This is a genomic window from Frateuria sp., assembly GCF_035943815.1.
Classification (GTDB): Bacteria; Pseudomonadota; Gammaproteobacteria; order Xanthomonadales; family Rhodanobacteraceae; genus Frateuria_A.
Map to the genome: position 1 here is coordinate 450,163 of NZ_DASZBU010000015.1, position 54,223 is coordinate 504,385.

Annotated in this window: 50 protein-coding genes and 1 tRNA gene (1 of these 51 cut by a window edge); 19 read left to right on the forward strand and 32 right to left on the reverse strand. The window is 65.3% G+C overall.

Going from position 1 to position 54,223, the window contains the following annotated elements; all coding sequences use genetic code 11:
- The 7 genes from VGU65_RS12630 to VGU65_RS12655 all read right to left on the reverse strand — a co-directional run.
- Positions 1–439, reverse strand: partial view of a Rap1a family protein gene (locus VGU65_RS12630; RefSeq protein WP_327476231.1) — the 5' portion only. It extends 5 nt beyond the left edge of the window; only the first 439 of its 444 coding nucleotides appear in the window; it begins with the start codon at positions 437–439; its stop codon lies beyond the left edge, outside the window.
- A 14-nt stretch (positions 440–453) separates the two neighbouring features.
- A complete protein-coding gene (locus tag VGU65_RS15605) occupies positions 454–759 on the reverse strand; it encodes a DUF3761 domain-containing protein (RefSeq protein WP_345785974.1) in 306 nt (101 codons plus the stop codon).
- A 355-nt stretch (positions 760–1,114) separates the two neighbouring features.
- Complete coding sequence (locus tag VGU65_RS12635; RefSeq protein ID WP_327476233.1) at positions 1,115–1,732, reverse strand: DUF3800 domain-containing protein; 618 nt, start codon at positions 1,730–1,732, stop codon at positions 1,115–1,117.
- 155 nt (positions 1,733–1,887) lie between these two features.
- Positions 1,888–1,963, reverse strand: a tRNA-Thr gene (locus VGU65_RS12640).
- A gap of 49 nt (positions 1,964–2,012) precedes the next feature.
- The gene (locus VGU65_RS12645) at positions 2,013–2,687 is read right to left on the reverse strand and encodes an SPOR domain-containing protein (protein ID WP_327476235.1); all 675 of its coding nucleotides are present in this window, start codon (positions 2,685–2,687) and stop codon (positions 2,013–2,015) included.
- A gap of 27 nt (positions 2,688–2,714) precedes the next feature.
- Positions 2,715–3,470 carry a type III pantothenate kinase gene (locus tag VGU65_RS12650; RefSeq protein ID WP_327476237.1) on the reverse strand — a complete coding sequence of 252 codons (756 nt, stop codon included), beginning with the start codon at positions 3,468–3,470 and terminating at the stop codon, positions 2,715–2,717.
- On the reverse strand, positions 3,467–4,441 hold the full coding sequence (locus VGU65_RS12655; RefSeq protein ID WP_327476239.1) for a biotin--[acetyl-CoA-carboxylase] ligase: 975 nt from the start codon (positions 4,439–4,441) through the stop codon (positions 3,467–3,469). The genes VGU65_RS12650 and VGU65_RS12655 overlap by 4 nt, the downstream gene beginning before the upstream one ends.
- A 188-nt stretch (positions 4,442–4,629) precedes the next feature.
- Between VGU65_RS12655 and VGU65_RS12660 the strand changes: the two genes are divergently transcribed.
- Positions 4,630–4,938, forward strand: coding sequence for a hypothetical protein (locus VGU65_RS12660; RefSeq protein WP_327476241.1), 309 nt, complete (start codon positions 4,630–4,632; stop codon positions 4,936–4,938).
- Between the two features lie 45 nt (positions 4,939–4,983).
- Here VGU65_RS12660 and VGU65_RS12665 read toward each other — a convergent pair whose 3' ends face one another.
- The 4 genes from VGU65_RS12665 to dusA all read right to left on the reverse strand — a co-directional run bounded on the left by VGU65_RS12665 (position 4,984) and on the right by dusA (position 8,561).
- Positions 4,984–6,360, reverse strand: coding sequence for an ATP-binding protein (locus VGU65_RS12665; RefSeq protein WP_327476243.1), 1,377 nt, complete (start codon positions 6,358–6,360; stop codon positions 4,984–4,986).
- 79 nt (positions 6,361–6,439) lie between these two features.
- A complete protein-coding gene (locus VGU65_RS12670; protein ID WP_327476245.1) occupies positions 6,440–7,132 on the reverse strand; it encodes a response regulator transcription factor in 693 nt (230 codons plus the stop codon).
- Positions 7,132–7,434: a PepSY domain-containing protein gene (locus VGU65_RS12675; RefSeq protein WP_327476247.1), complete on the reverse strand. Its 303-nt coding sequence runs from the start codon at positions 7,432–7,434 to the stop codon at positions 7,132–7,134. The genes VGU65_RS12670 and VGU65_RS12675 overlap by 1 nt, the downstream gene beginning before the upstream one ends.
- A 152-nt stretch (positions 7,435–7,586) precedes the next feature.
- Positions 7,587–8,561, reverse strand: a complete 975-nt coding sequence (dusA, locus tag VGU65_RS12680) for a tRNA dihydrouridine(20/20a) synthase DusA (RefSeq protein ID WP_327476249.1) — start codon at positions 8,559–8,561, stop codon at positions 7,587–7,589.
- 134 nt (positions 8,562–8,695) lie between these two features.
- Here dusA and VGU65_RS12685 point away from each other — a divergent pair, with 134 nt between their 5' ends.
- The 7 genes from VGU65_RS12685 to VGU65_RS12715 all read left to right on the forward strand — a co-directional run bounded on the left by VGU65_RS12685 (position 8,696) and on the right by VGU65_RS12715 (position 19,911).
- A complete protein-coding gene (locus VGU65_RS12685; protein WP_327476251.1) occupies positions 8,696–9,742 on the forward strand; it encodes a tyrosine-type recombinase/integrase in 1,047 nt (348 codons plus the stop codon).
- A 70-nt stretch (positions 9,743–9,812) separates the two neighbouring features.
- Positions 9,813–10,430 carry an HAD family hydrolase gene (locus VGU65_RS12690; RefSeq protein WP_327476253.1) on the forward strand — a complete coding sequence of 206 codons (618 nt, stop codon included), beginning with the start codon at positions 9,813–9,815 and terminating at the stop codon, positions 10,428–10,430.
- 232 nt (positions 10,431–10,662) lie between these two features.
- Positions 10,663–12,234, forward strand: coding sequence for a GmrSD restriction endonuclease domain-containing protein (locus tag VGU65_RS12695; RefSeq protein ID WP_327476254.1), 1,572 nt, complete (start codon positions 10,663–10,665; stop codon positions 12,232–12,234).
- Between the two features lie 279 nt (positions 12,235–12,513).
- Positions 12,514–13,833: a DUF6361 family protein gene (locus VGU65_RS12700; RefSeq protein ID WP_327476255.1), complete on the forward strand. Its 1,320-nt coding sequence runs from the start codon at positions 12,514–12,516 to the stop codon at positions 13,831–13,833.
- Positions 13,834–13,843: 10 nt separating this feature from the next.
- The gene (locus tag VGU65_RS12705) at positions 13,844–15,697 is read left to right on the forward strand and encodes a phospholipase D-like domain-containing protein (RefSeq protein WP_327476257.1); all 1,854 of its coding nucleotides are present in this window, start codon (positions 13,844–13,846) and stop codon (positions 15,695–15,697) included.
- Entirely contained in the window at positions 15,694–18,843 is a 3,150-nt protein-coding gene (locus tag VGU65_RS12710; RefSeq protein WP_327476259.1) for a hypothetical protein, read from the forward strand. Before VGU65_RS12705 ends, VGU65_RS12710 begins: the two co-directional genes overlap by 4 nt.
- Before the next feature lie 201 nt (positions 18,844–19,044).
- Positions 19,045–19,911 carry a hypothetical protein gene (locus VGU65_RS12715; protein WP_327476261.1) on the forward strand — a complete coding sequence of 289 codons (867 nt, stop codon included), beginning with the start codon at positions 19,045–19,047 and terminating at the stop codon, positions 19,909–19,911.
- Between the two features lie 326 nt (positions 19,912–20,237).
- On the opposite strand, the gene VGU65_RS12720 is transcribed toward VGU65_RS12715, so the two are convergent.
- Together VGU65_RS12720 and VGU65_RS12725 are read right to left on the reverse strand one after the other, a co-directional pair.
- Complete coding sequence (locus VGU65_RS12720; RefSeq protein ID WP_327476263.1) at positions 20,238–21,119, reverse strand: ImmA/IrrE family metallo-endopeptidase; 882 nt, start codon at positions 21,117–21,119, stop codon at positions 20,238–20,240.
- Between the two features lie 12 nt (positions 21,120–21,131).
- Positions 21,132–21,500 carry a helix-turn-helix domain-containing protein gene (locus tag VGU65_RS12725; RefSeq protein ID WP_327476265.1) on the reverse strand — a complete coding sequence of 123 codons (369 nt, stop codon included), beginning with the start codon at positions 21,498–21,500 and terminating at the stop codon, positions 21,132–21,134.
- A gap of 410 nt (positions 21,501–21,910) precedes the next feature.
- Between VGU65_RS12725 and VGU65_RS12730 the strand changes: the two genes are divergently transcribed.
- From VGU65_RS12730 to VGU65_RS12740, 3 genes are read left to right on the forward strand one after another with little or no spacing between them, the layout of a single operon-like run.
- Positions 21,911–22,663, forward strand: a complete 753-nt coding sequence (locus VGU65_RS12730; protein ID WP_327476267.1) for a multiubiquitin domain-containing protein — start codon at positions 21,911–21,913, stop codon at positions 22,661–22,663.
- Positions 22,638–23,834 (forward strand): ThiF family adenylyltransferase, encoded by a 1,197-nt coding sequence (locus VGU65_RS12735; RefSeq protein ID WP_327476269.1) that lies wholly within the window; start codon positions 22,638–22,640, stop codon positions 23,832–23,834. The genes VGU65_RS12730 and VGU65_RS12735 overlap by 26 nt, the downstream gene beginning before the upstream one ends.
- Positions 23,822–24,304: a ubiquitination-like system serine protease family protein gene (locus tag VGU65_RS12740; protein ID WP_327476271.1), complete on the forward strand. Its 483-nt coding sequence runs from the start codon at positions 23,822–23,824 to the stop codon at positions 24,302–24,304. Before VGU65_RS12735 ends, VGU65_RS12740 begins: the two co-directional genes overlap by 13 nt.
- A 220-nt stretch (positions 24,305–24,524) precedes the next feature.
- On the opposite strand, the gene VGU65_RS12745 is transcribed toward VGU65_RS12740, so the two are convergent.
- From VGU65_RS12745 to VGU65_RS12775, 8 genes are all read right to left on the reverse strand, one after another.
- Positions 24,525–24,725, reverse strand: coding sequence for a hypothetical protein (locus tag VGU65_RS12745; RefSeq protein WP_327476273.1), 201 nt, complete (start codon positions 24,723–24,725; stop codon positions 24,525–24,527).
- Positions 24,726–24,885: 160 nt separating this feature from the next.
- On the reverse strand, positions 24,886–25,299 hold the full coding sequence (locus VGU65_RS12750; RefSeq protein WP_327476275.1) for a CopG family ribbon-helix-helix protein: 414 nt from the start codon (positions 25,297–25,299) through the stop codon (positions 24,886–24,888).
- A 287-nt stretch (positions 25,300–25,586) separates the two neighbouring features.
- Positions 25,587–25,850: a pyocin activator PrtN family protein gene (locus tag VGU65_RS15675; protein ID WP_414655819.1), complete on the reverse strand. Its 264-nt coding sequence runs from the start codon at positions 25,848–25,850 to the stop codon at positions 25,587–25,589.
- A gap of 1 nt (position 25,851) precedes the next feature.
- Complete coding sequence (locus VGU65_RS12755) at positions 25,852–26,673, reverse strand: helix-turn-helix domain-containing protein (protein ID WP_327476277.1); 822 nt, start codon at positions 26,671–26,673, stop codon at positions 25,852–25,854.
- Positions 26,674–27,442: 769 nt separating this feature from the next.
- Positions 27,443–28,699 carry a type II toxin-antitoxin system HipA family toxin gene (locus VGU65_RS12760; RefSeq protein WP_327476279.1) on the reverse strand — a complete coding sequence of 419 codons (1,257 nt, stop codon included), beginning with the start codon at positions 28,697–28,699 and terminating at the stop codon, positions 27,443–27,445.
- The gene (gene relB, locus VGU65_RS12765; RefSeq protein WP_327476281.1) at positions 28,696–29,121 is read right to left on the reverse strand and encodes a type II toxin-antitoxin system RelB family anti-toxin; all 426 of its coding nucleotides are present in this window, start codon (positions 29,119–29,121) and stop codon (positions 28,696–28,698) included. Before relB ends, VGU65_RS12760 begins: the two co-directional genes overlap by 4 nt.
- Before the next feature lie 487 nt (positions 29,122–29,608).
- Positions 29,609–29,824, reverse strand: coding sequence for a TonB-dependent receptor (locus VGU65_RS12770; RefSeq protein ID WP_231322256.1), 216 nt, complete (start codon positions 29,822–29,824; stop codon positions 29,609–29,611).
- A 933-nt stretch (positions 29,825–30,757) separates the two neighbouring features.
- Complete coding sequence (locus tag VGU65_RS12775; protein ID WP_327476285.1) at positions 30,758–31,984, reverse strand: DesA family fatty acid desaturase; 1,227 nt, start codon at positions 31,982–31,984, stop codon at positions 30,758–30,760.
- A 244-nt stretch (positions 31,985–32,228) separates the two neighbouring features.
- Here VGU65_RS12775 and nhaA point away from each other — a divergent pair, with 244 nt between their 5' ends.
- Together nhaA and VGU65_RS12785 are read left to right on the forward strand one after the other, a co-directional pair.
- Positions 32,229–33,563 (forward strand): Na+/H+ antiporter NhaA, encoded by a 1,335-nt coding sequence (nhaA, locus tag VGU65_RS12780; protein WP_327476287.1) that lies wholly within the window; start codon positions 32,229–32,231, stop codon positions 33,561–33,563.
- A gap of 130 nt (positions 33,564–33,693) precedes the next feature.
- Positions 33,694–34,830 (forward strand): ATP-binding protein, encoded by a 1,137-nt coding sequence (locus VGU65_RS12785; RefSeq protein WP_327476289.1) that lies wholly within the window; start codon positions 33,694–33,696, stop codon positions 34,828–34,830.
- A 217-nt stretch (positions 34,831–35,047) separates the two neighbouring features.
- Here the strand turns inward: VGU65_RS12785 and VGU65_RS12790 are convergent, their stop codons facing one another.
- The gene (locus VGU65_RS12790) at positions 35,048–35,407 is read right to left on the reverse strand and encodes a hypothetical protein (protein ID WP_327476291.1); all 360 of its coding nucleotides are present in this window, start codon (positions 35,405–35,407) and stop codon (positions 35,048–35,050) included.
- A gap of 1,073 nt (positions 35,408–36,480) precedes the next feature.
- Between VGU65_RS12790 and VGU65_RS12795 the strand changes: the two genes are divergently transcribed.
- The 6 genes from VGU65_RS12795 (at position 36,481) to VGU65_RS12820 (ending at position 42,459) form a co-directional block, all read left to right on the forward strand.
- The gene (locus VGU65_RS12795; protein WP_327476293.1) at positions 36,481–37,104 is read left to right on the forward strand and encodes an XrtA/PEP-CTERM system exopolysaccharide export protein; all 624 of its coding nucleotides are present in this window, start codon (positions 36,481–36,483) and stop codon (positions 37,102–37,104) included.
- Positions 37,105–37,144: 40 nt separating this feature from the next.
- Complete coding sequence (locus VGU65_RS12800) at positions 37,145–38,692, forward strand: XrtA system polysaccharide chain length determinant (RefSeq protein WP_327476295.1); 1,548 nt, start codon at positions 37,145–37,147, stop codon at positions 38,690–38,692.
- Complete coding sequence (locus VGU65_RS12805; RefSeq protein ID WP_327476297.1) at positions 38,689–39,477, forward strand: P-loop NTPase family protein; 789 nt, start codon at positions 38,689–38,691, stop codon at positions 39,475–39,477. The genes VGU65_RS12800 and VGU65_RS12805 overlap by 4 nt, the downstream gene beginning before the upstream one ends.
- Before the next feature lie 71 nt (positions 39,478–39,548).
- A complete protein-coding gene (locus VGU65_RS12810; protein ID WP_327476298.1) occupies positions 39,549–40,856 on the forward strand; it encodes a hypothetical protein in 1,308 nt (435 codons plus the stop codon).
- 41 nt (positions 40,857–40,897) lie between these two features.
- Entirely contained in the window at positions 40,898–41,617 is a 720-nt protein-coding gene (locus VGU65_RS12815) for an alpha/beta fold hydrolase (RefSeq protein ID WP_327476300.1), read from the forward strand.
- Complete coding sequence (locus tag VGU65_RS12820; protein ID WP_327476302.1) at positions 41,614–42,459, forward strand: alpha/beta fold hydrolase; 846 nt, start codon at positions 41,614–41,616, stop codon at positions 42,457–42,459. Before VGU65_RS12815 ends, VGU65_RS12820 begins: the two co-directional genes overlap by 4 nt.
- A 6-nt stretch (positions 42,460–42,465) precedes the next feature.
- On the opposite strand, the gene VGU65_RS12825 is transcribed toward VGU65_RS12820, so the two are convergent.
- The 10 genes from VGU65_RS12825 to VGU65_RS12870 form a co-directional block, all read right to left on the reverse strand.
- Positions 42,466–43,665, reverse strand: coding sequence for a hypothetical protein (locus VGU65_RS12825; RefSeq protein WP_327476304.1), 1,200 nt, complete (start codon positions 43,663–43,665; stop codon positions 42,466–42,468).
- The gene (locus VGU65_RS12830) at positions 43,665–44,831 is read right to left on the reverse strand and encodes a glycosyltransferase (protein WP_327476306.1); all 1,167 of its coding nucleotides are present in this window, start codon (positions 44,829–44,831) and stop codon (positions 43,665–43,667) included. Before VGU65_RS12830 ends, VGU65_RS12825 begins: the two co-directional genes overlap by 1 nt.
- Positions 44,828–45,469, reverse strand: a complete 642-nt coding sequence (locus VGU65_RS12835) for a polysaccharide deacetylase family protein (protein ID WP_327476308.1) — start codon at positions 45,467–45,469, stop codon at positions 44,828–44,830. Before VGU65_RS12835 ends, VGU65_RS12830 begins: the two co-directional genes overlap by 4 nt.
- Complete coding sequence (locus VGU65_RS12840; RefSeq protein ID WP_327476310.1) at positions 45,466–46,641, reverse strand: glycosyltransferase; 1,176 nt, start codon at positions 46,639–46,641, stop codon at positions 45,466–45,468. The genes VGU65_RS12835 and VGU65_RS12840 overlap by 4 nt, the downstream gene beginning before the upstream one ends.
- On the reverse strand, positions 46,638–47,765 hold the full coding sequence (locus VGU65_RS12845; protein WP_327476312.1) for a glycosyltransferase: 1,128 nt from the start codon (positions 47,763–47,765) through the stop codon (positions 46,638–46,640). The genes VGU65_RS12840 and VGU65_RS12845 overlap by 4 nt, the downstream gene beginning before the upstream one ends.
- Positions 47,762–49,111: a phenylacetate--CoA ligase family protein gene (locus tag VGU65_RS12850; protein WP_327476314.1), complete on the reverse strand. Its 1,350-nt coding sequence runs from the start codon at positions 49,109–49,111 to the stop codon at positions 47,762–47,764. The genes VGU65_RS12845 and VGU65_RS12850 overlap by 4 nt, the downstream gene beginning before the upstream one ends.
- A complete protein-coding gene (locus tag VGU65_RS12855) occupies positions 49,108–50,658 on the reverse strand; it encodes an oligosaccharide flippase family protein (RefSeq protein ID WP_327476316.1) in 1,551 nt (516 codons plus the stop codon). Before VGU65_RS12855 ends, VGU65_RS12850 begins: the two co-directional genes overlap by 4 nt.
- Complete coding sequence (locus tag VGU65_RS12860; RefSeq protein ID WP_327476318.1) at positions 50,655–52,001, reverse strand: O-antigen ligase family protein; 1,347 nt, start codon at positions 51,999–52,001, stop codon at positions 50,655–50,657. Before VGU65_RS12860 ends, VGU65_RS12855 begins: the two co-directional genes overlap by 4 nt.
- A gap of 52 nt (positions 52,002–52,053) precedes the next feature.
- Complete coding sequence (locus tag VGU65_RS12865) at positions 52,054–53,184, reverse strand: glycosyltransferase family 2 protein (RefSeq protein ID WP_327476320.1); 1,131 nt, start codon at positions 53,182–53,184, stop codon at positions 52,054–52,056.
- A gap of 340 nt (positions 53,185–53,524) precedes the next feature.
- Positions 53,525–54,223, reverse strand: a 699-nt coding sequence (locus VGU65_RS12870) for a non-ribosomal peptide synthetase (protein ID WP_327476323.1), incomplete at its 5' end; no start/stop codon positions are given.

Sequence of the window (54,223 nt, forward strand, 5' to 3'; positions counted from 1 at the left end):
TAACCGGCAACGAAGTACCACAACCGTAGGTGGACATGATCGCGGCCACCGTCAGCAAGTAGTTTGCGGCCTGGGTCGCCTTTAGATTTTCGGGATGCTCGGTCGCCATCGATACGATGCGTCTGATCACGGCTTCGGTATTTGGCGCGGCGGTGGCAGGGAAGCACAGCCTGGTGTGCTCTGGTCCCAGCAAAGCACCGCCGCTTATGGAAGACATGCCGTCAACCATTCCCGATACGTATGACGTGCACTGAAAGGACAGCAATAGGTCTTCGTTCGTGTAGCCGACATAGTTCGCGTCTAGCGCTTCTATGGCGAGGCGGCACGCGGAAACAAACGTGCGGGCGTCCGTGGGATTTACGCCGACGTGCGTCGTCGCGGCACTTGCTGAGCACGCCGCCGCGGTCGACAGCCCAAGCAGCATCATCGTTAGGCGCATCTGCGTTCCCCCAATCAAAGCCAGCGCGCCACGCCGCCGTGGTGGGAGCACGTTCCGCGGCGGCTCTGGCTGAAGCTGTAGGAACCATCACGGCACTGAGCGGAGGCCCCGGCGGGTGCCGCACCGTTGTCCGTGTGGGCCGGGCTGTGCACCTGTACGCCTGCGTGGTTCGTGTAGCTGCCGCTCTCGATCATGTGCGGCTGTTGGGCTTGGGTGGCGGGCGCTTGCTGTGAAGGTTGCGGTTGGGTGAACTGGCCGCGTGCTTGGACCGAGAGCGCAGCAACGCAAAGCAGAGCCGCGAGGCTCAGACGCTTGAACATTGGTTTCCCCCTTGTATGCCGGCCCCTGCCGGCTTCCGCACTGTCACGCGCGAGGGAGCGACACGCAAGCGCTAGTATTTATCGGAGGGTAAAGTGCTTTCGATTCAGTAGGTTGCGATTTCACGCGGCGCGCCCGTTAGAATCCCTTTCCGAGGGGACCTCGGCCGAAGGCGAAGAAAGGGATTCTAACGGGCGCGCCCCGTGAAGCCCGTTGACTCCCAAACGTGGTGAACGCATAATTTCCTTACCGAGCTTCCCTACGCCGAACCGTCTCCGTAGGGTGTGCTTGCCAACCGATCGGTTGGCTAGGCATGGGAAGCGGAAAGAGGCCCGAGAAATCGGGCCTTTTTCTTTGCTATCGAAAATTCCAGACATCCTCGATGCGCTTCGCGCGCCTAAGCATCCAAAGCCACGTGTCCTCACGCCGCAAATCGTTCCTGTGTGCCCTTAGGATTGCCCCTGCGCACATGTCCGCGAGTTGTACCAAGCTGTCGGACCGGGAATCTACAAAGCGAAACTTCCCTATCTGGCCTTCCCGCAACTGTCCTCGCAGGTAGGCGGCCATCTGCTTTCTGAATTCGGCGTCGCCACTGCCGTCCACTTTGACTGACGCGCCTTGGGTGGCTCCTCCATCGTGGGTGAGGAGCATCCGCAGAAAGTAGTTGTAGAAGCTATCTGTTGCGGTCCTTAGGTGTGGACTCTGGACCGCTGCCTTGTCGACGACGATAGCGCGAACTCGGAAGCTGAACGATGCGACCGCCTGGAAAAACTGAGCGCGCACATTGTTTCCGGCCTTGGCGAATTTGAACTCCGGCTTTACCCGCAGCTCATCGCGCAATGCCGCTATCCGCTTCGATGTTGCTTCCGCGACCGCCGTGTCATCGAAGATGACCATGGCGACCACGAAGTGCGATGTGGAACCTTGAGCGATCCGAAACCCTGGGTCGCCGCTTTCATCTATGAAAACGAGCACGCTGCTCCATCTGATCGACGCTCTTACTTGAGCCCGGTGAAATGTGGCGGGCGCCAAGGCGATGGGCAAACGCGAGGTGCACGCAGATTGTTGCCCGAAAGTTGCCTGCCACTTCGCGAAGTGAAACCCGAATCGTTGCAGGTCTTTGTTTTTACTGGTGCCGGCACCCGGATTCGAACTGGGGACCTACTGATTACAAATCAGTTGCTCTACCAACTGAGCTATGCCGGCGTGCAGAAGGCCAAGGAGTCTAGCAGGCGTGCCGGCGGGGTGCGTCGGGCTAGAAGCAGGTGGCGCTGTGCGAACTGACGCCGACGCCGCGCACACGGCCACGCCAGTCGAAGTTCGCACCATCGGCGACGACCAGGTCCAGCCAGTACTCCGGCACCAGCTCGGTGCGCTCCTGGATCTGCGCAGCGAAGCCGGCCGTGGTCACCTCGTCGCGACGCTTGCGCGCATTGGCCGGGTCCTTGAAGAGGCCCAGCGAAATGGCGTTGGACTGGTCGCCGGAACTCATCACGAAATAGTCGCCCACGTGCGCCGTGTCCAGCCGGCGCGCCAGCGCGAGCGCCTGCGCGCGATTGCCTGGCGCAGGCAGGTAGACCCACCAGCCACGCGTCTCGGTGGTGTGTTCCTGGCGCGAGCGCATGCGCGTGCCGGGGCTGGTGAGCGCGGCGCGTGCATTGCGTAGGTCCTGCGGTGTGGCGAAGGGGCCGATCGCCAGGCAGCGGGCCTGCAGGGCCTCCGCGTGGGTGGCCGCGGGCGCCGAGGCGGGCGGTGGCGGAGCGCTGGCCACCGCGGCGGGCGGCACGGGTTGCTCGGACAACAGGTGCAGCACCGGCACGCCCGGGTCGGCGATGCTGCGCCCGTGCGCGTCGTCCTGCCCGAGCAGCAGCCAGGCGCCCACGGCGATATTGAGCGCGATCAGCAGGACGAACAGCAGGCGCAGGACCATCGAAACTCCCCGTTGGACGGGGCCATTCTAATGGCCGGACTCGGCCCCCGATTGTGTCTGCACCCACACCGCCAGGCCGTGCAGCACGCCGTGCTCGACCAGGCTTGCGGGCAGGTCGAGCAGGGGCGCCAGGCCCGCCGCGTCGCCGCCATCCAGGCGCACCGCCGGCGTGCCGCCAAGGCGCGGCGCCATGCGTGCCACGAAGCGTTCGACCAGCGCGGCGGCGGCCTGCCAGCAGCCCGATACCACCGCGTCGGCGGTGTTGTCCGCCGAGTCCACCAGCACGCCGTCGTTGCGCGGGCGCACCTGCGCGGTGGCGCCGATCAGCGACTGCTGCATCAGCCGCGGGCCCGGCGCGATCAGCCCCCCCAGATGCTGGCCGTCGGCGGCAAGGGCGTCCAGCGTCAGCGCCGTGCCTACGCCGACCAGCACGCAGTCGCCTGAGCCGGCGGCGCGTGCGGCGACCATCGCAAGGAAGCGATCCACGCCCAGCCGTGCCGGCTCGGGGTACGCATTGCGCACACCGCACGCAAGCGCGGGCGTGCGCAGCCAGGCGACGTCCAGCCCGAACAGGGCACGCACCTGCGCGGCGACCGCCTGCTCACGCGCATCGTCGACCACCGATGCGCCGAACGCCGCGGCCGGCTTCGGCAGCGCCTGCCAGGTGGCGCCGAGCATCGCGAGGTCCTCGCTCCACGCGGCCGCGCCATCGGCGAACCAGCGGCCGGCATCTTCCAGCGCCCACTTCAGCCGCGTGTTGCCCAGGTCCAGCAGCAGCCTCATGCGCGGCGCACCGTGACGTCGGCACTATCGAACGACCGGATCTCGTCGAGAGCCAGGCGCACCTGCAGCGCGCCGCGCGCGTCGACGCCGGCGCCCACGCCTTCGCAGTGGCCCTGCGCTCCGCTGAGCCTGAGCTGGCGTCCGGCCAGCAGGTCGTGGCGGGCGTAGTCGTCGACGAAGGGCGCGAAGCCGTGCCGCTCGAATTCACGCAGGCCATCGGCCAGTGCAGCGATCAATCGCGCTGCCATCGCATTGCGCTCCGGCGGCTGGCCGCCGGCCAGCGTGGCCAGGTCGCAGGCCGGCTGCCCGGCCTGGTCGCGCAAGGCCTCGGTCAGACGCAGGTTGAGTCCCACGCCGATGACCGCGGCGCACGGCCCCTGGTACTCGCCGCTCAGTTCCACCAGCACGCCGGCCAGCTTGCCGCCGGCCGCCAGCAGGTCGTTGGGCCACTTGAGTCCCACACCGTCGATGTCGAAGGACTCGATCGCGCGCAGCACCATGACGCCGACCGCCAGCGACAGCCCGGATAGGGTTGCGAAACCGCGATTGAAGCGCTTCACGCAGGACAGGTAGAGGTTGAGCCCCGGCGGCGACAGCCAGCTGCGGCCGCGGCGGCCACGACCGGCGGTCTGCGTTTCGGCCAGTACGAAGCTCACGTCCGCCGCCTCGCCCAGGCGCCGCTGCAGTTCGCTGGAAGTGGAGTCGAGCTCCCAATGCACTTCCAGCGTGCCCAGCCGGGACGCACAGGCGCGCGGCAGGGCCGCGCGGATGCGCGATTCATCCAGCAGTTGCACCGGCCAGGGCAGGCGGTAGCCGGCCGCGCCGCGCGCCTCCACCGGCACACCCCGCGTGCGCAACGCCTCGACCTGCTTCCAGATCGCCGCGCGCGTGACGCCGGCCCGTTCGGCCAGTTGGGCTCCGGAAACCGGCTCGCCCGCGGCCAGGGCGGCCAGCAGTTGTCGTGCCTGCATCAGCCGGCAACTCCCTGGGCGGGGCTGTCGAGCCAGGCGGAGATGGAATAGATCGCGCGCATCGGCCGATTCTATCTGTTCCGTCCAGCCGCCCGCCCGGCCCAAGCGCGCCGGACCGGGCACTGGCAACACCCTCACGTTTCTGCGACGATCCGGCCCTTGGCTGGTGGATCAAGGGGTTGATCGCCATGGGACTCAATCGCTGCCTGTTCGGATGCCTGCTCGCGCTGTCCAGCGTGGGTACGGCCGCGGCCATGGGCGTCACCACGCAGGACCCGATCGCCCCGCACGCGACGCTCGATACGGCCAGCCACGAGGGTGGCGGCAGTGCGAGCAACGACCCATCCAGCGCCAATCACGACTGCCTCCCCCCCGACCCGGCGGCGGACAATACGGACAGCAGCGAAGGTGGCGGCGGCGGTTCCACGCCACATCAGCGCGCCAGCCATCACGGCAGCCTGGGCTGGCAATCGCTGCTGCCAGGTTCGATCCAGTAGACCGGCAACACCCGTTCCCTGCGGGAGCGGGCTTCCCAGGCGACCTCAACTCGCCGGCAAGTTCACGCTGAAGCGCGCGCCGCCGAACTCGGGCGAGCGATCGACCACCAGTTCGCCGCGGTAAGCCTTGACGATGTCCTGCACGATCGACAGGCCGATGCCATGGCCTTGTACCCGCTCGTCGCCGCGCACGCCGCGCTGCAGCACCTTCTCGATCTTGTCCTCGGCGATGCCGGGGCCGTCGTCCTCCACGCTCAGCCACAGGCCCGGGCGCTGGCGGCCGGCCTGCGGCTGCGCCTTGACCACCAGCAATACGCGGTGGCCGGCCCACTTGAAGGCGTTTTCCAAAAGGTTGCCCATCAGCTCCAGCAGGTCGCCCTGCTCGCCGTAGAAGGCCGCGCCCTCGTCCATCTCGAACTCGCACAGCACGTTCTTGGCGGCGTAGACCTTCTCCAGGCTGCGCACCAGGTCCTCGGCGTGGCCTGCGATCGGCACCGCGCTGGCGAAGGTCTGCCGGCCGGAGGTGGCGGCGCGGGCGAGCTGGTAGGCAACCAGTTCGTCCATGCGGCGCACCTGGTCGAGCACGTCGGCGCGCAGGTTCGGTTCGTTGCCGGCCGACTCCAGCCGCGAGCGGATCACCGCCAGCGGCGTCTTCAGGCTGTGCGCGAGGTCGGCCAGGGTGTTGCGGGTGCGCGTGCGCTGCTCGCGCTCCGAATCGATGAAGGCATTGATGCGCTCGGTGAGCGCGGTCAGCTCCAGCGGGTATTGGCTGTCCAGGTGGTCGCTCTTGCCGCGCTCGACCCGCGCCATGTCGGTCGCCACCCTGCGCAGCGGGGTCAGGCTCCAGCGCAGCAGCAACAGCTGCAGCACGATCAGCATCACGCCCAGGATCGAGAGCATGCCGACCAGGGTCCGTCGGTAGACCGCGTTCTCGCCTTCGAACTGGCCCTCGGTCTGCGCCACCATGAAGGTGAGCTTGAGCGGCTTCTTGTCCGGCACGTCCCAGGCCACGCCGAAGGCGTAGTAGTAGAGCCGACCCATGCGCGTGTCGACCGGGCCGATGAAGCGGCTCTGCCCGGGCGCCAGCTCCTTGAGGAAACCGAAATCGCGGCCGATCGCCGAGGACGATACCCAGCGATAGCCCTTCTCCCCAAGCACAACCGCATACAGCCCGGAACCGGGCTGGGAGAAGCTTGGGTCGGGCGGTGCATCGGGCGGCAGCACCTTGCCGTAGCGCGAGACCTCGGTCCCGGCCAGATAGGCGATCACGTAGTTCTGCAGGCGGTCGTGCAGGTTGTTGAGCGCGCTCTCGTGGTTGGCGCGAGAGAGCGTCAGGCCCACCAACCCCAGGAACCCAGCCAGCACCAGGCCGGTGGCGATGGCCGCGCGCGCGGCCAGCGAGAACGGACGGGGGGCGTACACGGATCAGCGCCCGCCCAGGCCCGGCGGCCGGCGCAAAACATGCGTGTTCAGGGGCCGCCGCTGGAGCATGGGTTGGAGCTCAGTCGTCGTCGCCGTCGCTGCGGGGAATGGCGAAGCGATAGCCACGCCCGCGCACGGTCTCGATCGGCTTGAGCGCGCTGTCCGGATCCAGCTTGCGCCGCAGGCGGCCGATGAATACCTCCAGCACGTTGGAATCGCGATCGAAGTCCTGCTGGTAGATGTGCTCGGTCAGGTCGGCCTTGGAGACCAGTTCGCCCGCATGCAGCATCAGGTATTCGAGCACCTTGTACTCGTAGCTGGTGAGGTCGACCGGCTTGCCTTCGACGGTGACCGTCTGCGCGGTCGTGTCCAGCTTGATCGGGCCGCAGGCCAGCACCGGCTTGGACCAGCCGCTGGCGCGGCGCACCAGCGCGTTGATGCGCGCCAGCAGCTCCTCCACGTGGAAGGGCTTGACCAGGTAGTCGTCGGCGCCGTGCTTCAGGCCCTCGACCTTGTCCTGCCAGGAGCCGCGCGCCGTGAGGATCAGGATGGGATAGCGCTGGCCGGCCTCGCGCAGCGCCTTGACCAGGTCCATGCCGGACATCTTTGGCAAGCCCAGATCGATGATCGCCAGGTCGAACGGCACCTCGCGACCCAGGTAGATGCCTTCCTCACCGTCCTGCGCGGCGTCGACCGCGAAGCCGTCGCGCTTCAGGCGCGCGGCGAGGGTCTCGCGCAAGGGCGCCTCGTCCTCGACCAATAGGATGCGCATCAGTGTTTCTCCTTGTTGCCTGCGCCGTTGCCGGCCGGGTTCTTGCCCGCGCCCGCAGCCGGTGCGTCGGACGAAATCGCTATCACCCGCACATGCCCTTCCGGGGTGAGCACCTTGATGCGGTACTCGGTCCGACGGCCGAGCCGACGCGGGTCGGCGGACAATATCTTACCGCCGGTCTCCTGTTGTACCTTGGCCACGGCCTCCTCCAGCGTCAGCGACGCCTTCTCCTGCGCCAGTGCATGCACGGGCGCGGCAAGCAGCAAGGCGGGCAGGCAGGCCAGCAGCAGTCGAGAGAACATCGTCGGCAAGGTGGCGACCCACGTCCAAATGGGTGCCAGCCTAGGCAAGCGGGCCTGAACAATCCCCGGACGGAGGCCGCCCGCACACCCGCCGCCCTGTCCGTTGGTCGGATGCCGTGCGAGCAGGCCGGTCGTCGCCGGCCTGCGAGTGATCACGCCGCCTCCCGGCGGCCACTGGCCGCGCGCTCGAGCAGGCCCCAGCCCGCACCGGGCAAGTGCGCGCCCTCGCTCAGCACACGCCGGAAGGTGCGCGCTCCGGGTTCGCCCTGGTACAGGCCCAGCAGGTGCCGGCTGATGTGCTTGAACGCAGTGCCGCGCCTGAGCTCGGCTTCGACGTAGGAACGCAGGTGGCCAAGCACCTCCTCGCGCGTGGGCAGCGGAGCGTCGTACAGGGCCGCTTCCAGATGCGCGAGCAGGAAGGGATCGTGGTAGGCGGCGCGCCCCAGCATCACCCCGTCCACGTGCGCCAGGTGCGAGCGCGCCGCCTCCACCGCGGTGATGCCGCCGTTGATGACCACGACGAGCTGCGGGAACTCGCGCTTGAGGCGGTAGACGCGCTCGTAGTCCAGCGGCGGGATCTCGCGGTTCTCCTTCGGGCTCAGGCCCTTGAGCCAGGCCTTGCGGGCATGGACCACCATTAGCTCGACGCCCGCCTCAAGCATGTTTTCGGTGAAATGCTGCAGATCGGCATAGTCGTCCTGGTCGTCCACGCCGATGCGGCACTTCACCGTCACCGGCACGTCCACCGCATCGCGCATGGCCTTGATGCAGTCGGCGACCAGGGCCGGCTCGCGCATCAGGCAGGCGCCGAAGCGGCCGGACTGCACGCGATCGGATGGGCAGCCTACGTTGAGATTGATCTCGTCGTAGCCCGCCTGGGCGCCAAGCCGTGCAGCCTTCGCCAGCTCCGTCGGCTCGCTGCCGCCCAGCTGCAGCGCCACCGGATGCTCCTGCTGGCTGTGTTCGAGCAGGCGCAACTTCCCGCCACGCACCAGCGCGGCGCTGGTGACCATCTCGGTATACAGGCGCGCATGCGCCGAGAGGATGCGGTGGAAATAACGGCAGTGCCGATCCGTCCAGTCCATCATCGGGGCGACGCAGAGGCGCCAGTCGCTCGAATCTAGCATTTCTTGGCCGTGGAGCTGACCGTTCTGGACATCTTGGGCGGTTGCGTTTTGGGGCATTTCCGGCAATTTTCGGATGTTTTGAGTGCTACAGTGCTACGATAATTGCTACACAACCAGCCATGTAGCACCGCCATATGGGCACTATCGTGCAGCGCCGTAGAACCAACGGCTCAATAGGGTACACCGCGCAAATCAGGCTCAAGCGCGATGGCGCTTTGGTGCACACCGAGGCGCAGACCTTCGGAAAGAAAGCGCTCGCCACGGAGTGGCTGCGACGGCGCGAGTCAGAGCTCGATCAACAGCGCGCCCGTGGCGAACCATTAGGCGTACGCCACACGTTGAAAGAACTCATCGACTGGTACATCGCCGAAGTCAAAGCGTCCGCGAACTGGGGCAGAACAAAGGAAGCGGATCTCAACCGACTTCGTGGCTACCCCATAGCGGCGAAGAGAGCCGCCAACCTCTCGGTCGCGGACTACCTGCAACACGCCGCCGAAAGACGGGACGAAGGAGCAGGCCCAGCCACCGTGGGAAACGACTTCATCTGGATCGGCCAGATACTGAAGTCGGCACGATCCGCACTCAGTATCCCTGTGGACCTCACGAAGCTCGACGACGCCCGCCATGAGCTCCGCAGCCGCAAGGTGATCCAGAAATCGAAGCAGCGCGATCGACGCGTCAGCACCGCCGAGGAGGAGAAGCTGCTGGAGCATTTCCGGGCCCGCGACGGGCGCGCCGACATCCCTATGGCCGACATAATGCAATTCGCCCTCGCGTCCGCACGGCGGCAGGAGGAGATCACACGCCTACGTCGCCATGATCTTGTGCCGGAAAAAGGCATCGCGTGGCTCGACGATGTGAAGCACCCGCGGCAGAAAATCGGCAACCGCCGCAGCTTCCGCATGCCGCCCGCAGCCTGGGAAATCATTCATCGCCAGCCTGCGGATAACGACCTCGTTTTCCCGTACAACCCCAAGTCAATCGGCGCAGCCTTCACGCGCGCCTGCAAACTGCTCGGGATCAAGGATCTGCGGTTCCACGATTTGCGTCACGAGGCGACGTCGCGCTTGTTCGAACGCGGGCACAGCATTCAAGAAGTGGCTCAGTTCACCTTGCACGAATCTTGGGCCACGCTCAAGCGCTACACCCATCTGAAACCGGAAGACGTGCCAGACCGGTAATCGCGGATAGTTAGGCTTGGCTTGCTGTCGCAACCTGGTCGCGCCTGGAACCCTCCAACAAGGAACAAGGATGCAGTATCAGATCAAGGCGGTCGCATTCGACGCTTTCGGCACACTCGTCGAGATACACGACAAGCGACGCCCATACGCCAGGCTGGCGAAAGCTGCAACGCGGCCGCTGGCGAGATCACCCATGTGCGAAGCGATCGACCTAGACGCGATGGCCCAACTCTGCGGCTTGACCCTCGGCGCTAGCGAGATGGACACCCTCCAGGCAGACCTGCAGGCAGAACTCGCATCCACCGAACCCTATCCAGAAACAAAAGAGGTTCTGGAAGAACTCAAGAGGCTTGGCCTACGCACTGCCGTCGCATCAAACCTCGCCCTGCCCTACGCTCGTCCGATTGAGGACAAGCTAGGCTACCTATTGGACGTCTCATGCATGTCTTTCAAGGTGGGGTTCGTGAAACCGGATGCCGGTTTCTATGCCGAACTCTGCCGACGTCTAAACCTTCTTCCCTGTGAAGTGCTCATGATCGGCGATACGTGGCGTTGCGACTACGAGGGTGCGACTGTCGCCGGCCTGCATGCTATCCACCTCGATCGACGAGGAAAAGCCGAGGAGGGCCAGCACCATGTCTCTACGATCGATCTCCGCGGTGTCCTTTCATATATAGAACGACAATAGATCGTTGCGCACGCATGGCTTCACTACGTCCGCCTCCGGCCACAAGCGGCCTGGAAGCAGAATCATGTGGTTGGCTGTCCAAAGCTGTTTGCGGATGTTCCTACTAAAGACGTAGATGCCCGTTGTCAGGGCGAGCGGCCATCACTCCAAGAGCAGGCGGCGTACCCTGCGTTGGCTAGAAGAAGCTTTCCGCTAAGCTCTGCGGATCAACAACTCGTAAACAGGGGTACTCGTGTCGGGAGCTCACAAGATCACGCCGTCAAACCCACGACTCTCGTCGCTGCTCACGGACGTGGCGAAGGGGAACATCAAAATTCCCGTCTTCCAGCGCGAGTATGTCTGGGATGACGAGCAGATCATGAGCCTGCTCGACTCGATTTACCGCGGTTTCCCGGTTGGTTCGCTGCTACTTTGGTCCACCAAGGAGGCGCTCAAGCATGAGCGCAACGTAGGGGGCTTCGAGTTACCGACGACGCCGGAGGACTACCCGGTCAACTATGTCCTCGACGGCCAGCAGCGTCTAACCACCCTCTACGGCGTATTCAACTCCGACGCCAAGACATCTGCCCCGGAACTGGCCGACCGGTTCAGCGTGTGTTTTGTGCCTTCCACCGAGGAGTTCATCCACTACGCTGAAGCTGATCCGAAAACATCGATCAACCTTCGTGTAATCCTTGACACGACGAAGCTCCTTCCCGAGATGACGCGCTTCGACGACGGCATGAAGACGGTGATTGCGAACCTCACCGAGCGCTTCAAGGACTACGAGTTCCCGGTCGTTACCATCAGGGACCGTACCAACCAAGAGGTCTGTCGCGTATTCCAGCGCATCAACTCGTCAGGTACGAGCCTCAGCACTCTCGAACTGCTCGCGGCATGGACGTGGTCGGATCAGTTTGATCTCAGAAAGGAAATCGAGGGGGTTCTCGACAAGCTCGCGGACAAGGGGTACGACCAACTTGATGAGGGGTTGGTCATGCGCAGCCTCGCGGCTGTGGTGCTTAACAGCATCGAAGCCGATGCGTTGGTCGACACGCCGCCAAAGAACCTGATCGATGGCATGCTGCGCTTAAAGCAGGCAATCTACGCCACCGTGGATTTTCTGGAGAAGGAACTACAGATCAAGAACGTGGTATTCATCCCCTTCCCGATCATGTTCGTTCCGCTTGTGAAATTCTTTTCCCTAGTGCTGAAGCCGAACGCGGCGCACCTAACGGGGCTTAAGCGCTGGTTCTGGTTTGTTGCCTTCACACAGCGCTACAAGGCGGGCACCAATGTCGCTGTGATGGAAGATATCAGGGCGATGCACAACCTGGCTGACAGCGAACCGGTGTTCGACGCGGTCGATGCTGAGATTGACCCCAGTTTCTTTATGAAGACGTGGCGGATCAATTCGACCGCCGCTAAGGCCACTATTTGTCTACTCGCGCAGCACGCTCCACGCAGCTTCTTTTCCAACAGTTTGGTGGATCTGGGCTCGGCCATGTCCGCGTACAACGCGCGCGAGTTCCACCATGTCTATCCGAAGGCATTTCTGAACTCTCAGGGTATTAAGTTCAACGAATCCAATATCATCGCCAACGTCTGCTTCCTCAATCAGGCCGACAATCGCGCGATCAGCGACTCGTCACCCGCAGATTACATGCCCAAAATTGACGCCGCGCTTCGGTCCTCGATTGCTGCTTCGTCATTGCTTCCGGTCGCCGCGATGGACGGTTCGATGAACTACGCTGACTTCATCCAAATTCGCGCGAAGTTGTTTGCGGAAGCCGCGCGCAAGCTCATAAAGACCGCGGCGATCTGAAGTCCGTCACCCGCCTGATGCCTGATGCAGTGTGATCTCGCCATGCTTGCGCGGAGCAGGTCCAAGCGGTACTCGACGGACTTCAATTGGCGCCGCGTCAGCGCTCATGACAGCTATCGGCCAAGAGCGGGCAGCTGCAGTGCGCCTCCGATAAACAGCTTCAGGCTGGGAGTCGTCACTCACACGCCTGCTGAGAAACGACCGCATCGAGAATTTAACGGACACTGGGCACCTCGGTTCTAAGCTAGAGAGAGTTGACAAGCTGTTGGGAGGCGCTTTGTGGTCCCGGTTTCATCCAAACACTCCGATGCACGAGCTCGACCGTCGGCACCCAAGGCCAAGCAGCCTGCCATCGGTTGGGTTCTGATCTCCCGGGCAGAGGTCGCTATGGCCGAGGCGCTGCTGAATGATCGGCAGCGCGGCGTCGTCGACGAGCTGGGGTTGCTCTCCATCCACCAGGCATTCGCTGACCGGCTGTTTCCCGGCACGTCGGTATTGCACACCCGCCTGAGGTACGCGTTGTTCGTGCCTTGGCTGATGCAGACCGCAGCCAAAGCTGCCAACCCGGTCAAGAAGCTGGAGCAGCTGGAGTTCGAGCTGACCGGAAGGCTCAAGCTTGGGCTGACCAACAATGCGGCCAGTGAGGACGACACCGGCATCATCGGATCGCGCGTGTACGAGAAAGGCAAGCCTGCTGCCCAGCCGGCCTCGTTCTCATACTGGTCAGCGCTGACCACATGGGGCGTCCTCGGACGCGACCATAGGCACGCAGCTCCCCCGCGCGAGTCCGTCCTCGATGAATTGGGATCGGAGCGCAAGACCAGGTCTGCGGTCGATCTCGATGGGCAGTCCTTGTCCGCCGGGCCCACCTACTTTCAAGACCTGCCTCCGCAGCCTCCTGCGCTGCTTGAAGATCCCAAGGGTGTGACCTTCAAGCTGCTGGCCCATGAAAGGCAATACCTCCGCAACCGTCTGAGATCGATCAAGGCGCCGACCTTGGAAGACGAGACGCCGCGCGAATCATTTCTGGCGGCGCTGGCCCGCAATACGGTGAGGCCGTTGGAGAAAACCGAACTGTGGGATGACGCCGCCGTCTGCGCCTGCGTTCCGAAAGAGGATGAGGATCTCATCGACCTGGCCCGCCACATCTCCGCGCTGGGCGGCATCGTCCGGGCGGTATATCTCGCCTTCGTCGAGCAGGCCTGTGCCGACAAGAAGTACCTCGCCAGCCGAGTGCATCGCGAACACCTTAACAAGTGCCGCATCGCTTGGGGCGCCGAAGCGATGAAAGCCGACCTTGAGAAACTGGTCTCGCAACGGTTGGGGCTGGAGCACAACAAGCTGTACGCGCTTCTCGAAGCCACGCAGGCTTGGCTCACGACGTCTGCAGCGCTGCCGAAGGCTCCCGTCAGAAAGCTCTACGCAGACCTGGAGCGCGACCGTAAACAGGGCAGAGCACGTCTCGGCGGCAAAGCCGGCGCCAGCCAGCAGCTGCGACGGTGGGCGCGATCCGGCGAGCGTGCCAGCACAGCAGGCCGGCTCCATTTCCGCTGGCCCAGCGTGAGCCGCCTTATCCGGGACCTACATGAGCAGCCCTGACTAAGCATCGATGGCAAACGACGAAGACGATAAACAGGCCAGGCACCTTCCCACGTCGTCGCTGTTGGATGTCCTGACGCCTCCCACCGGCTACATCGTCGACCGCGCGCTTTGCTCGGCCTACTCCGGTCAGTGCGCTGTTTTTGTCGCGATGCTGGCGGCGATGGTTCGCCAAGGCACGGCTGAAGGCAAAGGTTCCTCAGACCTCGCGCTCGCACGCGCGCTGGAGAGGTTGAAGGACCGGGTGCACTTTCTCGTGCAGCATGGCCGCATTATCGGTCCGAGGAGCGCAAGCCCGATCCTGAACATGCTCGACAGGTTCGTCGTGCCTGTGAAGTACGACGAGCGCAAAGCGTCATGGCATCCCAAGGTGTGCGTCGTGCGTTGCGTGAATCGCTACAGCGCGCAAGCCAAGCCGATCTGGCGCCTGTGGATCGGCAGCCGGAATTTCACGATGGATGAGTCGTGGGATATGGCGCTCTCGCTCACGGGCGAAGTTGACCGCAAAGGCGATGAACTGGCCGACGTCGAATCGATCACCCGGCGGCTCGCTCAACAGGCCGGCGTTGAAGCCCAATGGCTGGAGGCCCTCCAGGAACTGGGCACGGTCCGGTGGCAAGTCCCTGCGGGCTTGCGAATCGACAAGCTGGCGCTGTTCACGCATGGAGGCTTGAAGCGTGACCTGGAACCGGTGCCTGCAAACGCGCGCAGCGTCTTGGCTGTCTCGCCATTCCTCGATGAGTGGGGCGTTAGCAACCTCCTGAGGCTTCTGCCGCCGCCCACAGACCCGTTGAAGAAACCCCGGCTGATCTCCACGATGGCGTGCCTGTCGGAGATAGCGAAGAAGCATCGGCCTGCCCTCGCCCGATACAACCTGCGGTCGCTCCCCGAGTCGAGCCAGGACGATCCGCCCGAGGAAATCGACGAGCCCGCCAGTGAAGGGGCAGACGCCGGCGCAGATGCCGCCGAAAGCCGCGGGCTGCACGCGAAGTTCGTTTGGATCGAAACGCCCAAGCGCGGGGAGCTGAGGCTGGGAAGCACGAACCTCACGAAGCGTGGATGGAAGGAGAACGCTGAAGTGCTGGCAATCGTCTCGGTGGCGCTGCCTGGCGGTGACTACAGCAAGCAACTGAGGAGCGGCCTTAAAGCCTTCGACGACTTCTGCTCCGAATACGAGCTCGGAGAAGAGGAAGCCACCCCCGACGACGAACTGCGCCTGCAAAGGGAGTTCGACGACGCCCGCAACGCATTGGTCGTCGACTTCGTTGCCACTCAGGCGCTGCAGGGCTGCGTCGCAGTCGTGACCCTTCAGTCGCCGCTGCACATGCCTACGGGCGCTTGTCTTCGAGTCGGGCGCATCGGCGACGCACTGCTGCCGTGGGACGCCGGCGTCACGAGCCTGAATCTTCCTGATGCCCCCGCCCATGACAACGGCGATCTCTTGCGCATGGAACTCGTGATGGGAGGCCTGAGCTCAGAGTGGCTGCAGCACGTCCCCTTCGTCCCGAGCCTGTCCAGGGACGCTCGTGATGTGCCATTGCTCCATGCCTACCTAGGTATCGATGGCGTGATCTCGCTGCTCAACGACAGCCTGACGGCCGGAGGCAACGGCGGTGGAAGCCGGCGGCCGTGGAACAAGCCGCATACGGCTGGCGCATCAGTTCAGACCATCCCGCTGCTGGGCATTGAAGCGGTGCTGAGCAGCTGGGTGCGCGACAAGGAGTCGCTGAGCGAGACGCAGCGAATTGTCGAGATTGCGCGCAAGTGCGAGGCGACGTCCAAGAAGGAGGAGAAGGCTATCCAGCAGTTGAAAGCCTTCCTGACAAGTTGGGATGCCATCGAACAAGAGCTGATCAAGCCATGAAACCGAAGCCGTTTCAGGTCGCCACGGTCGAGGCGGTCATGCGCGCATTCAAAGGAAGCGGCACGCGCCGATTCCTCGTGGCCGACGAGCCTGGTCTGGGCAAGACGTTGGTGGCGAGACAGGTGCTGTCAAGGCTGTCCGAGAAGAAGAAGCTAACCGTCCTGTACGTGTGTGCGAACCAGCCAATCGCTGGCCAAAATGTCGATCAGCTCTTGGGTGATCTGCCGTATGAAGAGCGACGGAGCGCACGGGCGTCTGCGGATCGCCCCGGCCTGCTGCCGCTGACCGACGCGCCGTCACATGAGCGTCTGTGCATCTACTCGCTGACACCCGGGACGGCCTTCTCGGGCGACAAGCGTCGCCACAAGGGGCGGGTTCAGGAGCGTGCCTTCGCCTGTGCGCTGTTGGAGCATGAGGCTGGCTTCGATCTTCCCTGGCTGCGGAACACTCTCTCTTGGGGCGCGGGCAACTTCGAAACCCTGCTCAAGGGCTACAAGAATCAGGTAGAGAACAAGATTCAACCTGTCAATGGGTCGTTCGCCAGATTCTTTGATCGGTTCTGCACCGCGATGCGCGGATGCATGAAGGCGAGGGATCCGGTCGAGAGTCATCTCGCGCTCAAAGCCATCGTCGATGTCAACGCGGCTAGCATGCGGCTCGATGTCACCGGCTGGTGCCGCAACAGTTTGGCAGTGGCGGCGCTGGGAGAGCTCGAGCCTGGCCTCGTCATCTTCGACGAGTTCCAGCGATTCCGAGACCTCATGACCGATACCGCCACCGCGCGCGACAGCGCCGAGGCAAGCATCCGCAACATCCTGACCGCCAAGGGAACCGGGCGGCTGTTACTGCTGTCGGCAACGCCCTATGAGGCGTTGCGCCCCGCAGTTAACGCCAAGAAGGTCCGCCATGTCGAGGGCAGCAAGCCTGAGAACCCAGCAACGGACAACGACTTCTTCCGCCTGCTGGAGTTCCTGCTGGGCAATAGAACGAGGGTGCAGCGCGGGGCTGCGATGCATGCGATCCGTGAGGCCTTCAGCGCGCGGGAGTCCGAGATCCGCCGCGGTGCGCCGGACTCCGCGACGGCCAAGGATGCGCTCGCAGATCTGGTGACCAACCTGAGCAACGTCATGTGCCGCACCGAGCGCCCGGTGGTCTCAGATGCAGAGCTTCACGGCGAGCCTCCGCCGATCCCGCTCACGCCGGCAGACATCCGTTCGTTTCGCTCATTTGCGGAGTGGGAGCGTGGCAAGGCCTACGCCCACTGGGCAGTGCCCCTGTGGCACTCCGTGCCGCTGGCCGCCCAGACGCTGGGCAATCGCTACCAATACTGGAAAGCTGGGCGCGAGAAGTTGCCGCCGTCGGAACTGACATCCAAGGGCTTGAACAGCTGGCGGCTGCCGGAATGGACCAATCCGAAGGCGCGAGGTCTTCTTCAGGCATTACCGCCAGAGCGGCTCAAGGCGCCCTGGGTGCGACCGTCCAAACTCTGGTGGCCGCTGGCAGGTATTTGGAGCGCGAGTAATGGCGACAGCCTGATCGACGGCAAGGCGCTGGTCTTCAGCCGCTTTGCCGCCGTGCCTGGCGCCGTGTCGGCCATTGTCAGCTACAGCGTCGAGGCACGCCTGTACGGCCATAAGGGTGTCCGCGCGAAGCCGAAGTACCGAGCTGGCGCGAAGCCGACATTCAAGAGTGGTGGAGCCAGTCCCGGGATGTTCCGTCTCTTCTTCGTGTCCGAGTTCCTGGTAGGGCTTGATCCCCTAAACGAGGGTGTGCCAGGTTCGGTGGGCGTCGCTCGCAGTACGCTTTTGGTCCAGATCAAGAAGGCGCTACGCGAGCGCGGCGTGGTCTACAAACCGTCTTCAAAGCGTAGGCCGGTTCCGATCGAGGCCTGGCTAGTTCATCTTGCGGCGCATCAAGCGGGCAAGCCAAGAGCGGCGAGACAGGCATGGGTCGATGCAGTCGTGGGGGAAGAGGGAGACAAATCCACGCCAAGCGTCGTTGGCGCTGCGTTCGACGCCTTCCTGGCTCGCGTGCCGAAAGACAGGATGGCCGAGATTACGAGAACCGAACTCCACGCATTGGTCGACTTATCCCTGAGCTCGCCCGCCGTGGTTCTTGCTCGGGCGGTCATGAGGCATTGGCGCGATGGTGAGATGCCCCTCGACTGGGACCAGAAGCCCAAGGCTGAGAAAGGCAAATGCAAGGAGAAGGTGGAGCCGCGCACGCCGCGAGAGCTGCTGCAGCGGCTGGCCATCAGCGGCTTGCGCCGCTACCTAGACCGGCCGTGGTTCGCAGCAACGCTGCAGCGGTCCAAGCGATATCACAAGGACTTCTCGGACGCGCTGCACGCCGCGGTTGTCGAAGGCAATCTGGAGAACGTTCTGGATGAGCACTTCTGGTTCGTGACCGCGACGAACTCGCAATCTTGGCCCAAGCGGCTGCTGGAGTTACAGGCCGCTCTGGCCTTGTCCGGTGGACGGACGGTTCTGCACGAATCGGCCAAGGCTGCAAAGAACAGGTCCCGCGTTCGCTGCAATGTCGCGCTGCCCCTGCATCAAGCCAAAGACGAAGGCAAGGATGAGGCGCCTCGACCCGACGTCGTGCGGCATGCCTTCAACACTCCGTTCTGGCCCATGGTGCTGACCACCACCTCCGTCGGCCAAGAAGGGCTCGACTTCCATCCGTGGTGCAAGACGGTCGCGCACTGGGACCCGGCACCTGGCCCCGTCGAGCTGGAGCAGCGCGAAGGACGGGTAAATCGCTATGCCGGCCTGGCCATTCGAAGAGCGCTCGCCAAGGCGGTCGACATGGCCGTCGTGAACGAGGCAAAAGGCAGCCCGTGGGCGGCCATGGCGGTCCAGGCCGAGAAAGAGGCCAAGGTCGGCGATGAGTCGGGCGGCATGTCGCCATGGTGGTGCACGGCAGGCGCTTCGGCGACGCAGCTGTACTTGCACTGTGCCGGCAGTCGGGAGTCGGCGGTGCGAGTCCGCCTGGAGCGACGTCGTGCTGTCTACCGTATGGTGCTGGGCGCATCGGAGCCTCACTGGCTCATCGACGAGCTCGATGCCACAGATCCACCATCGCACCAGCTAGTTCTGGAGAATTCGTTAGAACTTGGCGCGTGGAAGCTGAAGCAGAAGAAATAGACCTAGTGGGGTCCTGCGGGAATCGGGCCGGACGTGCATGAGACTTTGGGGCACATCGGACTCGACGCATTTGTCGTATGTGGAGCTCGATGATGGGTGGAAGCCCGGCATGGAGCTGGCAGAAGTTGGAGAGCGACCGCCGTTGAACGTGTTGACGATTTGGTATGGTGAGGCGCTGGTCACATTTACCAGCGACGAATCATGAACTACAAAAGAAATCACAGCCCTCACGAAAAGCCCGCCATCAAGTACGACCAGGGCCGCAAGGTGAGCAATCCCAATAGGATTACGACCAACCAACACGTGATACCGATTGCGCATCTCCGGGAATGGCTGGGCACGAATCAGCTGCTGAATGTCTTTGATCGCAAAGTTGGGGTATGGTCCACGCCCGACCTGGACAATGCCTTCACGGTCCAGCGTCTCTGGGACCAGCAGACGGAGGTGGACTTACTCGGTTCTAACGAACGCAATTACCAAAACCAGGTCGATCGGGTCGAGAAAGGGCTGCCGATCGAACAGCACGACCATATCTCCGCATACTTCGCCATGCTGATCGTGCGTCACTCAGTGGCCCAGCGGCCTCGGCCCGACGAGCCCTCGATCCTGGGGGGCATGTCCGAACCGCTCTCCCAAGAACGGCTCGAGGAGATCGAGTTGGAGAATCTCGGCTCGCGAGCGCCCTACGTGTCCGCGGGTGGCGTGGGTAGCCAAGGGATAGCGCGCACCATCGTCGCCATGGCTATGAACAGGGAGTTCTTCCAGCATGTGAGACGTTTCGCGGGCGTGCGGTGGACGCCGGTGGCGATGGGCGCAGATGATGCCATCCTGCCTGACTCGGTGGCGCGCCTGGAACGAAGGCGTGTAGTGCTGCTACCGATGTCGCCTAGAGTCGTATTGGTCGGATCGCGCGGCAACAGCCCGATCGCCGCGCTGAACCGGTACACCCCGGCGGACATTAACGCCATGCTCTGGCGCTCGGCCGAGAGGCGTTTTGTGGTGACAAAGCGCACGCGCGATGCTGCGCCGTCCTGGCTTCTGAGCCAGCCACCTCGGCGATTGCGCTGAAAAAATCAGCCAACTAGCGGCCTTACACACCTGGGGTTGGGGGCGCCTCGAGCTTCCTGTCCTGAAGTCTGGGATGGGTCCTGCTCGGCTCCGGCCTGGCGGGCTGGTTGGTGGCGGCGGCACTGGGAGGGCTTGGGTCGCCTGCGTAGCACGGCCGGACATACCTAGTGTCCGCTGTGGGTCGATCTCTGCCAGTCGCAGCTTGCCGAGTCGTCATTGAACCAGCAGTGGCTGCGATCCGCCAAAAGCAGCCATCTAGGCCAGGCCGCTGTCCGCAGAGTATTTACAACCGCCCCGATGTCCCTGACGTCTACGCCCGTGAGATCTCAGCGCTTCCGCGACTTCCACGTCAGTTCGCCCGTTAGCTCAGGCAACAATTCTTCGTGGTCACGATGCGCACCCGCCCACTGCGTCTGCGGCGGCGCCTCCAACTCCTCGAATGTGAGGAACGAATAAGTGCGTTTCTTTGGCGCGTAAAACGACGCTTCTTCGTAAACGCTAAAACGTGCAGCACTGTCGGCGTGACTCCAGACCGTGCCCTCCAACTCGGCCTTCGTTACGGCGCCATCGGCGCTGTCCTTACTCACCCTCTCGGCCGCCGATCCACGCGGGGCAGCGGTACCTCGGTTAATGTGAACACCCGCGGATCGAAGCGCATTCGAGGGAAAGGCAAGCGTGATCCGTCCATCCTGAGATACAACGAAAGCAAGGCATTCGGCGGAGGCTTTCACGAACTGAGAGGCAACACAGTGTTGGGACGCCTCGAAGCTGTTGGCGAGGTCCACAACCGTATCCACGCCGAACGATCGGTCTTCGGTGAGCGGCCTGATCAGGGCTAAAGGCACCAGGCATTCTGAAGCGAACACATCGCAAGCGACCTCCTCGGGCGGCCGCTTGGATTGGCCTTTGAACGCTTCATCGACCGGTGCATCGGCCTTGCCATGCACCGAGGGCAAGACCAGAACATGGTGAGCAATCTCATGGAGGATGGTGAAGCGCTGCCGCATGGGCGGCTCATTCTCATTCACCAAGATGATGCGCCGTCCACCTCGCAGCAGGGTGCTGCCCGCCTCCCCATCGGGGAGGTCCTTGAACTTGACTTCAAAGCCTTCGGCCGCAGCCAACGCCATGACATCCACCGGCGCCGAGGCGACGCCATGTTCCTGCAAAAAACGTCGCGCACGAAGAATTGCCGTGTTTTCGTCCATGAGCAGCGTGCCTTAAAGGTCTTGAATCATCCGGATGCGCTTCATCCAGGCTTCTTCCGTTGTCGGTCTTTCCCCTCGAAAGCTTAAACGGGCGACATCGTGCAGATCGCCCCACGGAATTGTGCGGTCCGCCATCATGATGCGATAGAGCGCGTCGTCCACCGGCTGCTCTGCCAGCAGTTCCAAGACCTGCTGTTCTCGCTCGTCCAGACGCAGCGCTGCGCCCAAACGCTGCCGCACTTCCGGCGATGGAGCCCCTCGATCCCCTTTCTCCAAGCGGTAAATGTAGGTGTGGTCCAACTCCTCCGCACGATCCTTGAGGGCGCGCAGGCTCAGTTCTTCTCGCTCGCGCATGGCTGCGAGGAAACCGGAAAGCTCCATAAATCTCCCAGTGTTGATTTTTTACGAAACGCAAGATAGTCTGTTGCCCAGACAGTCAACACCACAACATCTTGTGCCGCCCCGTAGGCGGCTTTTTAAAGGGTTCGGTGTTGCCTGGCCAAACAACGGCAATGTCGCCGTTTTTTAATAACCCGAGTGTTGCCTGGATTGGCAACAGGAGCAAGTCATGAGCACAAAGACGACCTTCAAACCCGGTCAGAAAGCGCCGACGTCCGGCCAATACGGAATCACTGGACCCCGCGGCGGGAAAGGCCCGGAGCGCACGGTAACCCGTGGTGAGCCGCTGCCACCAACGCGCACCCCTGGTTCGACCTACCGCCTCGTCGACGCGACCCGGCACAAACGCTAACCGCCACAGGGCGGCCCCTCCCCCAATCGAGAATACCCCGATGAATCAGCAGTTCGAAGACAACGTAGAAAACATCGCCCAGGCCGCCCGCGAAAGCCGGCCGGTCCGGGAACACGGCCCCTACGGCCTGCTGATCGGCAACGGCCAGCTGCATTACAGCAAGGTCATCATGGCTGACCCCGTTCCGACTGGTGAGCAGATCTTGGATGCCGCTGGCCTGCACCCAACTCGTGAGCACCTGCTGTTCCAGGTATCGACGAACGGGACCATCGATGAGGTACGGCCTGAGATCCTCGTGGATCTGCGCCAGCCGGGTCTGGAGAAGTTCCTTGCCTTTCGCGGTGATCGTATTTATCGCTTCACCTTGAACGATCGCTCGGTGGATTGGGGAAGTCAGTGGGTCACTGGTCGCGTTCTCAAGCTTCTGGCTGGCGTGAACCCGGAAGAGGTGGATGTCGTGCTGATCCATCCGCAGGGTCAAAATCGCGTGCTGGAAGACGACGACCGGGCGGACCTTGCAGAAGCCGGCGTTGAGCGGTTCGAGACGGTCCAGCTGAGCATCGAGATCTTCGTCAACACCGATCCGCGCACGGTCCATCAGCGGGTCATGGACTACTGGGGCATCGTCCGCCTCGAATACCCCCATGCCGATCCTAGCCGCGAGCTGGAGTCCTACACGGTTACTTATGCCAAGGGACCAAAGCAGAACCCGAGCGGCACCTTGGTCAAAGGCCAGTCCGTCCACCTCAAACAGGATATGGAATTCGATGTCTTCCTCACTGATCGCTCGTAGTCCCGACTTGCTTCAGCTGCGGAACGAAGGCTTTCACCTTGAGATCCAGGGTGGCTACGTGCTCGTCCACGACGTGCCCTATGTCACTCCGGATCGCAATGTGGAGCGTGGAACGCTGGCGTTTCGCCTCGACTTGGTTGCCGATGTCGCGGTCAAACCTCTGGAACACACGGCCTATTTCATCGGCAAGTGTCCCTGCGATGCGCAGGGACACCCCTTGTCCGCGATCATCAATAACAGCACGTCCGCAGTGGTGAATGGCATCACCGTGCACCACTACCTCTCGGCAAAACCGCGGACGGCCGACCATCTATATCGGTCGTATTACGAGAAGGTCACAAAGTATGTGGCGCAGTTGGAAGGGCACGCCCAGCACATCACGCCCGGCGTCAATGCACGTACGTTTCCCGTTATCGAAACCGACGCTGCCGAATCGGTGTTTGTCTACGAAGACACCGCATCCACCCGTGCCCACATCGGCGTGCCTACCAGCCGACTGAAAACGCAGCGCATCGCCATTGTTGGGTTAGGGGGCACAGGCGCCTATGTGCTCGACATGGTGGCCAAGACACCGGTCGCGACCATCCACCTATGGGACGGCGACGTGCTTCAGCAGCACAACGCGTTTCGCTATCCCGGAGCGGTGTCCTTGGAAACGCTCCGAGCAGCACCACCGAAGGTCAACTATTTGGCGACCTCGTATGCGGCAATGCGTCGGCACATCGTGCCCCACGCGGAGATGATCACGGCCGATAACGCCCACGCGCTCCGTGACTTCGACTATGTATTCTCCTGCGTGGACAAGGCGGAGGCGCGTCGCTCCATCCTCAACGCACTTGAAGGGTCTACCGCCACGCTCGTCGATGTGGGCATGGGAGTGCGCCTGAATGCTGCACAAGAGCTGCTCGGCCAGTGCCGCGTCACTGTTGTTGACTCGCGCCGCGACCCGGCAGCCATCGCCACGCTCCCACTTGCTGGCGAAGACGATCAGAACCTCTACGCCACCAACATCCAAGTTGCTGACCTCAATGCCCTGAATGCGTTTATGGCGGTGGAGAAGTGGAAAAAACGGTCGGGATTTTATGCGTCCCGCTCGTCCGGCCCCATGATGGTTTATTCGACCTCCAATAGCCTCATGGCCACCAGTGAGGAGGCCCCATGCCACGCCTGAGTCGCTTTGAGCATCGCTTCGTAGACAGCTTCCCGAAGCCCTTGGAAGCGGGTGTCCTCTACGTCTCGATGCGCTTCCGAACCGTGGCGCATTTATGCGCATGCGGCTGCGGAAATAAGGTCGTGACGCCTTTGTCACCTGCGGGCTGGTCGATGCGGTTCGACGGCGAGTCGGTCACTCTTGCGCCATCGGTGGGCAATGGTCGCATCCCGTGCCGGTCGCATTATTTCATCGAGAAAAACCAAGTCGTCTGGTCTTACGCGATGACGGATGACCTTACAGCAGAATCACAAGAGCGCGACGCCGCGGCCCGAGCACGTTATTACGGTATACAGCGCGGCGCGAACATTGTTCCGCGTACTGCGACCACGCCACGGCTCGCGCAGCCAGAAGCTACCTCGCTGCCCATACCTGCACCGCAACCTGGCCGCCTCACTTTGCGGGCTCGGATGCGAGCCTGGTTACGTTAGCCGGACAATAGTCACCGACTTATCGCCCTGTGCTTGTTCGTCGTGCACGTATCTCGGGGGGAGGGAGAAAATTTTCCCCGATAGCCAGTTGACGACAAGCGGAATCAATCTCGGCACCGAGACGGCCGCTTTGGGTATTAGATTCAACCGATCGACGAAGACCGATTGAGGGGAGACGGGCGTGTCTGCTGATCGAAATGCAGCTGCTACAGGTATCCCTTTACGGCCTCTCTTTAATCGAGCTGCCTGAGCAGCGCCGGGCAGTCCAAGCACGAAACTGCGGGTGCTCGTCCAAGAAGTACAGAACGATGCTTTCGACGATGTCGCTGACAGGCGCCTGCAACCCTTCCTCTTCTTTTAGATAAGTGCAATACAAATCCAAGGCTTGGCCGACCTTGGCGTCATTCAAATGCAATTTCATTCCCGCTCCAAGTACACGACCAGTCGCTAACCGAGGGTCCCCATCTGTCCATACAGCGATTCCTAGGGCAATCGCCGGCAGCCCTTGGGGCTCAATTGGTAGCGGGTTTCAGCTGCCCCGCCCCAAGCACCCCATTTTTGCGGACTCCGCAAAAATGGGGTCACTCCGCAACCGACCAGAGCGCCGCGAGCCCTTCGCCATTCTGCAGCGCGGAAGGTATGTCGCGCATGAGCTTGTGGTACCTCTCGCTTGCGGTTGCCGCCTGCGCATCGATGGCTTCCGAAGGAACCGGCGGCGTGTGTACGAGGTAGGAACGCACGAACCTGTCGAAGAATGCCATCAGCACGTGCACGTCATTGCGTACGAGGCTGATCTCCTTCCTAGTGCGGCTCAACGACCCGGCGATTCGCGCCTCAAGGTGATCTTGCTCGTCCCTCCGCCGCTCTTCCTGTAGCCAGTCGCGCACGGCTTCGCGCACCGCGGCAGCACGCGTACCGCCACGTTCCACCAACAGGGCTTCTAGCTTCTGCAACATGCCGTCGTCGAGACGAACGCTGATTTGGGAGGTCGCCATAGCGGGATTCACCTGAGATTCGATGGTTGTATTTTTGGGATTCGTTGCATCTGAGCGACACCAACGGCTGCGCGACTGATCGCGCGAAAGTGAATCCCACTCCTTTATGTTCCACTACCTGAGCATCCGGGTTGCCGCTACGGAATCGCCTGTGAGTTTTTTGCGGACTCCGCAAAAAACTCCTGGCAATGGATAGGCTGCGCTCCCGTCGGGCAAGCGCCGAATGGGAACCCGCAGCAAGCAGCCGCTGAAAAAAACATCGTGCTTCACGGGCGACGACTCCGGCATCAAAGTGGACCGCCGGCCGCATTGATGCGGCGCCAGTCCGCTGCGGCTTGGGCCTTGCGCTCATCCAGGTATGCCGCAAGGCGCGTGGCATCCACCAGCCAAGGCGATTTCTGGCTCCCGACTCGAAATGCCGGCACTGGCAGTGAGGCACGTCCAGCTCGCTTTGCCGCCTCTTCAGGAGTCATCCCGAAGAGCTGAGCGCAGCGGCCCAAGGGGATCTGAGCAGTTCCGTACTCAGCCATCAAAAGAAAGAGCGTATTCACACTACAAACCCCGCTTTTTCAGTTCCTTGACCGCTTTGGCACGTGCAGCATCGCTGCGCCGCTTCCTCTCGGGATCGTTTTCTTCCGCAAGACGAATTGCTTTCAACTGCTCCCTTCTCTTTTCTTCAAGGCTTCGCTTTTGGGCGGCAGTCCTCTTCGCCGCCACCTCCAGGCCAAGGTGAGGAGAAAACGTACCGGCCGCAGCTCTCTCTCGCAGACTCTTCGCGAGCGCGAGAGGGCACGAACGCAGCCTGCCTTTCGCGACCATCCCTTCCACCTCGTCCGCAATGGCCTGTCCGAGAAGCTTGCCGCATGGCGCCAAGAGATCTTTCATGGCGATCGAGAGAAGCGGGTCTAGCGACTCCGGCAAGACCAATCCCCCGTCTTCATTTCCCGGTTGTGGTGGTGGTGAAGATGATGGTTGTTGTGGTGGTTCTAGGGGTGCCATAGCGCTGACGTCCCCTCCCTGACATCGCGTAGACGCCCCGTCAGTGACATCCTCGACATGGTCCGGGTGGCAGGCACTTGGGGAGGGTGACAATTTGTCGGGGTAGACCCGCAGGCTTAGCTGATAGCCATTCGAGGTCTGGCGGCCGCTTTCCGGCCGGAACCGGCGCGTGACTTTTAGCAAGCCCAAATCCTCAAAGGTTCTGAGCGTCCGCTGCACGGTGCGCTCGGATACGTTGCACCGCTTGGCTACGTTCTTGACGCGTGGCCAGCAGTAGCCTTCCTCATCAGCGTTGTCCGCAAGGGACATGAGAACCAGCTTTGGTGCCGGCGGCAGAAACTGGCCCCATGCCCAATTGGTGGCGACGACGCTCATGCCCGCCCCCGATCAACTATCTCAGCCACTTGGTCAGCACGGAAGTACACGCGCCGACCAAGCTTTACGCGAGCAGCCAAGAGCTGCTTGGAGAACTCCGAGTCCTGTCTCGACATCGAGTAACGCAGTCCGGTGATGCTCCGCTTAAGCAGCTCAGCGAGCTGCGGGTATGTCATCAGCTCACCAAACCGAGCAACCAACCTTTCACTAGTTTCCATGGCTCACCATTTACCCAACAAGGCCTAAGTTGGACGCAGATTGCCAAAGAAAAAAGGCGCCCCGCAAGGGGGCGCCATTCTAGTCCGATATACATATATCACTCTGATTTCTATATATCCACGTCGAGGGCCAATTTGTTACTGAGATTATTGGCTAACTGATTGATTTATAGATGTTTGTATTCTCATTAAATGGGAATTAAACGTAGGCAACAATAAAATATTGAGGCATTAACTTCGCCTGATTATCTACTTCTATAAAGATCAGGCGCTCCTCCGTCTTATCTTGATCTACGACATAGCCAATAGCCGCACACTCGACCACAGCTCGCCCCAAGCCAATGGAGGTCGTGAGAGCGCATCCACTCCAGTGCAACCCACTGGCAGCGAACGATTTAAGCGCGCTGATAAGTTCCCGGTCGCCCTGGGATGGACGCTGGCCCTGACCGCCAGTTCGTACCTAAGACCTGCTCCCCGTATGTGTTCGAGAAAGCTACCGGTACGAGAACCCGTGCCCCAACGGCCACAGTTCCACATCCGCCACGCTCGGCTCACCGGTCCGGGTCGATGACAGCCTGCATCAGCGCAGTCTCGCTCAGGGGCGCACCCAGAGCGCGCGCGCGCTTCTCCCAGCCGCGCACTGCTGCGCGCACATGCTCGGCCACCGCGCCTACGGCCTTCTTGGAAAGGCGGTAGTAGTCGGCCGTGGCCAGCAGCAGGCTCGAATCTGGTGACGGGTCCCGGTCGTCGATCGCCAGCACGTGATGATCTTTGTCAGGGTTCGGGTTGACATCGAATGCCGGCGACAGTTGCCAACCATCGCCCGCCCGCATGAACCCATGATTGCGCAGATGATCGTCGCGGTTGCCGATCAGAATGTTGAAGAGGACTCGCCGGAACAGCTGTTCAAGGTCCCGCCCAATCTGCGTGGAGGTGCCGCCGGTCTCAATGACCTGCACGAGATCTAAATAGCTGTGGCCCTCGCTCTCGGTGACGTCCAGCTGGGTCATGGCCGACGAGAACATGCGGCGCGAGCTCGGAGTGCGATCGAAGCGCCGCACTGCGTAGGTGTGACCACGGTCCGAGAACTGCATCAGCCGTGCCTCGGGCATGTCGATGCCCGCATCGAGTGAGAGCTGGTAGGTCAGAAACTCCCACAATCCCACGTCGAAGCGGTCATCGTTGGACGGGAACTTGGCGAGCCACAGCTGTCCAGCTTTGTCACGGAAACTGGCTTTTGGTCGGGCGCCGCCAAGTGAAGCGCCGGGCGCCACGATCTGCTTGATCCAGCGGACCATCTCGTCGGAGAGGTCGGCATCGCCGCGCTCCACTTGCGCGGCGATGCCTTCGAGCTGGCGCAGCTCGGTGATCGGTGGGGCGCTGAGCGTGCGGTCGTCCACGTAGCGCGCGGACTCTGGATCTACCAGACGCAGCGCTCCCATGCGGGACTCGTCATTGACGCCTACCAGGTATTCCCACGCGCGCAGGTTGCGCGGCTTACGCCCCTCTTCGCGCGCCTCGATCGTCTCGCGGCGGTCCATCAGGCGCTTGCCCCAGCGATCGGGGGAGCAATCCTGAAAAGCACCCGACAGTTCGTTGGCGCCAGCCCTCGCATACTGCTGACCAGCGCCGAAGTACAGCTCGTGATCCAGCGGGAACCCCGCTACCGGCCCGCCGCCGGCCAGCCAGCTGGGGGCGTACTCGAAGCTGATCGTCTCCCCCGTCCTACTTACCGTCTTCGACAGGTGACCGACAAAGGCCGAGCCGCCGAGAAACTCGTCGTCGATCCAGACTTCCAGACGGTTCACAGCTTGGGCTTCCGCGGTCGTGGTGGCTTCGGCGGCGCTGGTGGTGTGGGGAGCAAGGTAGGCGCAGGCGGCGTTTGGGCAATGGGCGTCGGCCGCGGCGTTGGGGTGGTCCGCGTGCGGGGCGGGGCATTGGTGCGCCGGAGTGCGTTGTCCTGCAGCTCGCGACCGAGGGTGTCCTGCGCGGCAATCAGGTCGATGTCGCCGGCCAGACCGAGCACCGTCAGCGCTCGCAAAACGGTTGCCAGACTGGTCGACGGGTCGCCGTTCTCAAGCTTGGCGATGGTCGGGACGCTGACCCCCACGCGCTCCGCCATCACCTCCTGGGTCATCGAGCGGCGCATCCGGGCTGCGCGCAGGCGCTGGCTCAGCGCCTCGATCTGGCGCTGTACGCGGGGATGAGTTGGGGGAATTCGTTTCGCCATCCCAAATTAAATTACAGTTTTCGGCCGGAAACGCAAGTTAATTTTGGATTTCACGGCCTAAACGGTTCAGCTCGGGGGCTCTACCGCGCCCGGCCGCTGGGCGACGCACCTCTGCTCGATGCGGATTGGGTGGAAAACGACGTTCCGTAGCGGCGCCCCGGACAAGAGAATCGACTTGACTTCCGCTATCGGCCAAGAGCGGACCCGTTGCGCGTCCGCTTGAGTGAGCGGCTCAGCTCGCCTAGGTGACCAAACTGGACTGCTCCGGGCGGGCAGCGTTGGCGATTGCATCGTGGCTACGGCGAGAGGCGTACGTTACCGACCAGAAGCGAGCACCGGCCGTGCGTGCAGCCTCGGGCGATCGAGCTTCAATTGAAACGACCGGTGGGCTCCTGCATGGTGCTCCCGATCGTAGAGGTTACAGCAGGTCGGCCACTCTCTGAGGCGCAGGCCTCATCTGAGCCACTTCGGAAGCGCCTGATTCAGCTCAATTGAACCAGGCTTCCTCGATGTCGTCTTTCACGACGTCATCAACCTCTTCAGTGGGTATGCTGCGGAGTCCGTTGATGCGGCCGTGGCGCATACCGAAGAAGACGCCGTTGCGCCGAAACGTGGCGGCCCAGGTGATCCGATCCGGGCTTGCATTGGCATAGATGCCTTCGTACGTATAGCCGTTAACGGTTTTGCCGGATAAGTTCACCATGAAAGCCTGCCTCTGGAGTGGTGTTCGCGCCCCTCGTTGCATCTGGAGCCGTGGAGGATGTCCAGGCCGGATGCCATCGTGTCCTGGGCGGGGCAATGGCTAACCTTCGTCTTGCTGGGACCGTGTAGGCGCATCATCGTCCATACGATCGAACTCTTTTGCGTGGCGATCTAATTCAGCTTGCTCGGTGCGGATGTTTCCACGCGCGGGTAGAAGGTGGGCGCAATGGGATGAGCCCATCGCCACCCGGCCGATCCATGATTCCGTAGCAGCCAGTGATCGCGCTCCATTTCCGCCTTTGGAGGAGCAAAGCTGAGCGTATGCGGAAAGAAGTACAGTGAGTTGGTTTGATTGAGGGCGTACATGGCGACTTCCTCTATTCGACAATCTGGGCGAGGCGTTGCAGGAGAGCGACCTGCCGTTGGCGTGCGTCCATCCTCGTCATTGCTTGTCTGCCATCAAGTCCGCAACTCCGAACATGCTCTCGGTGCTGCTGTTCCGGCCTGAGATGCCGCTGGGCATTCGGGAGGCGGGCCGCGATTCTCGTATCCCGTGCACGCCGCCTCACTATCGTGGACCTCGGTCTGCTCGTGGTTGCCGTTCCCGGTGGCCACAAGGGATGAGCAGAACGAACCAAAGTAGGTCGGCTTGGACACGGCTGAGACTTTAGGAGGGATCAAGCCAGATGCCTGGCTGCCCCGTTCTCGCACGCCGCCGCGTCGTTCATCCACGATCCGCATCGCCCGATGACGGCGGCTGATTCGGTCGCGCACGGCGGGCGCTGGCACCAGGCCGATCTTTTGGCAAAGCTGGAGAAGAAACCTGCCGATCGAAGCATGGGCGTCGGCCAACGGGACTTGGTGGCTTTGCATGATGCGGCCCTCTGGCCGCGGCGCACGTAGCGCCAGGACACCCACAGTGCTCCTGTCGATGTTACGGTTTTGGTTGCATCAGGCTGGGCCTCGTTGGGCGCTCGGCCCTTACCTCCACTACGCGGCAGCCCTTCAGTCGCTCGGCGAATTCGACCAGTACGCGGATGCCGCTGCTTTCCGCGTCGGTGCACCAGCGCCGCAGATCCTGCGCCAACGGCGAAATGTCGCGCCGATTGCGCGCAGTCATGTCAGCCAATCGGTCGCGAAAATCGCACACCTCGGTCAGGTATCGCCGCGCATGTACCAGCGCCGCAAGTTCGGAGCGGGTCGAGGGGTCCAGCCAGCGCCCTCCATTGGCCAGCGCCCGTCGAAGCCGACGCACGCTGCGAGCGCCGAAGCGCTGTTGCGCAAGAATCGGTGCGATCACGCTGGACGCGTAGTCATGCAGGATCCGCCCGTGCTGCACGCGCAACGCTCGTATCGTTTCCACGTCGGGTTCCTGGATGTGCGCGCGGTACCCGAGGGCGGGCGCAACCCGCCGCACCTTTGCCAGGCCAAACCAGCGCAGAAGACAGATCACCAGCCAGCCTCCATCGAATTCGAACCGGTGCTGCGAGAACTTGGCTGAAGCGGGAAACGCGTGATGGTTGTTGTGCAACTCCTCTCCGCCGACCAGCAGTCCCCACGGCACGAGGTTTGCGGACGTATCGGAGGTTTCGAAGTTGCGGTAGCCGCACCAATGCCCGAGGCCGTTGATCACCCCGGCCGCCCAGAATGGGATCCACACCATCTGCAATGCCCACAGCGCTACGCCGACCACGCCGAACAGAGCGATGCTGACCGCTGCCAGCAGGGTCGGCCCCAGCCACGACCAGGGTTCATAAAGGTGGCATTCGATCCAGTCCGTCGGTGTGCCGGCTCCGAAGGTCGCCAGATCGTCCTTATTTGCTGCCGCCCTCTTGTACAGGTCGACCCCTCTCCATAACACGGTACCGATGCCAAAGACCTGCGGGCTATGCGGATCCTCGACGGTCTCGCAGCGAGCATGATGCTTGCGATGCACGGCAACCCATTGCCGCGTCACCATGCCGGTGGTCAACCAGCACCAGAAGCGGAAAAGGTGTGCGATCACGGGATGGAACTGCACGCCACGATGGGCCTGGCTGCGGTGCAGATAGAGTGTCACCGCGACGATGGTCCCCTGTGTGGTGGCAAGGAAGTAGAGGACCCACGCACTCCACGACGCCCCCGTCAGTCCGCGTGACGCCAAGGAAAGGAGATCCGACATCGTGCTCACCCCAGCGGGATCATGCTAAAGCCGCTCCATATGTAGCGCGCGATGGCGAAGGCCGAGGCCAAGGACGCGTGAACTGGTTTTCCCTCGGCATCCACCTATGCCGTTCCAACATGACGAAGGACGCGACCGCGCAGGCAACCGCCAGCTTCCGCCCCGGCAGGTGAAGCCAGACCACGAAATGCACTGCGGCCGGCGACTTTGATGGACAGGTGAAATACCGAAAGGCATCAAATCCATGCAGGATGAGCGCTTGCCGCGCGCACCGATCCGATTGCCAGGCGAGCTGATCGACTGGCTGACTCGCCCGTTCCTGCGCTTCATGCGCATCGAGGCCGGCGCCGGCGCGATGCTGCTGCTGGCCGCCATGGCCGCATTGGTGCTGTCGAACTCGCCGTTGGCGCAATCCTTCGACAGGTTTTGGGCCACGCCCATGGGCGTGCGGCTGGGGCCCATCGAGCTGGTCCGCTCGTTCAAAGGATGGATCAACGATGCGCTGATGACCCTGTTCTTCTTCCTCGTCGCGCTGGAACTGAAACGCGAGCTGGTGCTTGGCGAGCTGCGCAAGCCGCGAGTGGCTGCGCTGTCGATCGCGGGCGCGTTGGGCGGCATGCTGGTGCCCGCGAGCCTCTACCTGCTGCTTCTGTCGGGCCGTCCCAGCGCGGCAGGCTGGGGCACCGTCATGGCCACCGACACTGCCTTCGTGAGCGGCTGCCTGGCGTTGCTCGGCACGCGCATCCCCAAGCGGTTGCGGGTCTTCATGCTTTCGCTCGCCATCGTCGACGACATCGGGGCAGTGCTCGTGGTCGCGATCGGCTATAGCCACGCGATCAACTGGCAGGCGCTCGCGCTGGCGGCGCTGGGTCTGGTCGCGATACGCGCGTTGGCTTGGGCGGGATTGCGAAGCCTTCCACTCTACTTCGCAATCGGCGCCGCGGTCTGGGTCGCGGTGGACGCATCCGGCGTGCATGCAACGATCACCGGGGTCATCCTCGGCCTGATGACCCCGGCCCGGCCCTGGGTCAGCGCCGATCGCCTGTACGCCATATTGCGCCAAGTGGTTGCGCACCCTGCCGCGGACCGCGGCAGCGGCCCGACGCGCGACCGCCAGACCGTGTTGCTGGCCGAGATCGCCGCGCGCGAAACTCTCTCCCCCGTCGAAAGGCTCGAGCTCGGCCTGCACCCTTGGGTGGCGTTCGTGATCATGCCGCTGTTCGCCCTCGCCAACGCCGGGCTTGTGCTCTCACGGCAGCATCTCGGGGGGCCGATCACCTGGGCGGTGTTCGCCGGATTCGCATTGGGCAAGCCGGTGGGGGTATTCACATTCAGCTGGATTGCGGTGCGCCTGGGCATCGCCACACGCCCGCCGGACCTCGACTGGCGCATGCTGGCAGGCGGCGGCCTGCTCGCGGGCATCGGGTTCACCATGGCCATGTTCATCGCCAACCTGGCCTTTCGGGAAAGCGAGCTTGCCAGCGCCAAGCTGGGGATATTCCTGGCATCGGGATGTGCCGGACTCGCGGGACTGGCGGTGCTGTGGAGGTCAAAAAAGCCACCAGCAAGGGCCAACTAGCCGCGCGAAAGGCCCGTGGCGCTAAGCTGGCGGTCGTCGATCCTCGGCAAGCGCAGCCTTGTTCGAAGGACTGGACAGCACGGCGGAGTCCGCTCGGGGCCCGCTCCCCTCACGCTGCGAGGGCACTCTTTTGAAACTTTCGACTTTCATCCGGTACCACATCGAATCCATCCTTGCGCAATGGGACGCTTTCGCGCGAGAGAACACTCCGCAGCCGGGGCTGCTTTCGAATGAAGCACTTCGCGACCATGCACGCCAGATGCTTGCAGCGATTGCCGACGACATGGAGACCGAGCAGACCGACCCCGAGCAACGGCGCAAGTCCCAAGGGCACGGGCCAAAGGTGGAGAGCGAAGAAAGTGCCGCGGCCGAACACGGCAAGAGCCGGCATCTGCACAAATACACGCTGTTGCAGCTGAGTGCGGAATTCCGCTCCCTCAGGGCCGCCGTCCTGCGACTGTGGGAGCCCTACATGGAGCATGCCGATGTCGACGCACTGCATGAGGTGATCCGCTTCAATGAGGGAATCGATCAGGCACTGGCCGAATCGATCAAGGGGTGGACGAGGCACACAGGGGACACGCGGAACCTGTTCCTGGCCGTGCTCGGTCACGATTTGCGCTCCCCGCTGGCGAGCATCGCTCTCGCCGGGGAGATGCTGGCGGAGCCATCGCTGTCAACTGAGGATATCGGCGCGTTGGCATCCACCGTGACCCGTGCGAGTCGGATCATGTCCCACATGATCAACGACCTGATGGGCTATGCCAGTAACCAACTCGGAGGGGGCATACCCCAGCACCCCGAGCCTTGCGATTTGCTGGAACCGCTCAACGACGCGATCGCCGATGCCACCGCCACCTATCCAGGTGCACGCTTCGAACTGCACGCGCCTGCCAGGCTAAACGGCCATTACGATAGGGGTCGCCTGTACCAGATGTTCCTCAACCTGCTGGTCAACGCCGCGCGCCACGGTGCAGAAGGATGCCCGGTTGTTGTCGAGGCTGGCGGCCGATCTACCGGGTACGTGGTGAGCGTTACCAACAAGGGCGAACCGATACCCGCAGCGGCGCTGGAGTCCATCTTTCAGCCGCTGGTCCAATTGACCGAGGAAGACCACGTCACGCGCCCACCGACTAGCCTGGGCCTGGGCCTTTTCATTGCACGCAAGATCGCCGAAGGGCACGGCGGCGGCATCCAGGTGACGTCGAATCACTCCGACGGCACCCGGTTCACCGTCGCGCTGCCTAATAAGGCATCGAAAGCATGACCCCGCTAACTCGCCTGCTAATGTTCCCTTGCGCAGCGCAAGAACTTAAGTGGCTGCAGGCTCGTTGAGATCACTCTAGGTTCCAACGGTCTCGAACAGCATCGCGCCGACGTACTCAATGGCGAGGCTGCAAGCCGGTAGATGCGCGCCGTTGCAGCATCCTTGCGTATTCATCGCCCACTGACATGGACCCAGGCGCGCGAGGGACGGCTCGTGGTCAAGTCGCTCCTGAACTTGCCCGGGCGTACCGAAGTGCGTCGCTCAAGTTGTCGTAGCGGTATTCGCCGTAGCAGAATTTCGCCGCGTCGATGCGGGTCACGCCCAACGCGTCCATCTCCTCTTGTTCCTCAGTCGAGGCTGCTTGCCCTTGTGCGCCCGTGCGTTCTCCGGGCACGTCCAAGCTACTCAATTTGCTTAGGACAGCGCAGTACAATTCAACGGCCTGGTCGGCCGCCATTGCCACGTTATCGGCGGTTTGGAGCGTAAAACCCTGACCAATCAGTGCCGCTGCCATCGTTGCAGCGATCTGCTTGTCTGAAGGGTCGCCGTCGTTTTTGCGGCACCATTCGTTAGCCATTGCGTTCACCAGGTAGTCGATGCGTCACTGAAGCCAGGCGATTTGGGGGCACCTCGATCCGCGGTTGCGCCAGTCCGCTCCCATCCGTCGACAGCGACTGGCCGATTCTGGTTCATCCGTCAGAGGCTGTACCTCAAGTCGCCGAAGCGGCCTGGATCCGAGATGCCGGTCGAGATGGCGGTAGCTTGCCCTTCAAGCCGATGACAGGCGGCCATCTCGGCGTTCAGAGATCGCCTAGAGGTCGCGAGGCCGTCCGTTCACGAGCGCAGCGAACCGATCTGGGATCTCAATCTCAGTAACTCGGGCAACGCAGCTACCGCCCATTGGCACTGGACAAGCGAACTCACGCTTGCTTGCCTTCCTTCCGCGTTTTGAAGCCCGCGCAATTCACAGGTCCGCGGGAATGTCAGAAGGGACGGTGCGCTGTCGCATGTGACAGCTCGGTGAGCTGCTATCGCGGTTTGCTGTTTGCATTGCGTGCAACCGCCCGCCCGACTTGGCTATGGCATTAGCCTACCTGGATGACGAGGCGCCATTGGCGTTCTCCCTTTGAGCCGGCATCGACCTCAAGCTTCCATATTCTGTCGAGAAGCCGAAAACGGTGGAGAGGGATGCGATCGTCCGCTTCGGGTCGGAAGCCGCCGCCGTAGCGGCGAGCTGGCGGTGCGGCGTTTGCCTCAGCGTGAGGCGGGCATCTGCAGGTGCGATAGCTTCGACGCACCATTCCCATAAGCATTAGTGCAACACAGGTGCTACACGACCAAAAGTTCCGCCAGCAAAGCCTTTTCACGCCGACTTGTTTAGGCTCTATCGGTCCAGTCCATCATCGGGGCGACGCAGAGGCGGAAGTCGGCTGGGGCAAGGGGCGCGCTCATGCTCCTATTGTACGGGGACGGCCTCGCGGCACCTGCCTTGCGACTGCATGGCCGCGGACGAGCCAGGCCAATCGCCCGGTTGCTCAGCTGATCCTGCCACGCTGCCCGCGGCGCCAGATCCGCCTTCTCTACCGGGTTCAACAGGTGTATTTACCTTGTGCTAACGTCTAGCACACAGTTTCGGGGGAATGGACGACCATGAAGCACCTGGGGCGATTCGCAGCGCTGCTGCTTTTTCTTATACTGACCGGTTGCGCCTCGACCGCTGGGTCGACACAGGCGCCCAAGCTCGACGCGCAGGCCATGGCCGTCAGCACCTACCGCATCGGGGTGGACGACCAGTTGCAGGTGTCGGTCTGGCACAACCCCGACCTCAGCGTTGCCGTGCCGGTGCGCCCGGATGGCCGCATCACGGTGCCGTTGATCGGGGACGTGCAGGCAGGCGGCCAGACGCCCGAGGAAGTGGCCGCAACCATCCGCGACAAGCTCAAGGCCTACGTGCGCGACCCGCAGGTCGCGGTGATCCTGACCCAGCTGCGCAGCCACGAATACCTGTCGCGCGTACGCGTGACCGGCGCCGTGCGCACTCCGGTTTCGCTGCCGTACCGGCAGGGCATGACCGTGCTGGACGTAGTGCTGGCCGCCGGCGGGATCACCGAGTTCGCCTCGCCCGACCGCACCGAGCTCTATCGCCATGCCGGCGAGGGCGCCAGCCAGTCCTACGCGGTCCAGCTGGCCAAGATCCTCGAACGCGGCGAGATGGCCACCAACTATCCGCTGCAGCCGGGCGATGTGATCACGGTACCGCAGCGCGCGTTCTAAGGACGCGCGAGGGGGGACCTCAGGGAGGAGTGGCGAGGCCATGAACGAACAACCAACCTCGATCCAGGCGTTGCTGCCGGTACTGGCGGAGGAAGGCCGCCGGCGCCGTATCGCGCTCGGGCTGGCCTTCGCGGCGATCGCGCTGGCCGCGCTGGTGGCCGGTGTGCTGTGGCCCAAGAAGTACGAAGCCTCCACCACCATCCTGGTGCAGGAGAGCAACATCATCGCGCCGCTGATGCAGGGCGCCGCCACGCCCACCGCCAACGCGAACCGCGCCGGCATCGCCCGCGCGGTGATCCTGAGCCGCAAAGTGATGGACCAGGTGCTGGTCGGCGGCGGCTGGATGGCCAGCCACCCGACCCCGGTGCAGGTGGACAACATCATCCACGGCATCAAGGCACGCACCAGCGTGCAGTTCTCGCGCGACAACCTGCTGACCATCAGCTACTACGACTCCGATCCTGAGCGCACCTACGAGGTCACGCGCCTGTTCGGGCAACTGTTCATCAGCGAAAGCCTGGCCTCCAAGCAGCGCGAGAGCCGCGAGGCATTCGAATTCATCGACAACCAGGTCGAGGCCTACAGGCTCAAGCTCACCAGCGCCGAGGAAAAGCTCAAGGCCTACCGCGAGAACAACGCCGACGCGCGTCCCGGCAGCGATGCCGCAACCGCCGCGCGCGTCAACGAGTTGCGCTCGCAGGTGGAAAACGCGCGCATGGACCTGATGGAGAAGCGCTCGCAGGAGGCCTCCCTGGTGGCGCAGCTGTCCGGCGAATCGGAAGTGAATTCGGTGCAGACCACCGAGGGCTTCTACCGCACGCAGCTGGCCGACCTGCAGGCGCAGTTGGACAAGCTGCTGCTCACCTACACCGACGACTACCCCGACGTGGTGCGCGTGCGCCACCAGATGCAGGACCTGCAGCAACAGATGGCGCAGGCCTCTCGGCGCAAGGCGTCGCCGGTGCCCACCGGCGCGCCCTCGCTGGACGCAAACGTGCAGTTCAACCCGCTCTACCAGCAACTCAAGAGCAACCTGTCGGCCCTGCGCGGCGACATCGCCGCCACCACCGCACGCATGAATGCCAGCCAGGCCATGCTGGAGCAGGAACTGGAGCGCAGCCGCCGCATCGCCGGCTCGGAAAACGCCACCGCCGAGCTGACCCGGGACTACGACGTCAACCGCGACGTCTACCAGGATCTGCTCAAGCGTCGCGAGAACGCGCGCGTGTCGATGAACCTGGATGCCAAGCAGCAGGGGCTGACCTTCATCGTGCAGAACCCGGCGATCATGCCGCTGACGCCTACCGGCCTGCGCTTCATGCACTTCGGGCTGGCGGGCATCGCACTGGGCCTGGCGTTGCCGCTGGGCTTGCTGTTCGGCATCGCCCGGTTCGACCCGCGGGTCCGCTCGGCCGAGCAACTCGAACGGCTCACCGGTCTGCCCACGCTGGCCACGGTGCCCTACTACGCCACGCTGCAGGACCGGCGCCGCCAGCGCCTGGGCAGCCTCGCGCTGCTGGTCATTCTGGCAGTGGTCGGCGCGGCGTATCTGGTCGTCTTCGTGCTCAAGCTCAAGGGGGCGGCATGAAACCGTCGGACGAATCGCTGCTGCCCGATCCCGTGCGGGCGGACGACCTGGATATGGGCGAGCCGGACGGCGAGGCCGGCCTGCCGCGGACGATGCCGGGCGCGACCATTGCCCGGATGGCCGAGAGCCGTGCGCTGGCGCCACAGCAGCTCGAACAGCGCCGGCTGATCCATCGCGAGGCTGCAGGCCGCGCGCAGTCGGACACCTTCCGTGAGATCCGTACCCGCCTGCTGGGCCTGGCCGGCGACCGCAACTTCAGCACGCTGGTGGTCGCCGTCAGCCCGCGCTCGGGCGCCAGCTTCGTAGCGCGCAACCTGGCCGCGGCCTTCGCCTTCGACGAGGCCAGGACCAGCCTGCTGATCGACTGCAACCTGCGCTATCCCGAGCAGCACCGCGCGCTGGGCGTCGACCCGGCCGACGGTGGCCTGATCGATTACCTGGAACACCCCGGACAGGGCATCCGCTCGAAGATCTACGCCACCGGCGTGCCACGCCTGCGGCTGATCCCGGTGGGCGGGGCGCGCGAGAACAGTGGCGAATACTTCTCCTCCTTCCGCATGCGGGCCTTGCTCGAATCGCTGCGCACCCGCTATCCGGACCGTTACCTGTTCCTCGATGGCCCCGCCATCAAGGGTTCGCCGGATGCGCGGATCCTGTCCGACCTGGCCGACTTCGTGGTGGTGGTAGCCGGCTACGGCCGCGACACGCCCGCCGCGATCAGCCAGGCAGCGGCCCATTTCGAGCCGGAGAAGCTGGCCGGCGTGGTGTTCAACCAGGCGCCCTGAGGCCCACGGCGGCAAGCCAGGCAGCTTGGCCGGATGCTTCCCCGCCGCACGATCCACAGCAGGAGGCACGCATGCTCCCATCCAAACGGCTCGCCGGTGCCGTCACGCTGGCCCTGACGCTTGCAGCGGGTCCGGCCGTGGCAGGCCAGTTCGACTACTCGCTCTATGCAGGCGTCGAGCACAGCGACAACATCAACCTGAGCGCCACCGCGCCGGTCAGCCAGTCGGTGCTGGTTCCGGGCCTCGGCTTCGGCTACGTGGAACAGGGCGCCACCCTGCAGGCGCACGTGACGGGCGGCGCGGAGTACCGCGACTACCTCGGTGGCGCCTATGCCAACCAGAAGTTCGGCGAGCTGGCTGGCGTGGCGGACTGGACGATCCTGCCCGAGCGGCTGGACTTCGTCGCACAGGACTACGCCAGCGTGCAACCGCTGTCCACGCTCTCCAGCGACGCGCCGGGCAACCAGCAGCAGACCAACGTACTGACCCTGGGGCCCACCCTGCACTTCGATCTCGGCCGCGCAGTACGTGGCCAGGCCGAGCTGCACTACATCGGCAGCCACGCCTCGCGCGCCACCCAGTTCAACTCCTCGCGCGGCGAGGGCGCGCTGCGGTTGGCGCGTGACATCTCGCCGATCAGCGAGCTGTCGCTCAACCTCGAAAGCGAGCAGGTGGCTTTCGACGAGCCGAGCGAGATCGACTACCGCCGCGACCGGCTGTTTTTCCGCTACGCGCACAAGCTGGCGCACATGGACATGGACGTGGCCGCGGGCTGGTCGCACGTGCGCTTCGACGACGGCCGCACCACCTCCGACCCGCTGGTGCGCGCCAGCGCCAACTGGCAGGCCACTGCCCGCAACACGCTCGGGGTTTCCTATACGCGCGACTATTCCGATGCGGCGCAGGAGCTCCTGGCCATGGCGGACCCGGTGCAGGGCGGCGTCCGCCCCAGCGCACCGGCGAGCATCCAGACCGGCGGCGCGGTGATCGCCTCGGCGGCGTACCTGGAGCGGCGCGTGCGCGGCTACTACGGCTTCGGTGGCGAGCGCCTGACGGCGAGCCTGTCGCCGTGGTACCGCAAGCTGCACTACATCGAAGGCGTCAATCCCGACCAGACCGGCCGCGGCGGAGACGCCGGCCTGAACTATCGCGTGCGCGAGCGGCTGACGCTCTGGGCGTTCGCCAACGTCGAGCGGATCAACTACCAGGTGCTGGCGCGGCGCGACACCACGCGCAACCTCGGCATCGGCCTGCGCCAGGCCTACAACAGCCACTGGAGCTGGCGCCTGTCGCTGGTGGACCGGCGCCGTACCAGCACTGCCCCGGGCGGCCGCTACCACGCGAAGGAAGCCTATTTCGGGATCGTCTACCAGCGATGAGTCCGGCGGAGCCTTGCCAGTTCGGCCGCGACAGAGCGCTGATGGGCATGTACCACGGCGTTGCCGGCCATGCCCCGGTGGGCATGCTGCTGTGCCCGCCGGTGGGTCAGGCGCTGGTGCGTACCCACCGGGTCTACCGCCAGCTGGCTGCCGGAATGGCTGCGCGGGGGATTCCCGCATTGCGCTTCGACTACCGCGGCAGCGGCGACTCGGCCGGCGACTCCGTGGCGCTGGACTGGCAGCAGTGCCTGGACGACATCCGCAGCGCGGCCGCCGAACTGCGCGTGCGCAGCGGTTGCGCGATGGTGGTGGGCTTCGGCGCGCAGCTGGGCGGCGCCCTCGCGCTGGCGGCGGCGCCGGCAGCGGGCCTGGCGCAGTTGATCCTGTGGGATCCGGTGCTCGATGGCGCGCGCCATGCGACCACGCTCGACCGGCTGCAGGAGGAGCTGCGCACCGATCCGATGCGTTTCACCCGGCCGCGGGCGCCACAGGACGCGGCCGGACAATGGCTGGGCTTTGCGGTCAGCCCGGACTGGCGTGCCCAGGTGGCCGCCTGGCAGGCGCAACCGGTGCGGGTGCCGACGCTGGTGATCGACTCGCTGCCCGCGCCCGCGAGCTGGTCGACGCTGGCCGCAGCCGGCGCCCGCGTGGTCGCCATGCAGCCGGCCACGCAGTGGGACGACCTGCACCGGCTGGAGCACGCGATCCTCGCACCCGAGCTGCTGCAGCTGGTGGGCCAGGCCCTGGAGCAGCCCGCATGATGAGCGAGCGCGCCCTCCGCTTCGGCCGCGCCCAGCACCTGGTCGGCGTGGCTGGCCTGCCGTCCGCCACGCGCGGCACGGTAGGGGTGATCGTGCTCAACGCCGGGCTGATCCATCGCATCGGCCCGTTCCGCCTGCACGTGGAGCTGACCCGCCGGCTCAATGCGCACGGCTACCCTACCCTGCGTTTGGACCTGTCCACGCTGGGCGACAGCGGCGCCAGCGCGGACGCCGGCTCGCGCGAGCAGCAGGTGCGCGCGGACGTGGCCGATGCCATGGCGTTGCTCCGGCACGAGGCCGGCTGCGGGCGCTTCGTGCTGGTCGGCCTGTGCCGCGGCGCGCAGAACGCGCACATTGCCGCCTGCACCGAGCCAGGTATCGCTGGTGCGGTCTTCCTGGACGGCTACATCTACCGCACGGCAGGCTTCCGGCTGCGTCACTACCTGCCGCGTCTGCTCAGCCCCGCGCGCTGGCGCGGCTTCCTCGCGCGCAAGCTGCGCCAGGCGATCGAGCCGGAGGAGGTTTCCTTCGGCAGCGACTATCCGCCCCGCGAACAGGTACGCGGCGAGCTGGCCGCCATGCTGGCGCGCGGGCTCAGGTTCTATTTCCTCTACAGCGGCGGCATCGACGAGCAGTTCAACCACCCGCGCCAGTTCCGCGAGTGCTACGGCCGCTCCGTCGCCTTCCACCCTTCGGTGCGCGTGGACCTGCTCGAAGGCACCGATCACACCTATTCCCTGCTGTGCGACCGCCAGCGCATGTTCGATCACATCGAAGGCTGGCTGCTGGAGCACTTCCCCGTGTCGACGGCGCCCGCGGCGGAACCCGCACTGCAGGCCTAGGCGCGCCTATCCGGCTGCAGCCCCTGCGGCCGCGGCCGGCTCGATGGCCCGATGCGGCGGCGGCGGCAGCTCGAAATCGCGGTAGTCGCCCGGGTTGCCGCACAGGCCCGCTTCGGCCGCCCTGATGATGTTGTACATCTCGCGCGCGGTGACGTAGTGCAGCACGTGGCGGACGCCGTCGTTGTAGGCGCGCTCCAGGTGCGTGTGCATGGCGTCGGCGGCCTCGCCCAGCAGGGTGTCCATGTCGCGCTCCTGGGTGCCGTGGGTATGCACCTTGACGAACACCCACTCCGGCCGGCCCTCGACGTGGATGCCGGTGCGCACCCAGTGATCCACCCGCGCGGGCGTGGGCGGGCAGCCGCGGCGCACGTCCGCGTTCTCGATGCGCGGGACCAGGCCGAAGCGCCGCTCGCGCCAGTTCAGCCCCAGCGGTCCCTGCACGATCATCAGGTCGCCGCTGGGCATGCCGCCCACGCGCACCGGCGTGCCGCTGTCGTGCGATTTCGGCCGCGCCGGGTCGTCGGTGGCGTAATAGATCGCGTTGACCATGCGCGTCTGTGTCTCGCTGGGTGCGGACGGCAGGGTGAAGTCGGCATAACAGCCAAGTTCGCGCAGCAGCACCAGTTCGTTGTTGATGCCGCACCAGCGCCCGTCGGCGCGCGAGTTGTCCAGGCACCAGTTGCCGTGGATGAAGCCGAAGCGCAGCCGGCCGGTGAGCGGGTCGCGCGGCAGTGCACCGTGGCGTTCGTGCAGCAGGGCGTTGAAGCGTTCGATGGTGGCGGTGAAGTTCTCCGCCGTGTCGTTGTCGTGGTGCAGGTGGATCTCGATCTCGCCGTAGCCTTCGGCACAGAGCGCGGCGAGCTTGTCCAGGTGTTCCTCGACGTACTCTTCCTCGGGATAGAAGAAGCTGTGCTGCGGCGGGCGGCCGTCCGCGTCGCGATGGCGGCCGGCCAGCGCACGGTAGTCGCGGCACCAGCGGTCGACGCGCGCGCGCTGGGTCGCCAGGTCCACGCGGCCCCAGTTGGGCTCGAAGTGGTCGACGAAGCAGAACATCACGTGCACGGGGCCGTCCGCCGGAGGCGCGGGTGGCCGGCGGCGCAGGTAGCTGCCCAGCCAGATCTGCATGTTGCGCGAGCGGATCGCCAGCGCCAGTGCGGCGACGGCCAACAACAAGAAAGCGAAGGCGAGGGCGAGGAAGGCGGCCATCAACCGGCCTCCGGCAGCAGGCCGAGCAGCTGCTCGGCGTTGTTGCGCCACTGGCGCTCGCGCACGATGTACTCGCGCGCCGCCGCGCCCGCGCGCCGGCGCTCGTCCGGGCGCAGCGCCAGTTCCAGCACGCGCTCGACGCAGGCGTCCAGCTGCCGGCGCGGGAACAGCCAGCCGGTCTGCCCGTCGGCGACCACTTCGGCCACCGGCACGTAGTCCGGCGCCACCATGGCCACTCCCATCGCCATGAACTCGAACAGCTTCACCGGCGAGCCGTAGTGATTGGAATCGGGCAACACCGCGTAGTCCATGCAGGCGATCCAGGAAGGTATCTCGGTGTGCGGCACACGGCCGGGCAGCAGGATGCGGTCGGAAAGGCCGCGCGCCTCCACCAGCGCGCGGACTTCCCCCAGCGTGCGGCCGTCGCCGACCAGCAGCAGCACCAGCTCGGGCGACTCGGCCAGACGCGCGGCAATCGCCTCAACGAAACCGTTCACGCCGTGCCAGTGCACGAACGCGCCGACGTAACCGCACACCACCTTGCCAGCTACGCCGCGTTCGGCGCGCAGGCGGTCGCGGTCGTGGCGCGCCGGGTCGAAGTGCGCGAGGTCCGCCGCGTTGGGCGAGACTACCGAGGGCGCGATCGGGCCATAGGCGGCCTCGGCCTGGTGCTTGAAATAGCTGGAGATGAACACCAGCCCGGTGCAACGGCGCAGGCACCAGCCCTCGATGCGCCGCGCAAGGTGCTTGAGCCACAACGGCCGCACGCGCTCGACCAGCGCCGAGTCGTTGATCTCCAGGATCACCGGGATGCCGTGCCGACGCGCCAGCCACACGGTGGCGAACAGGAACAACGAATAGCGCTCGTACACCAGCTGCGGCCGGATGTGCGCGAAGGCGCGGCGCATGCGTAACAGCGTGACCAGGTTGTAGGCAAGCTCCAGCACCTCGAACAGCACGCCCGGCATGCGCGAGACCCAGGCGCCGAGGCGTCCCCGGCCCTTGCGCGCCGAGGCGCCGGCGACCGGTTCCTGCTCCGGGTCGGCGCCGGGAAAGGACAGCACGGTGACTTGATGGCCCAGCCCGCGCAGCGCATGCACCACGCCGCGTATGTGCACGCCCTCGACGTCGCGGCCGCGGGTGCGGTGGTGGTAGAGGATCCTCATGCGCGCACCTTCGGCAGGGCGAGCAGGTGGCGGCCGCCGGCGCGCCAGAGGGGCAGCATGCGCTCCAGGATCTGCGCCGCGCAGCCGCTGTCGTCGTGCATCAGCACGATGTCGCCGTCGGCCGGCGGCCGCCGCGCCAGCAGCCCCGCGAGCTCGCCGGGCGAGCGCGACTGGTAGTCCAGGCTGTCGTAGGACCAGTAGGCGATGCCCCGGCCGCGTCGCGCGAAGGCCAGCAACAGCGCCGGCGACATGCTGCCGCGCGGCGGCCGGAAACGGTAGGACCCAGCGTGGTCGAAATTCGAGAGCAGGCGGTCGGTGCGCTCCACCTCGTCCAACTGCTGGCGCAGCCCGAGTTGGTGGAACATCGGGTGGCTGTAGGAGTGATTGCCCAGGGCATGGCCCTCCGCCACGATGCGCTCGACCAGCGCCGGGTGCCGCTCGACCCGCTGGCCGACCAGGAAGAAGCTCGCCCGCGCGCCGTGCCGGGCCAGCAGATCCAGCAGCCGGGGCGTGTGCTCCGGATGAGGGCCGTCGTCGAAGGTGAGATAGAGCGCTCCCGGTGTGCGCGGCCCCCGCACCAGCACCAGCCGATCGGGCAGCAGGCCAAGCAACTGTCGCCGCGATGGCTTGAGCCTCATGGAAGCGCCTCCGTCGCCGTATTCGCCGGCGCGGTCGCCTGCTGCAGGACTCCGTCCAGCCGATCGATATTGATCTCCCAGCTGAAGCCGCGTGCGTGTGCGGCGATGGCGGAGCCGTCCCACGGGCGGGTGGCTGCGTCGACCAGCGCCGCCGACAGTGCCGCACGGTCGCCCAGCGGCACCAGCCGGCCGGCGTGCCCGGGCACCACCTCGGGGATACCGCCCACGTGCGTTGCAACTACCGGCGTGCCGCAGGCCATCGCCTCCAGCACCACGTTGGGCACGCCCTCGTTGTGGCTGGGCAGGCACAGCACGTCGGCGGCGCGGAACCAGCCCGGCAGCGCGTCGTGCGGCATCGCACCGACCAGCTGCAGCCGCACCTCGACGCCGAGCGCACGGGCGCGCGCGAGCAGCGTGCCGCGGCACGGCCCGTCGCCTACGTAGACCAGCCGCGCCTGCGGCCGCGCCGCCAGCACAGCGGGAAAGGCCTCCAGCAGGTCGATGCAACCCTTGCTCTCCTTGAGATTGCCGACGTACAGCAGCAGTGGCGCGTCCGCAGCATCTATGCCCAGCTGCGTCCGCGCGGCATCCCGACTACCTGGGGCGAACAGCGTGCCGTCCACACCGTTGTAGAGCGTGTGCACGCGCGCCGCGTCCGCGCCCAGCGCGACCGCCTTGCCGGCCAGCGCACGGCTCACCGCCACCACGGCCGCGGCGCCGCGCAGCGCCGCGCGGATCTGCGGCCGGCGCAGGGCGTGCGTGGCCTGCACGTTCAGGTCGCTGCCGTGCACCTTCACCACGTAGGGAACGCCGAGCAGGCGCGCCAGCCAGCCGGCGGCGACCGCGTCGGGATAGCCCCAGCTGGCGAGGATGCAGTCGTAGCCGGCCGCGCGCAGTCGCCGCCCTCGCTGCAGCAGCAGCGAGGCCAGCCAGCACACCGCATGCAGCGCACGGCCCACCCGCGGCGGGTAGACGAACACGAAGTGGTCGGTGCGCAGCCCCGGCACCTGCACGCGGCCGCGAGCGCCGCGCAGGCGCTCGCGGAAGTCCACCGCGGCCAGCACCTCGACCGTATGGCGCCGGCCCAGGCGCTCGAACTGCTGGCGGTTGAACGCGCCGCGCAGCGGGTCCCAGGGTGTAGGGAAAAGGTTGGTCAGCACCAGCACTTTCATGCGCCCTTCTCCGCTGCGCCGTACAGCTCGGCATAGCGTGCCGCCACCGCCTCGAGCGAGCCGCGGGTTTCCACCATCGCCCGTGCCGCGGCGCCGAGTCGTGCGGCGCGGTCCGGATCGCGCATCAGGCCCAGGATCGCTTGTGCCAGGGACTCGACATCACGCGGCGGCACGATGCAGCCGGTCACGCCGTCGCGCACGATCTCGCGGTTGCCGCCCACGTCGGTCGCCACGATCGGCAAGGCCGTCGCGCTGGCCTCGAGCAGGGCCATCGAATACCCCTCGCTCACCGAGGACAGGGCGAACACGTCCAACCCCTGCAGCAGCTCGCGCACGTCGCTGCGGTCGCCCAGGAAATGCACGACTGCCTCCACACCCTCGCTGCGAGCGCACGACTCCAGCTCCGCCCGCAGATTGCCATCGCCGACCAGCAACAGCGCGCTGTCCGGCAGCTGTTCGTGCACGCGGCGGAAGGCGCGGATCAGGCTCGACTGGTCCTTGGCCCAGTTGAGCCGCCCCACGGTACCCACCAGGTGCGTCTGCGGCGGCAACCCGAGCATCTGCCGCAGATGCAGGCGTGCGGAGGGGGAAACGGTGGCGAATTCCTGCACGCGCAGGCCGTTGGGCACCACCCGCAACTTGCCGCGCGGGACCAGTCGGCGTTCGATCGCGCCGTTGCCCGCCGCCTCGCAGACCATCGTGACGATGTCGGTACGCACCAGCCCGGCGCGATAGAGCATCTCGGCGCGGTTCCAACGCCGCATGCCGCCCATGCCATGGCGGGTGTTGACCACTTTGCCCAGGCCCAGGCCCAGGCTGGCCAGTACCACCAGGTAGTGCGCCACCGCATTGTGGGTATGCAGCACGTCGGTGGCGTGCGCGCGGATCAGTGCCCGCGCGCGGGAGAGCGCGGCAAGGTCCAGCCCCTTGCGCTTACCGCAGGCATGCACGGGAATGCCCAGCGCATCGAGTTCGTGCGCCAGCGTCCCGCGCTCGAACAGGCACACCACCTGGCAGCGATAACCCTGCTGGTGCTGCAGCTTGACCAGCTCCAGCACCACGCGCTCCAGTCCCCCCCGGTTGAGGTTTTCGACGACGTGGGTGATGTTCTTCGGAGGGTTCATGCAACAGGCGCGGTGAGGGCGGAGACGGTAACGCGCAGCTTGCCGCTGGGCGTCAGAGGAATGTCGTCGACGATGCGGCACTCCAGCCCGACGCGCTCGCCCGCCACCTTGGCGACCTCGCGGCGGATGTAGGCCAGCGAGGCGTCGTCGAACGCCTCGCTGCAGACCAGCGACAACTCCAGCCGGTCCAGTTCGCGCTGCACCAGCTGGAAGCGCTTCAGTCCCGGCACGTCCTTGAGCATGTGCGGAAAGAACTCGCCGGGCAGCAGGCGGCCGTCGGGCGTACGGATGGCGTCGAGCACGCGACCGTCCACGCGCGAGAGCAGCGGGAGGCCGCGGCCGCAGGGGCAGGTGTCGTCGCCCGCGGTGGCCATGTCGCCGTTGGCGTAGCGCAGCAGGGGCATGCCTTCGTTGGAAAGGTCGGTGAGCAGCACCTCGCCCGGTCCTTGCTGTGCGCCGAGCAGCTCGACCACCAGATGATCGGCATTGACGTGCAGGCCGCGGCGATGCTCGCACTCGGAGGCGATCAGCATCACCTCGCGGCAGCCGTAGGTGTTGTACGCCGGGCAGCCGAAGGCACGCTCGATCAAGTCGCGCTGGAAGTCGTGCAGCGCCTCGGCCGCACCCAGCACCGACACCGGCCGCGCCACCCGTCGGCCATTGTCCAGCAGCCACTGCGCCAGGCGTACCAACGGCCCGACATAGCCGACGATCACTTCCGGGCGGTAGGCATCGATGGCGTCGGCGTAGCGGCCGAGATTGGCGTCGGTCATATGGAAGCTGTTGAGCATCCGGCGCGCGAAGGCGGCATGGTAAAGCCGCTCCTTGAACTGCTTCAGCGGGTGCGGCTGGCCCACCGCGCCACCCCACAGGAACAGCGTGCGTCGGCCCATGCGCGCGCCGGCCCAGCCGTAGCCGCGCCACATCACGGCGGTGCGCCGGTCGTTGCTCTCGCGCGTGTAGCCGAAGCGCAGTGGCTCGCCAGTGGAACCGCCGGTGGACTTGTAGAGCAGGCGGTCGCGCCAGCCGTCGGCCTCGAACTCCCCGGCGTGGGCGCGGATCTCGGCCTTGCTCAGCACGGGCAGCCGCGCGTAGTCGTCGAGGCTGCGGATGTCCGCCGCCGCGACGCCGAGCTCGCGCCAGCGCCGGCGGTAATACGGAACGTGCTTCCCGCAGTGTTCGAGCAGGCGTTGCAGGCGCTGCCATTGCAAGGCGCGCACCTGCTCGGGCGCCAGCCACTGGTCACGTTCGTAGGCGGCCAGGTAGGCCAGCGTGCGGCGCCGGCGCAGGCCGCTCTCGTAGGCCGGGAAGAGCACGCGGCGGAACACTTGTTCGTACATGTTCATGGCCCCTGCCCCGCGCGTGCGCCCGACCAGTGCAGCAAGCGCCCCAACAGCAGCGGGCGGCCGGCCGCAAAGCGACCATGCAGGCCTTGCAGCTGTTCGATGTCGGCGCGCGTCCAGCAGCGCAGCAACAAGGTCAGGGGCAGGTAGGCGGCGACCAGCATCGGGCCGCCCAGCGCGAGCGTAGGCAGCGGCGGCAGCCGCAGCGCCAGCACCAGCGAGGCCAGCGCCCCGGCCAGCGCTGCCGCCAGCAGGATCCGCACCAGCCGCAGCCACTCCAGCGACACCCCGCCCACGCGCACGCCCAGTGCGAGGTAGGCCACCGAACTGACCGCCGCCTCGATCGTGATCGCCGCCATCGCGCCGTGCAGGCCGAAATGCCTGATCAGCAACACGTCCATCGCGATCTTGAGCGCGCCGAACGCCAGCGTCAGGGACAGGATCACGTGTTGGCGATCGGCGCTCACCAGCAGGCTGGTGGCGCCCTGCGCCGAGGTGTTGAGCGCGCTGGCCAGCATGCACAGGGCGAACACCGGCGCCGCGGCGGCGTAGGCGGCGCCATAGAGCAGGCCGATCACCGCACCGGCGAAGCAGGCGCCGAACGCCACCACCGGCGCACCCAGCAAGGCAAGGTAAGAGGTCACCGCGGCGAAGCGGCGGCCGCCGGCCGCGCGCCCCTCGCTCAGCGCCTTGGCCATCATCGGCAGCAGCACGGCGCTGAACACCCCGGGCACCAGCAGCATGATGCCGCTGGCCAGCTGGTAGGCCACCTTGAAGTAGCCGGCCGAGGCCGCGCTGTCGAACAGGTTGAGGAACAGGATCTCCACGTCGCTGGCGATCAGGAAGCTCACGATGATCGTCAGCGAGACGATGCGCAGGTGCCGGCGCATCCGCTGCAGCAGTTCGGGCGGCAAGGCTCCGTCGCGCGGCAGCGGCGCCAACAGCCGGCTCACCTGGTGCTGCGAGGCCAGCAGGAAAGCCGCGCTGGAGATCGCGTACATCACCACGAACAGCAGGACGTCCCCATGCAGCAGCATCGCCGCCAGCACCAGCGCCAGGTTCAGCGGCGCGGCCACCAGCGTGACCCGCGCGGTGGCGTCGAAGGCCTCGCAGCCCTTGGCGATGGCGATGTTGAACATGTAGGGCGCGCGCATGCCCACCGCCGCGGCCAGCAGCACGAACTCGAGCAGGTCCAGCTCGGCGGCGAAGCGGTGCCCCATCACCAGGTACGCCACCAGGCCGGCGCCCAGCACCACCAGCATGTGCCAGCGCTGCACCTTGCGCATGTGCGCGAGCATGGGCCGGATCAGCTCCGCCTGGCCGCTGCCGCGCAGCTCGGCGACGAACTTGATGACACCGGTGGTCACGCCCGAGTTGGTCACCACGATGCCGATCGCGGCGAACCAGATGAACAGGCCGTAGATGCCGTAATGCCGAGGCCCCAGGTGGCGCGCGATAAGCACCGCACAGACCATGCCGAGGAAATACTCGACGTAGATCCCCAGCGAGGAGAACAGCGTATTGCGCAGCGCGAGCGAGCGATGGCTCATGAGGTGCGCAACAGGACGGCGACGAGCACGTACAGCGCCGCCACGGCCACGACGGTGATCGGCAGCCAGCGCCAGCCGCTGCCGGAAAGGGTGAACAGGGGCAAGCCCGCGTGCCGCTGGCGCACGCTGGCGTAGTGGCCCACCACGATCGCCGCCAGCGTGTAGAGCATGATGTTGTAGCTGCGGCTCAGGAAGAATGCCGCGGCGAAGAAGCCGCACAACGCGCACATCAGGGCAAGCGCGAGCGACTTGTCGGTCGCCGCCGTCGCATCCGCCGCTACCGCAGGCGCCGGCACGCGGCGCGCCACCGTGCCGCGCGGCGCCGGCCGGGGCGCGGCCATCGCCTGGCCTGGCGCATCCGGCAGCGCCACCGGTGCCGGATGGAAGCGCAGCAGGCGCCACATCATCCAGAAGCAGTAGCCGACGAAGGCCAGCCACGCCAGGAAGCCCAGGAAACCGGTCTCGGCCAACACCAGCACGAAGGAGTTGTGCGCGGTCAACTCGTTGTAGTCGGTAAAGTTGCCCGCGCCCACGCCCAGCAGCGGATGGCTCTTGAACATGTCCAGCCCTTCGTACCAGGCATCCACGCGGCCGAAGGCCGAGGGCTCGTCCACGTCCAGCTCGGTCATGCGCGAGGACGGCAGCAGCATCAATCCGACCAGGCCGGCTAGGCTCAGCGAGACCGCGGTCGCGGTGCCGCGACGCTGCCACAGGTACACCGCGAGCATCAGCAGCACCGCCAGCTGGGTGCCGCGCGACTGCGTCAGGTACACGCCACCCAGCAGCAGCAACGCGCCCGCGCGCCACAACCAGCGGCCGAGGAAGCCCGCCCGCGAGGCCAGGTAGAGCACCATCGGCAACGCCATCACGAACAGCAGCCCCAGGTCGTTGGGATCGTTGAAGATGCCCACGTAGCGCACGCGACCGTCCTCGCCCAGGGTCATGCCGGTCCAGCCCACGCCGTTCTGGGCCTGTTGCACGCTGTGCAGCGCCAGCACCATTGCGGACAGGCCGATCACGCCGAAGGCAGCCGCCGCGCGCCGCGGTTCGGTGATCGAGGTGGCCAGCACGAAGAACACGATCACCGCCGGACCGAGCTGGCCCAGCACGTAGAGCATGCCGCCGGCCCAGCCGTTGGCCACCTCCGACGCCATCGCCATCAGCACGAACAAGGGCAGCAGGAGGAACTGCGGTGCGGTAGGCGTGCGCGCGCCGGCGGCAAGCCAGCCGACGAAGGCCAGCAGCAGCGACACCGACATCAGCGGCAGTTCACCCATGCCCGGCAGGAAGTCCTGCGGACGGATGATCACGAACGTCAGGTACAGGAGGATCAGCGGGAACATGGACGTTTCCCGCTGCCTGCCCGCGCGCTGCGCGACGACTTGCCCCATCCGCTCACCACAAGTGCAGCCTCCGGTTGCGCGCGAACGCCACGAGCGCTTGCGCGGCGAACAGGTTGAGGTAGCAGAACGCGGTCAGCAGCCGCACCGGCAGGCGCCCGCCCAGCGACGGTAGGTGCCGGCCGACTATCACCGCGGCGAGGGCCGCGGCCAGCGCCAGTGTGATCGCGGCGAACAACGTATGCCGCGTGGCCAGCAACGCCGCGGCCAGCGCCAGCCCGAGCAGCAGCCACGGCGCCAGCAGGCGCAGCAGCTTGTGGCTGACGAAACGGAACCACAGCGGATTGCGCCATGGCAGCAGCAACCAGGGCGCCAGTTGGACCAGCTGGTAGTTGCCCGCCAGCGTGCGGATCTTGCGCCGTTGCTCCTCCTGCGGCTGCTGCGAGGTGCCGTCCCACGCCACCGCCTGTGGCTCGAACACCACGCGCCGGCCGGCCGCTGCCACCTGCATCGGCACCAGCACGTCGTCCAGCACGGTGCCCGGCGGCAACGGCCGGAACAGCTCGCGGCGGATCGCATACAGCGCTCCACTGACGCCGACCACCGAACCGGAACGGCTCTCGGCGCGGCGGATCAGCTTCTCGTAGCGCCAGTACGCATCGATGCCACGGGCGAACCCGGTCTGCGCGTCGAACAGCCGCAACTCGCCGCTCACCGCGCCGACCGCCGGGTCGCCCAGGTTGGCGACCAGGCGGAGCAGCGCGTCCGGTTCCAGCCGCTGGCGGACATCGGTCATCAGCAGCACTTCGCCGCGCGCCTGCGCCACCGCGTCGTTGAGGCAGGCGGCCTTACCGCGGCGCACGTCGAACTCGAGCACGCGGATGCGCTCATCGCCCAACCGGCGGCATCGCGCGGCGGTGTCGTCGGTGCAGCCGTCGCACGCCACCACGACGTCCAGCAGCCCGCGCGGATAGTCCAACGCGAGCAGTCCGGCCAGCTTGGCCTCGATGTGCGAGGCGCCGTCATGTACGGCGACCACCGCGGTGACGCGCGGCGCCCATGCCTGCGACCGCACCCGCCTTGGCCACCACCGCGCCAGCGCGGCGACCCACAGCGGATAGCCCACGAACACGTGCGCCAGGCCAAGCGCACAGGCGACGAAGACGAGGTAGGCCACGGTCATCATGCGACCGCTCCGGCGCACGTGGCCATATCAGTTGCGCCCAGGCGGCGCAGGCGCAGCAGCAGCGGATCGGACGGCTCCCGCCGCCTATGCCGGCAGTTCGCTGGCCAGCTTCGCCAGCGTGCCGGCGGCGACGACCGATCGAGCCGATCGAGACCTGCCCCCGGCGCCAGCAGCCTGTGGTCGCGGCTGTCCCTCATGCTTGATTCCCCTGTTCCGGGCAGCCCCCTGCCCCACGCCCTGGAAACACTGAAGCCATTATGGCCAGGTCGCGACCGGAACGGGGGCCGCGTCGGCCCTCGACCGCGCTGGATGCGAATGCATGCCATGGCCATCGGTGCGGTCATCCATGCAGGCCCAGCAGGCGGCGCAGCCGCGCGCCGAACCCGGCGGCGGCCGGCGGCGCCAGCTGCACCGCCAGCGACGCGAGCGTGCCGCTGGCGATATCGAGCAGGTTGAGCCGCACGCCGGTATCGCGCTGCACGCGCGCGGCCAATTCCACCGCCAGCAGCGAATGGCCGCCGACATCGAAGAAGTTCGCCTCGGCCGCCACCTCGGTCACACCCACCAACTCGCACCAGACCTGGGCGAGGTAACGTCGGCGCGGGTCCGCATCGGCCTGGATGCGCACGGACATGGAATGTTCGGCAGGCAGCCGCGGCGGCGGCAGCGCACGGCGGTCGAGCTTGCCGTTGGGCGTCTGCGGCATCGCATCCAGCCGCACGAGGTGCTGCGGGCGCATGTAGCCCGGCAGCTGTGCCTCCAGCTCGCGGCGCAGGCGCGGCAGCAGGCTGTCCTCCGGTTCGGCCGAGGCCACGTAGAGCACCAGGCGCTGGTCGGCCGGTCCCAACTCCTGCACTAGCGCCGCGCAATCGCGTACCGCGGCGTCGGCGCGTGCCACCGCCTCGATCTCGCCCGGTTCGATGCGGAAGCCGCGCAGCTTGATCTGGAAGTCGGCCCGGCCCAGGTGCTCCAGCGTGCCGTCCGCGCGCCAGCGGCCGCGGTCGCCCGTGCGGTACAGCCGCGCGCCCGGTTCGTCCGA

Bases quoted from the DNA above. Each gene is read 5' to 3' on its own strand.
- VGU65_RS15605 (WP_345785974.1), bottom strand. From the start codon at position 759: ATGTTCAAGCGTCTGAGCCTCGCGGCTCTGCTTTGCGTTGCTGCGCTC.
- VGU65_RS12645 (WP_327476235.1), bottom strand. From the start codon at position 2,687: ATGGTCCTGCGCCTGCTGTTCGTCCTGCTGATCGCGCTCAATATCGCC.
- VGU65_RS12650 (WP_327476237.1), bottom strand. From the start codon at position 3,470: ATGAGGCTGCTGCTGGACCTGGGCAACACGCGGCTGAAGTGGGCGCTG.
- VGU65_RS12655 (WP_327476239.1), bottom strand. From the start codon at position 4,441: ATGCAGGCACGACAACTGCTGGCCGCCCTGGCCGCGGGCGAGCCGGTT.
- VGU65_RS12660 (WP_327476241.1), top strand. From the start codon at position 4,630: ATGGGACTCAATCGCTGCCTGTTCGGATGCCTGCTCGCGCTGTCCAGC.
- VGU65_RS12670 (WP_327476245.1), bottom strand. From the start codon at position 7,132: ATGCGCATCCTATTGGTCGAGGACGAGGCGCCCTTGCGCGAGACCCTC.
- VGU65_RS12675 (WP_327476247.1), bottom strand. From the start codon at position 7,434: ATGTTCTCTCGACTGCTGCTGGCCTGCCTGCCCGCCTTGCTGCTTGCC.
- dusA (WP_327476249.1), bottom strand. From the start codon at position 8,561: ATGCTAGATTCGAGCGACTGGCGCCTCTGCGTCGCCCCGATGATGGAC.
- VGU65_RS12685 (WP_327476251.1), top strand. From the start codon at position 8,696: ATGGGCACTATCGTGCAGCGCCGTAGAACCAACGGCTCAATAGGGTAC.
- VGU65_RS12690 (WP_327476253.1), top strand. From the start codon at position 9,813: ATGCAGTATCAGATCAAGGCGGTCGCATTCGACGCTTTCGGCACACTC.
- VGU65_RS12705 (WP_327476257.1), top strand. From the start codon at position 13,844: ATGGCAAACGACGAAGACGATAAACAGGCCAGGCACCTTCCCACGTCG.
- VGU65_RS12710 (WP_327476259.1), top strand. From the start codon at position 15,694: ATGAAACCGAAGCCGTTTCAGGTCGCCACGGTCGAGGCGGTCATGCGC.
- VGU65_RS12715 (WP_327476261.1), top strand. From the start codon at position 19,045: ATGAACTACAAAAGAAATCACAGCCCTCACGAAAAGCCCGCCATCAAG.
- VGU65_RS12720 (WP_327476263.1), bottom strand. From the start codon at position 21,119: ATGGACGAAAACACGGCAATTCTTCGTGCGCGACGTTTTTTGCAGGAA.
- VGU65_RS12725 (WP_327476265.1), bottom strand. From the start codon at position 21,500: ATGGAGCTTTCCGGTTTCCTCGCAGCCATGCGCGAGCGAGAAGAACTG.
- VGU65_RS12730 (WP_327476267.1), top strand. From the start codon at position 21,911: ATGAATCAGCAGTTCGAAGACAACGTAGAAAACATCGCCCAGGCCGCC.
- VGU65_RS12735 (WP_327476269.1), top strand. From the start codon at position 22,638: ATGTCTTCCTCACTGATCGCTCGTAGTCCCGACTTGCTTCAGCTGCGG.
- VGU65_RS12740 (WP_327476271.1), top strand. From the start codon at position 23,822: ATGCCACGCCTGAGTCGCTTTGAGCATCGCTTCGTAGACAGCTTCCCG.
- VGU65_RS12745 (WP_327476273.1), bottom strand. From the start codon at position 24,725: ATGAAATTGCATTTGAATGACGCCAAGGTCGGCCAAGCCTTGGATTTG.
- VGU65_RS12750 (WP_327476275.1), bottom strand. From the start codon at position 25,299: ATGGCGACCTCCCAAATCAGCGTTCGTCTCGACGACGGCATGTTGCAG.
- VGU65_RS12755 (WP_327476277.1), bottom strand. From the start codon at position 26,673: ATGAGCGTCGTCGCCACCAATTGGGCATGGGGCCAGTTTCTGCCGCCG.
- relB (WP_327476281.1), bottom strand. From the start codon at position 29,121: ATGGCGAAACGAATTCCCCCAACTCATCCCCGCGTACAGCGCCAGATC.
- VGU65_RS12770 (WP_231322256.1), bottom strand. From the start codon at position 29,824: ATGGTGAACTTATCCGGCAAAACCGTTAACGGCTATACGTACGAAGGC.
- VGU65_RS12775 (WP_327476285.1), bottom strand. From the start codon at position 31,984: ATGTCGGATCTCCTTTCCTTGGCGTCACGCGGACTGACGGGGGCGTCG.
- nhaA (WP_327476287.1), top strand. From the start codon at position 32,229: ATGCAGGATGAGCGCTTGCCGCGCGCACCGATCCGATTGCCAGGCGAG.
- VGU65_RS12790 (WP_327476291.1), bottom strand. From the start codon at position 35,407: ATGGCTAACGAATGGTGCCGCAAAAACGACGGCGACCCTTCAGACAAG.
- VGU65_RS12795 (WP_327476293.1), top strand. From the start codon at position 36,481: ATGAAGCACCTGGGGCGATTCGCAGCGCTGCTGCTTTTTCTTATACTG.
- VGU65_RS12800 (WP_327476295.1), top strand. From the start codon at position 37,145: ATGAACGAACAACCAACCTCGATCCAGGCGTTGCTGCCGGTACTGGCG.
- VGU65_RS12805 (WP_327476297.1), top strand. From the start codon at position 38,689: ATGAAACCGTCGGACGAATCGCTGCTGCCCGATCCCGTGCGGGCGGAC.
- VGU65_RS12810 (WP_327476298.1), top strand. From the start codon at position 39,549: ATGCTCCCATCCAAACGGCTCGCCGGTGCCGTCACGCTGGCCCTGACG.
- VGU65_RS12815 (WP_327476300.1), top strand. From the start codon at position 40,898: ATGGGCATGTACCACGGCGTTGCCGGCCATGCCCCGGTGGGCATGCTG.
- VGU65_RS12820 (WP_327476302.1), top strand. From the start codon at position 41,614: ATGATGAGCGAGCGCGCCCTCCGCTTCGGCCGCGCCCAGCACCTGGTC.
- VGU65_RS12825 (WP_327476304.1), bottom strand. From the start codon at position 43,665: ATGGCCGCCTTCCTCGCCCTCGCCTTCGCTTTCTTGTTGTTGGCCGTC.
- VGU65_RS12830 (WP_327476306.1), bottom strand. From the start codon at position 44,831: ATGAGGATCCTCTACCACCACCGCACCCGCGGCCGCGACGTCGAGGGC.
- VGU65_RS12835 (WP_327476308.1), bottom strand. From the start codon at position 45,469: ATGAGGCTCAAGCCATCGCGGCGACAGTTGCTTGGCCTGCTGCCCGAT.
- VGU65_RS12840 (WP_327476310.1), bottom strand. From the start codon at position 46,641: ATGAAAGTGCTGGTGCTGACCAACCTTTTCCCTACACCCTGGGACCCG.
- VGU65_RS12845 (WP_327476312.1), bottom strand. From the start codon at position 47,765: ATGAACCCTCCGAAGAACATCACCCACGTCGTCGAAAACCTCAACCGG.
- VGU65_RS12850 (WP_327476314.1), bottom strand. From the start codon at position 49,111: ATGAACATGTACGAACAAGTGTTCCGCCGCGTGCTCTTCCCGGCCTAC.
- VGU65_RS12855 (WP_327476316.1), bottom strand. From the start codon at position 50,658: ATGAGCCATCGCTCGCTCGCGCTGCGCAATACGCTGTTCTCCTCGCTG.
- VGU65_RS12860 (WP_327476318.1), bottom strand. From the start codon at position 52,001: ATGTTCCCGCTGATCCTCCTGTACCTGACGTTCGTGATCATCCGTCCG.
- VGU65_RS12865 (WP_327476320.1), bottom strand. From the start codon at position 53,184: ATGATGACCGTGGCCTACCTCGTCTTCGTCGCCTGTGCGCTTGGCCTG.